This window comes from Bifidobacterium catenulatum PV20-2 (assembly GCF_000800455.1).
Classification (GTDB): Bacteria; Actinomycetota; Actinomycetes; order Actinomycetales; family Bifidobacteriaceae; genus Bifidobacterium; species Bifidobacterium kashiwanohense_A.
The window spans coordinates 403,701-459,841 of the sequence record NZ_CP007456.1; the positions used below are offsets into that span (position 1 = coordinate 403,701).

General features: G+C 57.1%; 62 protein-coding genes and 5 tRNA genes (2 of these 67 cut by a window edge). 59 read left to right on the top strand and 8 right to left on the bottom strand.

What is annotated here, in order from left to right; all coding sequences use genetic code 11:
* From AH68_RS01575 to AH68_RS01585, 3 genes are all read left to right on the top strand, one after another.
* On the top strand, positions 1 to 1,240 hold the 3' portion of the coding sequence (locus tag AH68_RS01575) for an FHA domain-containing protein (protein ID WP_472924258.1). 170 nt of this gene lie to the left of the window's left edge; the window shows 1,240 of its 1,410 coding nt (coding positions 171-1,410); the start codon falls outside the window, past its left edge; its stop codon occupies positions 1,238 to 1,240.
* A gap of 8 nt (positions 1,241 to 1,248) precedes the next feature.
* Complete coding sequence (locus AH68_RS01580) at positions 1,249 to 4,869, top strand: helicase (RefSeq protein WP_039197019.1); 3,621 nt, start codon at positions 1,249 to 1,251, stop codon at positions 4,867 to 4,869.
* Between the two features lie 62 nt (positions 4,870 to 4,931).
* Positions 4,932 to 5,135, top strand: coding sequence for a hypothetical protein (locus AH68_RS01585; RefSeq protein WP_173405868.1), 204 nt, complete (start codon positions 4,932 to 4,934; stop codon positions 5,133 to 5,135).
* A 28-nt stretch (positions 5,136 to 5,163) separates the two neighbouring features.
* Here the strand turns inward: AH68_RS01585 and AH68_RS01590 are convergent, their stop codons facing one another.
* From AH68_RS01590 to AH68_RS01600, 3 genes are all read right to left on the bottom strand, one after another.
* Positions 5,164 to 5,853 (bottom strand): SAF domain-containing protein, encoded by a 690-nt coding sequence (locus AH68_RS01590; protein WP_039197023.1) that lies wholly within the window; start codon positions 5,851 to 5,853, stop codon positions 5,164 to 5,166.
* A 139-nt stretch (positions 5,854 to 5,992) separates the two neighbouring features.
* Positions 5,993 to 6,175: an FmdB family zinc ribbon protein gene (locus AH68_RS01595; RefSeq protein ID WP_004220060.1), complete on the bottom strand. Its 183-nt coding sequence runs from the start codon at positions 6,173 to 6,175 to the stop codon at positions 5,993 to 5,995.
* 97 nt (positions 6,176 to 6,272) lie between these two features.
* A complete protein-coding gene (locus tag AH68_RS01600; protein WP_052189121.1) occupies positions 6,273 to 6,935 on the bottom strand; it encodes a 5-formyltetrahydrofolate cyclo-ligase in 663 nt (220 codons plus the stop codon).
* 94 nt (positions 6,936 to 7,029) lie between these two features.
* On the opposite strand from AH68_RS01600, the gene AH68_RS01605 reads away from it, so the two are divergent.
* The 11 genes from AH68_RS01605 to dapC all read left to right on the top strand — a co-directional run bounded on the left by AH68_RS01605 (position 7,030) and on the right by dapC (position 14,779).
* Positions 7,030 to 7,653, top strand: coding sequence for a GNAT family N-acetyltransferase (locus AH68_RS01605; protein WP_144245747.1), 624 nt, complete (start codon positions 7,030 to 7,032; stop codon positions 7,651 to 7,653).
* Positions 7,654 to 7,751: 98 nt separating this feature from the next.
* Positions 7,752 to 8,951 carry a hypothetical protein gene (locus AH68_RS01610; protein ID WP_039197025.1) on the top strand — a complete coding sequence of 400 codons (1,200 nt, stop codon included), beginning with the start codon at positions 7,752 to 7,754 and terminating at the stop codon, positions 8,949 to 8,951.
* 255 nt (positions 8,952 to 9,206) lie between these two features.
* Complete coding sequence (gene groES, locus AH68_RS01615) at positions 9,207 to 9,500, top strand: co-chaperone GroES (RefSeq protein WP_011742802.1); 294 nt, start codon at positions 9,207 to 9,209, stop codon at positions 9,498 to 9,500.
* Positions 9,501 to 9,903: 403 nt separating this feature from the next.
* Positions 9,904 to 9,985: transfer RNA gene (locus AH68_RS01620), tRNA-Tyr, on the top strand.
* 1 nt (position 9,986) lies between these two features.
* Positions 9,987 to 10,058 (top strand) — tRNA-Thr (locus AH68_RS01625).
* A 5-nt stretch (positions 10,059 to 10,063) separates the two neighbouring features.
* A tRNA-Met gene (locus tag AH68_RS01630) sits at positions 10,064 to 10,137 on the top strand.
* A 52-nt stretch (positions 10,138 to 10,189) separates the two neighbouring features.
* Positions 10,190 to 10,360: a 50S ribosomal protein L33 gene (gene rpmG / locus AH68_RS01635; protein WP_003807891.1), complete on the top strand. Its 171-nt coding sequence runs from the start codon at positions 10,190 to 10,192 to the stop codon at positions 10,358 to 10,360.
* 106 nt (positions 10,361 to 10,466) lie between these two features.
* A complete protein-coding gene (locus tag AH68_RS01640) occupies positions 10,467 to 11,666 on the top strand; it encodes a UDP-N-acetylmuramate dehydrogenase (RefSeq protein WP_039197032.1) in 1,200 nt (399 codons plus the stop codon).
* Between the two features lie 30 nt (positions 11,667 to 11,696).
* A complete protein-coding gene (locus tag AH68_RS01645; RefSeq protein ID WP_039197034.1) occupies positions 11,697 to 13,193 on the top strand; it encodes an APC family permease in 1,497 nt (498 codons plus the stop codon).
* A 30-nt stretch (positions 13,194 to 13,223) separates the two neighbouring features.
* Positions 13,224 to 13,544: a ferredoxin gene (gene fdxA, locus AH68_RS01650; protein WP_003836048.1), complete on the top strand. Its 321-nt coding sequence runs from the start codon at positions 13,224 to 13,226 to the stop codon at positions 13,542 to 13,544.
* 80 nt (positions 13,545 to 13,624) lie between these two features.
* Entirely contained in the window at positions 13,625 to 14,779 is a 1,155-nt protein-coding gene (gene dapC, locus AH68_RS01655) for a succinyldiaminopimelate transaminase (protein WP_039197037.1), read from the top strand.
* A gap of 47 nt (positions 14,780 to 14,826) precedes the next feature.
* Here dapC and AH68_RS01660 read toward each other — a convergent pair.
* A tRNA-Ser gene (locus AH68_RS01660) sits at positions 14,827 to 14,914 on the bottom strand.
* Between the two features lie 235 nt (positions 14,915 to 15,149).
* Between AH68_RS01660 and dinB the strand changes: the two genes are divergently transcribed.
* The 8 genes from dinB (at position 15,150) to rpsI (ending at position 23,890) form a co-directional block, all read left to right on the top strand.
* The gene (dinB, locus tag AH68_RS01665) at positions 15,150 to 16,454 is read left to right on the top strand and encodes a DNA polymerase IV (RefSeq protein WP_039197039.1); all 1,305 of its coding nucleotides are present in this window, start codon (positions 15,150 to 15,152) and stop codon (positions 16,452 to 16,454) included.
* Between the two features lie 67 nt (positions 16,455 to 16,521).
* The gene (locus AH68_RS01670) at positions 16,522 to 17,886 is read left to right on the top strand and encodes a CapA family protein (protein WP_039197041.1); all 1,365 of its coding nucleotides are present in this window, start codon (positions 16,522 to 16,524) and stop codon (positions 17,884 to 17,886) included.
* A gap of 81 nt (positions 17,887 to 17,967) precedes the next feature.
* Positions 17,968 to 18,957, top strand: a complete 990-nt coding sequence (locus AH68_RS01675) for a D-2-hydroxyacid dehydrogenase family protein (RefSeq protein WP_039199677.1) — start codon at positions 17,968 to 17,970, stop codon at positions 18,955 to 18,957.
* A 66-nt stretch (positions 18,958 to 19,023) separates the two neighbouring features.
* Positions 19,024 to 19,662 (top strand): YigZ family protein, encoded by a 639-nt coding sequence (locus tag AH68_RS01680; RefSeq protein WP_039199679.1) that lies wholly within the window; start codon positions 19,024 to 19,026, stop codon positions 19,660 to 19,662.
* Between the two features lie 32 nt (positions 19,663 to 19,694).
* Positions 19,695 to 20,366: an AbrB family transcriptional regulator gene (locus AH68_RS01685; protein ID WP_039197047.1), complete on the top strand. Its 672-nt coding sequence runs from the start codon at positions 19,695 to 19,697 to the stop codon at positions 20,364 to 20,366.
* Between the two features lie 69 nt (positions 20,367 to 20,435).
* Entirely contained in the window at positions 20,436 to 22,598 is a 2,163-nt protein-coding gene (gene malQ, locus AH68_RS01690) for a 4-alpha-glucanotransferase (protein WP_039197048.1), read from the top strand.
* A 330-nt stretch (positions 22,599 to 22,928) separates the two neighbouring features.
* Positions 22,929 to 23,378, top strand: coding sequence for a 50S ribosomal protein L13 (rplM, locus tag AH68_RS01695; protein WP_003836021.1), 450 nt, complete (start codon positions 22,929 to 22,931; stop codon positions 23,376 to 23,378).
* Between the two features lie 20 nt (positions 23,379 to 23,398).
* Positions 23,399 to 23,890 carry a 30S ribosomal protein S9 gene (gene rpsI, locus AH68_RS01700; RefSeq protein WP_003836019.1) on the top strand — a complete coding sequence of 164 codons (492 nt, stop codon included), beginning with the start codon at positions 23,399 to 23,401 and terminating at the stop codon, positions 23,888 to 23,890.
* Between the two features lie 88 nt (positions 23,891 to 23,978).
* Here the strand turns inward: rpsI and glgX are convergent, their stop codons facing one another.
* Positions 23,979 to 26,426, bottom strand: a complete 2,448-nt coding sequence (gene glgX / locus AH68_RS01705) for a glycogen debranching protein GlgX (protein WP_039197054.1) — start codon at positions 26,424 to 26,426, stop codon at positions 23,979 to 23,981.
* 296 nt (positions 26,427 to 26,722) lie between these two features.
* Here glgX and AH68_RS01710 point away from each other — a divergent pair, with 296 nt between their 5' ends.
* The 3 genes from AH68_RS01710 to AH68_RS01720 all read left to right on the top strand — a co-directional run bounded on the left by AH68_RS01710 (position 26,723) and on the right by AH68_RS01720 (position 29,490).
* Positions 26,723 to 27,727 carry a zinc-dependent alcohol dehydrogenase family protein gene (locus AH68_RS01710; RefSeq protein ID WP_039197056.1) on the top strand — a complete coding sequence of 335 codons (1,005 nt, stop codon included), beginning with the start codon at positions 26,723 to 26,725 and terminating at the stop codon, positions 27,725 to 27,727.
* Between the two features lies 1 nt (position 27,728).
* Complete coding sequence (locus AH68_RS01715; protein ID WP_039197057.1) at positions 27,729 to 29,027, top strand: MFS transporter; 1,299 nt, start codon at positions 27,729 to 27,731, stop codon at positions 29,025 to 29,027.
* A gap of 61 nt (positions 29,028 to 29,088) precedes the next feature.
* A complete protein-coding gene (locus AH68_RS01720; protein ID WP_039197060.1) occupies positions 29,089 to 29,490 on the top strand; it encodes a VOC family protein in 402 nt (133 codons plus the stop codon).
* A 170-nt stretch (positions 29,491 to 29,660) separates the two neighbouring features.
* Here AH68_RS01720 and AH68_RS01725 read toward each other — a convergent pair whose 3' ends face one another.
* Positions 29,661 to 30,791, bottom strand: a complete 1,131-nt coding sequence (locus AH68_RS01725; RefSeq protein WP_236682428.1) for an ROK family transcriptional regulator — start codon at positions 30,789 to 30,791, stop codon at positions 29,661 to 29,663.
* A gap of 470 nt (positions 30,792 to 31,261) precedes the next feature.
* On the opposite strand from AH68_RS01725, the gene adhE reads away from it, so the two are divergent.
* The 33 genes from adhE (at position 31,262) to AH68_RS01890 (ending at position 53,888) form a co-directional block, all read left to right on the top strand.
* The gene (gene adhE, locus AH68_RS01730; protein WP_039197065.1) at positions 31,262 to 33,991 is read left to right on the top strand and encodes a bifunctional acetaldehyde-CoA/alcohol dehydrogenase; all 2,730 of its coding nucleotides are present in this window, start codon (positions 31,262 to 31,264) and stop codon (positions 33,989 to 33,991) included.
* A 479-nt stretch (positions 33,992 to 34,470) separates the two neighbouring features.
* The gene (rpsJ, locus tag AH68_RS01735) at positions 34,471 to 34,779 is read left to right on the top strand and encodes a 30S ribosomal protein S10 (RefSeq protein WP_003808013.1); all 309 of its coding nucleotides are present in this window, start codon (positions 34,471 to 34,473) and stop codon (positions 34,777 to 34,779) included.
* A 17-nt stretch (positions 34,780 to 34,796) separates the two neighbouring features.
* Positions 34,797 to 35,438, top strand: a complete 642-nt coding sequence (gene rplC, locus AH68_RS01740; RefSeq protein ID WP_039197086.1) for a 50S ribosomal protein L3 — start codon at positions 34,797 to 34,799, stop codon at positions 35,436 to 35,438.
* A gap of 6 nt (positions 35,439 to 35,444) precedes the next feature.
* Positions 35,445 to 36,110, top strand: coding sequence for a 50S ribosomal protein L4 (gene rplD / locus AH68_RS01745; protein WP_022245323.1), 666 nt, complete (start codon positions 35,445 to 35,447; stop codon positions 36,108 to 36,110).
* Positions 36,111 to 36,115: 5 nt separating this feature from the next.
* Positions 36,116 to 36,412: a 50S ribosomal protein L23 gene (gene rplW, locus AH68_RS01750; RefSeq protein WP_003808021.1), complete on the top strand. Its 297-nt coding sequence runs from the start codon at positions 36,116 to 36,118 to the stop codon at positions 36,410 to 36,412.
* 36 nt (positions 36,413 to 36,448) lie between these two features.
* Positions 36,449 to 37,279 carry a 50S ribosomal protein L2 gene (rplB, locus tag AH68_RS01755; protein ID WP_003835999.1) on the top strand — a complete coding sequence of 277 codons (831 nt, stop codon included), beginning with the start codon at positions 36,449 to 36,451 and terminating at the stop codon, positions 37,277 to 37,279.
* Positions 37,280 to 37,294: 15 nt separating this feature from the next.
* Positions 37,295 to 37,573, top strand: coding sequence for a 30S ribosomal protein S19 (gene rpsS, locus AH68_RS01760; RefSeq protein WP_003808025.1), 279 nt, complete (start codon positions 37,295 to 37,297; stop codon positions 37,571 to 37,573).
* A gap of 16 nt (positions 37,574 to 37,589) precedes the next feature.
* On the top strand, positions 37,590 to 37,949 hold the full coding sequence (gene rplV / locus AH68_RS01765) for a 50S ribosomal protein L22 (protein ID WP_003808026.1): 360 nt from the start codon (positions 37,590 to 37,592) through the stop codon (positions 37,947 to 37,949).
* A 2-nt stretch (positions 37,950 to 37,951) separates the two neighbouring features.
* A complete protein-coding gene (rpsC, locus tag AH68_RS01770) occupies positions 37,952 to 38,755 on the top strand; it encodes a 30S ribosomal protein S3 (RefSeq protein ID WP_039197092.1) in 804 nt (267 codons plus the stop codon).
* A gap of 8 nt (positions 38,756 to 38,763) precedes the next feature.
* Positions 38,764 to 39,183: a 50S ribosomal protein L16 gene (gene rplP / locus AH68_RS01775; protein ID WP_003835996.1), complete on the top strand. Its 420-nt coding sequence runs from the start codon at positions 38,764 to 38,766 to the stop codon at positions 39,181 to 39,183.
* The gene (gene rpmC, locus AH68_RS01780) at positions 39,183 to 39,440 is read left to right on the top strand and encodes a 50S ribosomal protein L29 (protein WP_003835994.1); all 258 of its coding nucleotides are present in this window, start codon (positions 39,183 to 39,185) and stop codon (positions 39,438 to 39,440) included. Before rplP ends, rpmC begins: the two co-directional genes overlap by 1 nt.
* The gene (gene rpsQ, locus AH68_RS01785; protein WP_003808036.1) at positions 39,440 to 39,700 is read left to right on the top strand and encodes a 30S ribosomal protein S17; all 261 of its coding nucleotides are present in this window, start codon (positions 39,440 to 39,442) and stop codon (positions 39,698 to 39,700) included. Before rpmC ends, rpsQ begins: the two co-directional genes overlap by 1 nt.
* A gap of 91 nt (positions 39,701 to 39,791) precedes the next feature.
* Complete coding sequence (gene rplN, locus AH68_RS01790) at positions 39,792 to 40,160, top strand: 50S ribosomal protein L14 (protein WP_003808038.1); 369 nt, start codon at positions 39,792 to 39,794, stop codon at positions 40,158 to 40,160.
* 1 nt (position 40,161) lies between these two features.
* The gene (rplX, locus tag AH68_RS01795; protein ID WP_003808040.1) at positions 40,162 to 40,497 is read left to right on the top strand and encodes a 50S ribosomal protein L24; all 336 of its coding nucleotides are present in this window, start codon (positions 40,162 to 40,164) and stop codon (positions 40,495 to 40,497) included.
* Positions 40,494 to 41,066, top strand: coding sequence for a 50S ribosomal protein L5 (gene rplE / locus AH68_RS01800; RefSeq protein WP_003835992.1), 573 nt, complete (start codon positions 40,494 to 40,496; stop codon positions 41,064 to 41,066). The genes rplX and rplE overlap by 4 nt, the downstream gene beginning before the upstream one ends.
* 1 nt (position 41,067) lies before the next feature.
* On the top strand, positions 41,068 to 41,253 hold the full coding sequence (locus AH68_RS01805) for a type Z 30S ribosomal protein S14 (RefSeq protein ID WP_003808046.1): 186 nt from the start codon (positions 41,068 to 41,070) through the stop codon (positions 41,251 to 41,253).
* Positions 41,254 to 41,336: 83 nt separating this feature from the next.
* Positions 41,337 to 41,735 (top strand): 30S ribosomal protein S8, encoded by a 399-nt coding sequence (gene rpsH, locus AH68_RS01810; protein WP_003808048.1) that lies wholly within the window; start codon positions 41,337 to 41,339, stop codon positions 41,733 to 41,735.
* Positions 41,736 to 41,752: 17 nt separating this feature from the next.
* Positions 41,753 to 42,292, top strand: a complete 540-nt coding sequence (gene rplF, locus AH68_RS01815; protein WP_039197098.1) for a 50S ribosomal protein L6 — start codon at positions 41,753 to 41,755, stop codon at positions 42,290 to 42,292.
* The gene (rplR, locus tag AH68_RS01820) at positions 42,292 to 42,663 is read left to right on the top strand and encodes a 50S ribosomal protein L18 (protein ID WP_003835989.1); all 372 of its coding nucleotides are present in this window, start codon (positions 42,292 to 42,294) and stop codon (positions 42,661 to 42,663) included. Before rplF ends, rplR begins: the two co-directional genes overlap by 1 nt.
* Entirely contained in the window at positions 42,660 to 43,385 is a 726-nt protein-coding gene (gene rpsE, locus AH68_RS01825; protein WP_039197102.1) for a 30S ribosomal protein S5, read from the top strand. The genes rplR and rpsE overlap by 4 nt, the downstream gene beginning before the upstream one ends.
* Positions 43,382 to 43,567: a 50S ribosomal protein L30 gene (gene rpmD, locus AH68_RS01830; protein ID WP_171842402.1), complete on the top strand. Its 186-nt coding sequence runs from the start codon at positions 43,382 to 43,384 to the stop codon at positions 43,565 to 43,567. Before rpsE ends, rpmD begins: the two co-directional genes overlap by 4 nt.
* Before the next feature lie 2 nt (positions 43,568 to 43,569).
* Positions 43,570 to 44,016 carry a 50S ribosomal protein L15 gene (gene rplO / locus AH68_RS01835; RefSeq protein WP_003835984.1) on the top strand — a complete coding sequence of 149 codons (447 nt, stop codon included), beginning with the start codon at positions 43,570 to 43,572 and terminating at the stop codon, positions 44,014 to 44,016.
* A 246-nt stretch (positions 44,017 to 44,262) separates the two neighbouring features.
* The gene (secY, locus tag AH68_RS01840) at positions 44,263 to 45,600 is read left to right on the top strand and encodes a preprotein translocase subunit SecY (protein ID WP_039197104.1); all 1,338 of its coding nucleotides are present in this window, start codon (positions 44,263 to 44,265) and stop codon (positions 45,598 to 45,600) included.
* Between the two features lie 109 nt (positions 45,601 to 45,709).
* Positions 45,710 to 46,270, top strand: a complete 561-nt coding sequence (locus AH68_RS01845; protein WP_034879906.1) for an adenylate kinase — start codon at positions 45,710 to 45,712, stop codon at positions 46,268 to 46,270.
* Between the two features lie 187 nt (positions 46,271 to 46,457).
* On the top strand, positions 46,458 to 46,676 hold the full coding sequence (gene infA, locus AH68_RS01850) for a translation initiation factor IF-1 (RefSeq protein WP_003808114.1): 219 nt from the start codon (positions 46,458 to 46,460) through the stop codon (positions 46,674 to 46,676).
* Between the two features lie 22 nt (positions 46,677 to 46,698).
* Positions 46,699 to 46,812 carry a 50S ribosomal protein L36 gene (rpmJ, locus tag AH68_RS01855; protein ID WP_003808136.1) on the top strand — a complete coding sequence of 38 codons (114 nt, stop codon included), beginning with the start codon at positions 46,699 to 46,701 and terminating at the stop codon, positions 46,810 to 46,812.
* 136 nt (positions 46,813 to 46,948) lie between these two features.
* Positions 46,949 to 47,326 (top strand): 30S ribosomal protein S13, encoded by a 378-nt coding sequence (gene rpsM, locus AH68_RS01860; RefSeq protein ID WP_003808138.1) that lies wholly within the window; start codon positions 46,949 to 46,951, stop codon positions 47,324 to 47,326.
* Positions 47,327 to 47,410: 84 nt separating this feature from the next.
* Entirely contained in the window at positions 47,411 to 47,809 is a 399-nt protein-coding gene (gene rpsK, locus AH68_RS01865; RefSeq protein WP_003808141.1) for a 30S ribosomal protein S11, read from the top strand.
* 80 nt (positions 47,810 to 47,889) lie between these two features.
* The gene (locus AH68_RS01870) at positions 47,890 to 48,888 is read left to right on the top strand and encodes a DNA-directed RNA polymerase subunit alpha (RefSeq protein WP_003835980.1); all 999 of its coding nucleotides are present in this window, start codon (positions 47,890 to 47,892) and stop codon (positions 48,886 to 48,888) included.
* Positions 48,889 to 48,976: 88 nt separating this feature from the next.
* The gene (gene rplQ, locus AH68_RS01875) at positions 48,977 to 49,459 is read left to right on the top strand and encodes a 50S ribosomal protein L17 (protein ID WP_033500843.1); all 483 of its coding nucleotides are present in this window, start codon (positions 48,977 to 48,979) and stop codon (positions 49,457 to 49,459) included.
* Between the two features lie 103 nt (positions 49,460 to 49,562).
* Positions 49,563 to 50,483, top strand: coding sequence for a tRNA pseudouridine(38-40) synthase TruA (gene truA, locus AH68_RS01880; RefSeq protein WP_039197151.1), 921 nt, complete (start codon positions 49,563 to 49,565; stop codon positions 50,481 to 50,483).
* A 288-nt stretch (positions 50,484 to 50,771) separates the two neighbouring features.
* Positions 50,772 to 52,952 carry a circularly permuted type 2 ATP-grasp protein gene (locus AH68_RS01885; RefSeq protein WP_039197153.1) on the top strand — a complete coding sequence of 727 codons (2,181 nt, stop codon included), beginning with the start codon at positions 50,772 to 50,774 and terminating at the stop codon, positions 52,950 to 52,952.
* Between the two features lie 135 nt (positions 52,953 to 53,087).
* Complete coding sequence (locus AH68_RS01890) at positions 53,088 to 53,888, top strand: transglutaminase family protein (RefSeq protein WP_039197154.1); 801 nt, start codon at positions 53,088 to 53,090, stop codon at positions 53,886 to 53,888.
* Positions 53,889 to 53,932: 44 nt separating this feature from the next.
* Here the strand turns inward: AH68_RS01890 and AH68_RS01895 are convergent.
* Both AH68_RS01895 and AH68_RS01905 read right to left on the bottom strand, forming a co-directional pair.
* A tRNA-Ser gene (locus AH68_RS01895) sits at positions 53,933 to 54,018 on the bottom strand.
* 219 nt (positions 54,019 to 54,237) lie between these two features.
* Positions 54,238 to 55,047 (bottom strand): hypothetical protein, encoded by an 810-nt coding sequence (locus tag AH68_RS01905; protein ID WP_173405836.1) that lies wholly within the window; start codon positions 55,045 to 55,047, stop codon positions 54,238 to 54,240.
* Between the two features lie 152 nt (positions 55,048 to 55,199).
* Between AH68_RS01905 and nusA the strand changes: the two genes are divergently transcribed.
* Positions 55,200 to 56,141, top strand: the 5' portion of a protein-coding gene (gene nusA, locus AH68_RS01910; RefSeq protein WP_039197160.1) for a transcription termination factor NusA. The gene runs 111 nt beyond the window's last position; 942 of the gene's 1,053 nt are visible here — the first part of the coding sequence; the start codon lies at positions 55,200 to 55,202; its stop codon lies off the right edge, out of view.

Here is a 56,141-nt window from a genome sequence, read left to right on the forward strand (position 1 = left end):
GAAACGGCATGCCATTTTTTCAGTCGATGCGCAGGGCAATGCTTCCGTGCGTGATCTCAATTCGACCAATGGTTCGTTCGTAGTGGCCGATAATGGTCAATTGATGCGTCTGCCGGTGGATGAGGATTTCCAATTGCCCGCCACGCCGATGACGCTGCAATTCGGTGACGTGCGCGTCACCTTCGAGCGAGACATCGCACAGGCAGTGCCTGAGACCGAGGGCCAAGCGTCGGCTCCTGTTTCCAACCTGTTCTCCTATGCGGTGTCCGACGAGGTGCCGCAGGAGCCTGATGCGGCGGATATGTCGGTCGATGATATTCTCAACCTGCGTGCCGGTGAGCCGACCGCATTGTTCAACGCACGCAACGTCGCCAATCGTGTTAATTTCATGCAACTTGCCGAGCGTCGGTCTTTTGCTCCCGTCCGTTCCAACGAGCCGGATTATGGAGATTTGCCATCCGTTTCGCTGGTGCAGCATAACGTGGTCGCAGACAATACTCCGCGCGACCTGTTCGCGGATGCCGTGGCGGAACAGCATGCCGCGGAGGAAGCCGCCAAGATGAACGCTGCGGAAAACGAACATGAAGCGAATCAGCCGGAATCCGTGCAGGAAGCCGCATTGCCGACGCAAATCGCAACAGGCAACGAAACCGAGCACGACACGATTCCCGTGAGCAAGCTGTTTAGCGCACGTCCGAGCAAACCGATTATCGTGGCGCTGCCGGCTGAAGAGAACAATATGCCGGAACAACAGACGGAAGCATCGCACGAGCCGTCCAACGAAATAGGGGAACAGTCTGCCACGATCGTGGAACAGGCAAACGACGAAACTCCAAGTCAGGAGGAAACAGCGCCGCAGCAGGCCGATGATGAGCGTTTCAGACCACATGCTACACAATCGCAGGTTGTGAACGAACCGTCGCCGGACGAAACCAGCGCGTTCAAGCCTGTTTTCGAACCCGGATCAGTGTTCGACCGCGTTTCCAAGGGCGAGCTCGTCAAGCAGGAGCAGACCATCGAAGTCGACGGGATGACTTCGGACGATGCCAAGCGCACCGACGATTTCACCGTGCAGTTCGAGATGGCGCGTCATCCGGAACTGCTGCCATTCCTTGCCATGAACCCGTCGCTATATGACGATCTGTATGCATGGCTGGGCGCATTGGGCAATACAGACATCGACGCGGCCCTGTCACATAATCCGGGGTATGCGGAATACCGTAAAGCGGTAGGGAAGTGAGCCAACACATGAGCGAAAGCAATGAGAACGTCACTGAGCTGGATCATATTCGTGGGTGGCGTGAGAAGTACCGTCTTGGCCTGTCGCCGTCGCCGCTTGAGGATGTGACGCAGCTGAGCGCCCAGCTTGATATGACGCACGCGCACCCGTCCGGCATCGCGCAGCTGTTCGCCAGCGGGCATGTTCAGCTCAATTCCTTGTTCCGTGACAACGGTATGTTGCGTGCCGCGGGTCGTCGTGTGGAACGTGTGCTTGATGACCGTGAGGCGAAAAGCCGCGTCAGTGGTGTAGGCGAACTGTCTTTGGTGGTCGGCGTTGCCATCTGGAAGGGCAATCAGATGCCGGTGCTCATGTACCCGGTCGAAGTGCGCAAAGAAGGCCGTAATATCGAAAACGGTACGGTAATCGCATTCACAGGGCGTGTGCGTCTGAACGCGGCTTTCGCGGCCGTGCTACGCGAGAACAACGTCATATTGGATGAGGCCAAGCTGTTTGACGGTTCGAACTATGAGAGCGGCACGCCAGAGACGTCCGCGGTGTTCGCGGCCATTACGGATCGTGCGGCCAATGCCTTCCCCGATTTTGAGATCGAACGGCACATTATTCTCGGGTGCTTTATGGATCCGGCGTCGCAGATGCTGGTGGAAAGCCAGAAGATCATCGATCAGTTGGCCCAAGGTCCGACCGGCAATACCGCTTTGGACGCTTTGGCTGGAGACAAGGCCGCCGCTGAAGCATTGGAAGGGGCTGAGATTCCGGAGTACAGCCCGTTCGATGCCGATCCGCATGGCGAGTATGAGGTCGGCGATATCGACAATACCGTCCGATACGCTTCGCAGCTTGCTTCCGCGGGCCATTCGCTGTTTGTGGATAGCTCGATTGCCAACAATACCGCCGAGCAGGCTGCCGCGATCGCGTCCCGTTGCGTGATGAACGGACGTTCCGTGCTTTATGTGCCGTGTGTGACCGATCAGAAACGTCGATTTGTGCAGGCCGTCGCCGCGAATGAGATGAGCGGACAGTTGTTGGATATCGCCGATGACGGTGCCAATGCGGCGATTGATCGTCAGTTGATTGCCGCTGTTGGATTCCAATCCGGTGTTGCTTCGTCTCGATTTGATCAGATTTCCGATGAATTGGTCGGTGTGCGCTCCCGTTTGACCCGTTATCTGGGCGATCTTCACGGCGTGAGCCAGGAGTGGGGCGTATCCGCCTACCAGACGATTCAGAATCTCGCGCAGATCGCGGTGCTACCCACCCATCCGACTACGCACGTGCGTTTGAGCAAGCAGACTGCGCATTCCATTGCGGACAAGATCGAGGATTGGGCTGCGAAACTGCAGCGTGCGGGTGAGCTTGGCGAATACACCATCACGGAGAACGACACCGCATGGTACAAGGCTTCGCTGTATTCCGAAGAGGAAGCGGTGAGCGCATACCAGCGTGTGGTCGAATTGTTGCGCAAGGTACTGCCCGCCACCCGCGAGCAGGTGGCCAGCACGGTGCAGACCTGCGGATTCCCGATTCCGACGACCGCCCAGGAGTGGGGGCGCCAGGTCATGGTGCTGAAGAACCTGCGCCGAGTGCTTGACGTGTTCCAGCCGGAAATCTTCGAACGTGACATCGCTTCCATGATTGAGGCGACTAAGCCGAAGGCCGAGCGCAAGGCCGAAGGCAGTTCCATGGGATTCTGGGAGCGTCGCCGCCACATCAAGGAAGCCAAGGGCATGCTGCGCGTCGGTGCCCAAGTGGAGAACCTGCACGAGGCGTTGCTCGTGGTGTCCAAGCAGGCCGATCAGTGGCATATGTTCGTGCCTCATGGCGGATGGCCGGTGCTGCCCGCCAAGCTGGATGACATCATCGAAACGCAGGAGAATCTCAATCGGGATATGACCGCATTGAATGCGGTGCTTGCCACAACCCCGCAGAGAGGCAATCTCGAAACCGTTGATTTCAACCAGGTCGAAGAGCGTTTGAAGGCCCTGTATGACGACAAGCAGGCGCTTGACAATCTGCCGGAGCGTGCCCGTTTGGAGCGTGACTTCCACTCGGTTGGTCTTGACGAGCTGGTTGAGGATCTGAACAATCGTGGTATTCCCAACGATGCCGTCGCAGGGGAACTGCAGTTGGCATGGTGGACCACGGCGTTCGAAGATATTGTGAAATCCTCCGCCATTATCTCCAACCAGGATGGTTCGGCATTGCAAGGGGCTGCTGAGCGGTTCGCCCAAGTCGATGTGGAGCACGTGCGTTCGGTCGGTCCGATGGTGGCGCAGGAATCCATGCGTCGTCTGTGCGATATGCTGTTCTCGCGTACGCAGGAAGCCAATCTGCTGCATACCATGCTTGCCGGCTCCCGCAACGTTTCGTTGAATCGCCTGCACAAGGAGCATCCGCAGATTCTCGCAGCTGCGAAGCCGATTCTTGTTGCGACGCCCGCCACGCTTGCGGCGATCACCGATCCAGCGCCGCTGGCCGACATCGTCATCATCGATGCGGCCGCACATATCCAGTCCATCGAATTGTTGAGCATCATCAGCCGTGCCAAGCAGGTAGTGGTGATTGCGCATCGTGAAACAGTCACATCCGATGGTCTGAAGCGTCTTATCGCACTGCTGCCGAGTGTGAAAATCGCCAATCGTCCTGTTCGACGCGCTCCGAAGCTCAATGCGTTCCTGGAATCGGAAGGCTACGGCTCCGTACCTTTCGACGTGGCAAGAGAAGGCGCGCAAGGTGAGATCTCCTACCATTTCGTGGCTGACGCCAACGGTGTGCCGGTCATCACTTCGGGACTGGTGGAAAGCAGCCAGCAGGAAATCGACGAGGTGATCAGGCTGATCACCAAGCGCGCCGCCGGTTTTACCATTGTGCCCGCATCATACATGCTTACAGTGGTGACGCTTACGCATACGTTCCGCACCCGACTGGGGGCAGAGCTCAAGGCCATCGCCAACAAAAACAAGGCCATGGGCATGTTCCTTCGCCATGTGCGCATCGTGGATATCTCCGACGTGGCCGGCGCACATGCCACTGACACGATTCTTGCGATGTGCTATGCGAAAACCTCTCATGGGCGCCTGCTGCAGCAGTTCGGAGCGTTGGAATCCGAAGGCGGGCGAGGCATGCTGCTGGACGCATTAGCCGTGACGGACCGCCATCTTGACATCGTGTCTGCGTTCTCGTCGTCCGACATGGATGACGAACGTCTGCATCAGGCCGGCCCGAAGATGCTGAAGACTGTGCTCCGTTGGGCGGAGCAGCTTGATGACAGCATGGTGCGTCCCGCCGTCAAGATGACCGGTTCGAACGTGCTTCTCAACGATCTTGCCGATCGCATTCGAGCCCGTGGGCTGAATGTGGCCGTCGATTATGGTTTCGACAATGGATCCAAGCTGCCGCTGGTGGTCGGTCTGAACGACAAGCCGTTCGCGTTGGCGGTGCTCACCGACGATGCGCAATTCATGGGATTGCAGTCCACCAGGGAACGTCACCGTGTGCTTTTGCAGAACATCGAATCACTTGGCTGGTCTGTTATGACCGTGTGGAGCGTTGGCGCGTTCGTGAATCCAGACAAGGAAGTGGATCGCATCGTGGCACGCCTGAGCGACCTGTATCAGGAGGTCAAGTGAGCGTCGACGAGCATTCTCCGCAGGAGTCTTCCCAGGAAGCCGACCAGCCTGCCGTTCGCGTCGTGTCCGGCTATTGCGCCACTCGCCGAACGGCGCGCAAGCACAAGCGTGTGGTCCGCCAGGGCACGGAGCTGTTCGATGCGGACGGCGTTAAGCTTGAACCGTCCGATGCGCTCACCGAACGTCAGCGCAATGCGGACGACGACAAGCGTATTCTGGGCGAACTGCCGCCGCATTGGGGCGTGTTCTCCGAGAGGGAACGCTGACATTCGCTTGGGATTTGCTTCGCTGTCGTCACGAACTGACGATGGCGATAATCGCGCCGTACTCTTGGGCCTGCAAAACGGTCGCCGCCTCATGAGGAGGCATGGCAAACACCGCAAGGGTGTTGCCGTCCGCATCGCGCGAGGGTTTTGCGGTCAGGATCGCGCCCGAGCATAGTTCGCGCAGCGTCACGGCATCCGTATCCGGTGATGTTTCCGGTGTTGCCTCGCCGAATGTCGTGGCGCTGGAAAGCGTCACGACATCGCCAAGCGACAGAGCGTCGGCGGAACTCGCCAATCGCACTTCGATCGCCGTGTATCCTTCGGGAATAACGGGAGAGGCACGCGCCATGGTCGACGTAACGATGCCGCCTTCCGCAACGTCCACTTGGGTGATTAACCCGACGGCATCGTCGCAATCATGGAAAACGTTACGTAAGGCCTCGTCATACGGAAGATCGCGCAATGCGAGCGAATCCGCGGTAATCACGCTGCCTTTCGCAATTGGCTGCACGGCGACGACAACCGGTTGCGTGGAAATCGTCAATCGCACGCACTGCAGGGCTGCGAACATGGCAAGTCCGGCACAGACCGCGGCGAGCAGCCGGTGCAATCGTGCATTCCTCCGTCGCCGATAGGTCGCAGTCCGCGTGCCATCGGTCGTTCGTCTGCCATCCGTGCCCTGCAGACGTTGCAACAAATCATGAAAAAAGGTCACCATGCATGCATGATGACCTTACAAATAGCTGTTGCGCAAGCCGGATCAAGGGTTGTGGTCGGAGGACGCGAGTTATCCACAGGCTTCGGCGTGTCGCCTTGTTTTCCAAGGGGCTGAGCTTGTTTGCATTATGTGATTGAGCTCACTTGGATTTGTCGGTGCGGTAGAAACCGGATCCCTTGAATTCGATTGGCGGTGCGGAATACACCTTGCGGACCTGTTCCTCGCCGCATTCGGGGCAGATGGTGATCGGATCGTCGGTGAACGACTGCTGCTCGGTGAAATCGTAGTTGCAGTTCTTGCAACGGTAATGGTAAGTAGGCAAAGTATCCTCGCTTCAACCAGGTTCTCAAATTTCTTAACGGGACATATCCTAGTACGCTCCCTGAGACGGCCGCATGAGCGTCTTATTCACGAATGGTTTATTGGCGAACCTCCGTGAATCCATCCGGCGTAAGCACTCCGTTGACGGGAATGTCGTGCGCCTCATGCGGCACCGGCTTGTCGGTCAGCTCCCAGAGCCAGCAGACCGACACCACGCGCGCGCCGACCGCACGGTATTCAAGTGCCCGGTCGTACCATCCTCCGCCGCGCCCCAAACGGAATCCCGCATGATCGACGGCAAAAGCAGGAACTATGATCAGCCCAGCGTTTCTCAACGCTTCGGGCCCGCATATGCTGTTGCTGGGTTCCGGCGGACGATGTGTGTTGGTGGACCCGTCGCTGTTGGTCTGATCGCGCAGATCGTGGATGCTGTCAAGCTCGCTCCAACCAATATCCATGCCTTTTCCAAGCCGTGGAACGAGTATGCGACAGTTCGAATCGAAAAGCGCCTGCAGCATCGGTGTCATCGACATTTCACTGCCCATGGATGCGAATGCGGCCACCGTGGTGAATGAATGGATGAGATTCGCTCGCCGTGCCTGTTCGGCCAGTTTTCGGCCGGCTTCCAACCGTTCCTCAGGGCTCGTCCGTTTTCTTCTTATGATTGCGTTCCTGCGCCATTGCCTTTTCAGCTCGCGTTGCGCTGCGGCTTCGTCACGCGTGCTGTCGCCTGCGACATCGGTTTGCATGTTCGGGGTCATATCGCATGTTGTACCACGGGATGGTTGCGCGAAAACGAAAATGTTATGCGCATGGCAGAATGAAGGCGTGACGATTTTGCAATCTTTGCGCGGCATGATGCGTTCGGAATCCAATGCCATCGATGTTCCGCGGTTCATCCAATCGCACGGGCTCCACGTTCCCATAATCCTGCGGCCGATAACCTTCGACGACTGCGACGAATGGAACGACGTCCGTTGGCGTAATGACGACTGGCTGAAGCCGTGGGAATCCGGAGACCCGTTGCATGGCGCGTCGATGTCGTTCAATGAGTGGGTGCGCGCGATGCGGCGCAACGAGCGAAACGGCACCGGAGTGGTGTTCGCCATCGAGCATCATGGGCGTATCGTCGGCCAGATTTCGCTGGGAGCGATCTGTTATGGTGCCATGCGCACTGGTGTGGTCGGCTATTGGATCGACGAGCGTTGCGCAGGTCGTGGATATGCTCCTATGGCCGTCGCGTTGTTGGCTGATTGGGCGATGTTCGACCCTTCCGGACCGCAATTGCATCGTATGGAGATCGACCTGCTTCCTGAAAATGAGCGTTCCCGCAAGGTTGCGCTCAAGGTGGGAGCATGTTATGAGGGTATGCGCAAATCGTACATGTTCGTCAACGGGCAATGGCGTGATCATGAATCGTATGCGCTGCTGCCGGAGTGCGCGCCAAACGGTTTCACCGCACGGTTGATGGGCGAGTGAGCCGTTGGCGAGGTTCAACACGCGCTTCGACGCACATGTTCGACACGCGGGGGCGTGTGCCCCGGAGAATGTCGGAATGTCACCTATTCTTATGAGTTATGGGTTATGAATCGTTAAGCACGGTTGTGGTGCTTGCGATTGTGATTATTCTCATGGCTTTCTGGCTGCCCAAACGGACGGTCAAAGGCATGAAGCGGGTAATCGAGCACCGAGAGGACCGCTTTTCGCCGTCGCTGCATCTGGTGGATGCCGACAGTGGAACGCGATTCTCCGATGAGACCGCCGCAAAGGCGAAAGGGGCAATAATGCAGTCCAACGAGACGCATGAGGGCAAGCTGACCGACGAAAGGATCGCGCATGTCCGTGCCCTTCGTCGTGCCGCGATCCGCAGAAGGCGGATTATTGTTGTCTCGATGCTGGTGATCACAATCGTCGTGTTGATGTGTGCGTTTGTGTTGCATTTCAGTCCGTTGTTTGCTTTGATTCCCGCATCGCTGCTTGCTGGAGTGCTCGCTTTGGGGGTGAGGGCCGCCAAGCAGGCCGCAGCGTGGGAGCATAAGGCCGCCAAGTATCGTTCCAAGATGAGGAAGCGTGCTGCGGCAGAGCGCAAGCGTGCCCAGGAAGAGCAGGCGGAGCGCGCTCGTTTGCGGGAGCAGGAGCTTGCGGAAATTCGCAGGATCGCCGAATCTCAGGTGCCGACCGATGTTATGCCGGAAGGTGAGATTCGTCAGGCGATCGATCGCGGCAAGGCCGACCGTGATGCTGTCGTAAGCAAGCGCAAGGAGGAATCTGAAGCGAAATCCGCTGCGGAACCGAACGTTGTGGATGCGCAGGTCGTGCCGGATAAGAAGAACGGTCTGTCCATCCACGATGAGCGTGATGAAATCGCCAAAACCGAGGGCGTGGATGCAAGCGATGCGGAGTCGTCCGCCGTGGCCGGCGCATCGCAGGATCTGATTTCGTTTTCGCTGGGCGCGCCGCGCAATGGCGACGATATCGTGCAGGACGCTCCGGAAAGCATGGAAATCAAATCCACCCGTCAGGTGGCCAAGGCCGTGCCTCCGACTGCGAGTACGGTTTCCGACAATGTCGAGCCGTTGATTGTGCCGACCGACGCGATTAGCAGCATGGATTCCGACGAGGCCGCAGCCCGCGTGGAGGCTGGTGTGCATCTGCAGGACGTGGATGCCGTGGGATTCCACGACTCCGAGGTCAGTGCCGACGTTGAGGCTCCCAGCGTCACCTCCGATTCCCTGGGTGTGGGTTTGGCGTCCATCATGGCCCGTCGCGGGGCGTGACGGAGGGGAAAACGAACGCACGAAACGCACGAAACATACGAACAAGCGTAAAGAACATCAGCCTGAAACCGCATGGTTTCAGGCTTTTTTCGTATATTTTGCTCTCAGCGTTAGCACTCGAGTTGGCAGAGTGCTAATAATCGCGCTAGGATATGTCTCAGCGCGGAAGGACGACGCCGTAAGTGATCGTCAGCCTCTTGCTAGCGGGTCCCGGCGCGGTAAGTAACGATTTCTCTTAGAAAGAGGAGGTCCACAGTGTCGATCTCACTCACACCGTTGGAAGACAAGATCATCGTCAAGCAGGCGGAAGCCGAGACCCAGACCGCATCCGGTCTGTTCATTCCGGACAACGCCAAGGAGAAGCCGCAGCAGGGTGAAGTCCTGGCTGTCGGTCCGGGCCGTCGCAACGACGCCGGCGAGCGCATTCCGGTCGACGTCAAGGTCGGTGATAAGGTGCTGTACTCCAAGTACGGCGGCACCGAGGTGCACTATCAGGGTGAGGATTACCTGATCGTCTCCGCCCGCGATATTCTGGCCATTCTCGGCTGAGCATAGCGCGTAGCTGTTTGAAGACCCCGTCAGCGAACGATTGGTGAACAATCGTTGCGTTGGCGGGGTCTTGTTGATTTCAAGCATTTGGGTTCCTGCAATAGGCTGTGCACGGCTGATGCGTGCCGTGTTCACTGGCATTGGCGTGCTGGTGTTGGCGTCGCTGTTCAGACAGTCTGCAAGGAGGGTTCAGAAGAAGTACTTATGATTTTTCTTTTCGGAAATATTTTTCGTGAGGATTTGCTCTGATTGACACCGGCATGTGGTTGATAGTGAGAAAACGTTGGAATTTCAACGATTTGAGACTTTTTAAGCTTTCGCGACACGCCGTATTTGCGTTAGTTGCATGGTCTGTGGCATACTAAACGGGTTGCCGGTTCGGGTTCAACCAAACAGGCAGCACGGCGGATTTCCCAAGCGGTCAAAGGGAACTGACTGTAAATCAGTCGCCTCGTGCTTCAGTGGTTCGAATCCACTATCCGCCACGCCTCGATAGCTCAGTGGTAGAGCACTTCCTTGGTAAGGAAGAGGTCGTGAGTCCGATTCTCACTCGAGGCTCTCATGGCGGGATAGCTCAGCTGGCTAGAGCGTACGACTCATAATCGTAAGGTCAAGAGTTCGAGTCTCTTTCTCGCTACAAAGGTCGACGGAACGTCGGCATAGCAACGAACCACAAGAGGTGAACTTAAATGGCAAGCAAGAGCGCCGACATTCGTCCGGGCATCACGCTGGCATGCACCGAGTGCAAGGAGCGTAACTACATCACGACGAAGAACCGCCGTAACACGCCGGATCGTCTTGAGCTGAAGAAGTTCTGCTCCCGCTGCGGCAAGCAGACCGTGCATCGCGAGACCCGCTGAGCGAGTTCAAAGCTTTCAACCCGACCAATTGGTCGGGTTTTTTGTTTTCTCCGAAACCTTCTTGGCACCTTTCCAACTGCCTTCCCCGCACGCTAAGCTAATCACCATGACTAATTTCGCAGATCTCACCACTATTGCCGTAGGTGGGCCAATCGCATCCTTTATTGAACCGACCTCGCGTGTCGGCGTTATCGAAGCCGTTGAAGATGCCGACGCCAAAGGCTTGCCGTTGTGCGTGATCGGAGGCGGATCCAACATGCTCGTGTCCGACACGCCGTTCGATGGCGTCGTGGTTCGTGATGCGCGACACGCCGTAAGTGTGCTTGATGAGGCAGCGCCTGCCGAAAATGACGAAAAAATCGTGCATGTCAACGCCGAAGCCGGCTGCAATTGGGATGATTTCGTCGACTACTGCGTCGGGCTTGGCCTGGAAGGCGTGGAAGGACTTTCCGGCATTCCGGGTACCGTCGGCGCGTCGGTGGTGCAGAATATCGGCGCATACGGCCAGGAGGTCGCATCCAGCGTCGAAAGCGTGGAAGTCTGGGACCGCAAAGACAAGCAAACCAAAGAGCTCACCAATCAGGAACTGCATTTCGGCTATCGTATGAGTGCGCTCAAAGCCAGTATGTATAGTGCTCCGGCCACACCTGCAGCCGACTTCTTCCCGACACCGCGCTACGTGGTGCTGTCCGTTACTTTCGCGCTGCATCACAGCGAAACCGGCGTGGTCGGCTACGGTCAGCTCGCCAAAGCGTTGGGAGTGGAAGTCGGCGACCGTATGTCGACAACGGATATTCGCAACGCGGTATTGAAAGTACGTGCCTCCAAGGGCATGCTTGAGGATTCCCACCGTTACTTGACCGAAGCCATGCGCGGCACCAAAAAAAGCGAACTGGTCGCCATCGCACATAATGCGCAGCGCACACAGGCAGGCAATGATGAACCCGACTACAATCGCCATAGCTGTGGCAGCTTCTTCATGAATCCGATTCTCACCAAAGAACAGGCGGCAAAGCTTCCCGAAGACGCGCCGCGATTCAACGCGACCCTGCCGGATGGCACGCCAGGAGTCAAAACGTCCGCAGCATGGCTTATCGATCATGCAGGCTTCCATAAAGGCTACAAAACCAGCGAAAACGCTACTGCGGGGCTGTCCACCATGCATACGTTGGCGTTGACCAACCGAGGAGGAGCCTCGGCAGCCGATATCGTGAAACTTGCCAAAACCGTGCAGGATGGTGTCGAGCGGGCGTACGGCATCCGTCTCGTTCCAGAGCCGGTCGTTATTGGCATGAGTCTCAAGTAAACGTAAGAACGAAGGGAGAAGGGAAACATAATGAACGTATTACGTAAGAAATCCGTCGAGCAGACGCTGGCGGAAACAGAGGAGTCGGGACGCTCCCTGAAACGAGACCTGACTTGGTGGGATTTGGCCATTATGGGCGTGGCCGTGGCAGTCGGCGCGGGTATCTTCTCCATCGGCGCCCAGGCGGCCGCCTTCCATGCGGGTCCGGCCGTAATCATCAGCTTCCTCATCGCAGGCGTGGTATGCGGCGCGGCCGTAATGTGCTACGCCGAATTTGCGTCCATGATTCCGGTTGCAGGATCTGCCTACACCTTCACTTACACCACCGTCGGTGAGATCGTCGCGTGGGTGATCGGCTGGGATCTGATCCTTGAAATGCTGATGGCAGGCTCTGTCGTCTCCAAATACTGGGGCGTCTATCTCAACGATTTCTTCCGACTTGTCGGATGGAATATCAATACCAACGTCACCGTCGGATCATTCAATTTCGATTTCGCGCCAATCATCGTCGTAGCTTTCTTCACAGCACTTTTGGTGTGTGGCACGAAAATCGGCGCACGAGTCGACGGCGCGCTCACCATACTGAAAATCGCCATCGTACTATTCGTGGTAATCGTCGGATTCTTCTACGTCAAAGCCGAAAACTTCACCCCATTCATTCCACCGAGCGAACCGGCGACCGCCACCGGATCCGGCTTGACCGCAACCATGGAGCAGCCATTATGGCAGTGGGTCACCGGCATGACCCCCAGCATTTACGGCGTTGCCGGCATCATCTCCGGAGCCGCGCTCGTGTTCTTCGCGTTCCTCGGCTTTGATGTGGTCGCCACCACCTCCGAAGAAACCGTCAATCCGAAGAAGAACGTTCCGCTGGGCATCGGCGTGGGCATGGGATTGATCATCGTGCTCTACACCCTCGTCGCCATCGTCACCACCGGCATGGTCTCCTACAAAGACCTCGCCAAGCAGAAAGACCCGTCGCTCGCCACGGCATTCGAAATGGTCGGCGCTGACTGGGCCGCCAAAATCATAAGTTTTGGCATTGTGATCGGCCTGGCCACCGTGGTCATGGTGCTGCTGCTCGGCCTGACCCGCGTGGTGTTCGCCATGAGCCGAGACGGCCTGCTGCCGCGCTCGTTCAGTCACACAGGCAAGCACGGCACTCCAGTACGTCTGCAGATTGCCGTCGGCGCGGTCATGGCACTCATCGCAGCCAGCTGCAACGTCAGTATCCTTGCCGACATGGTGAACATCGGCACGCTGTCGGCATTCACCCTTGTTTCAATCTCTATTCCGATCATGCGCAAGAAGCGCCCCGACCTGAAGCGAGTCTTCAAAATCCCCGGCAATCCATGGGTGCCTATCCTCATCGCGCTCGCCAACATCTGGCTCATGCTCAACCTGAGCGTGCTTACTTGGATTCGATTCGTGGTCTGGCTTGCGGTTGGCTTCTGCATCTACTTCGGCTACGGCTACCGCCACGCCCGACTCGGCACGGGAGAACTGGAAGTTGGCAATCAAGAGTAGTCTTGAACGGTAAGTGTTAAGGAGGTAACCATGCCATACGTTGTCGCTCAGCCGTGCGTCGATGTCAAAGACAAGGCCTGCGTGGACGAATGCCCGGTCGATTGCATCTACGAGGGCTCCCGTTCCCTGTATATCAATCCGAACGAATGCGTGGATTGCGGCGCATGCGAACCGGTGTGCCCGACCGAAGCCATCTTCTATGAAGATGATCTGCCAGACGAGTGGGCTTGGTATAAGGATGCCGCAGTCAGCTTCTTTGCTGAAGTCGGCGATATGGGCGGCGCTTCCGCAGCCGGCCCGATCGGTAAGGATCCGGAGCAGGTAGCTGCTCTGCCGCCGCAAAATCAGTGATCGGCATTTGAAAGCGGCCTTTTCCCGTTGGAAGAGGCCGCATATTTTTTGTTTATAGAGGATAATAAGGAGTTTTCACGATGGGCTTTCATGAGTTTTCTTCGCCATACGATTGGTCGCGTATCGCAGCATACAAGCGCACGGCAAAAGCCGCGTTCGGAGGCATGATCGACCTGTCCGTGGGGTCTCCCGTCGATCCCGTGCCCGATTCGGTGTGCAAGGCGCTCGCAGTGGCGGCGAATGATCCGAATGCGTATGGATATCCGGTTACTGCAGGTACTGCCGATTTACGTGCTGCGATTGCTGAATGGTTTTCGGCGACTCGCAATGTTGATTTGCAGGCGATTCATGCTGATGTGGTGCCTACAGTCGGCTCCAAAGAGGGCGTTGCGTTGATGGCATCGCTGCTGCATTTCGGCGAGGATGATGTTGTGGTGCAGCCGAAGGTTTCGTACCCGACGTATGAGATCGGCACGCAGTTGGCTGGGGCGCAGGTGCTTAAGGTCGACGATGTGGCTGATGTTGCGTCGTGGCGCGATGTGCCTGGCGTCAAAGCGGTGTGGGTGAATTCCCCTTGCAATCCGACGGGCGAGGTGTATTCGGCCGAACGGATGGCTGGCATTGTCGCAGCTGCTCGTGAGATCGGCGCGGTGGTGCTTTCCGACGAATGCTATGCGCTGATGCAGTGGAGGGGTGCTGTGAATGGCGCTGAAGGTGATGCTGATTCACTTGCGTCGACGCCGTGCGCGCTGCGTGGCGATGTGTGTTTGGGCTCCGCCGAGGGCGTGCTGGTGCTTTATTCGTTGAGCAAGCAGAGCAATATGGCTGGGTATCGTACTGCGTTCATTGCCGGAGATGAGTCTTTGATTGCGTCGATGAGTGCATATCGCAAGCAGATTGGTCAGATTATTCCCGGTCCGGTGCAGGCTGCGATGGCTGCCGGATTGCGTGATCTGGAATCCGTCAAGGTTCAGCATGCGCGCTATCGGGAACGTCTCGGCGTGTTGGTGAGCGCGTTGCGTGCTTACGGATACTGCACCGACATGCCGGACGGTGCGTTGTATGTGTGGGTGAGGGCCAAGTCGGGCGATTGCTGGACCGATATGGAGCAGCTTGCCAAGATCGGCATCATCGCCAGCCCCGGCGAGTTCTATGGTGCTCCGGAATGTCTGCGCTTCTCCGCCACCGCCAGCGACGAGGCGATCGCTTCCGCCGCTGAACGCTTGGCACGCTAAGCCAATACGTAAAAGGGCTTCCAGCAATCGCTGGAAGCCCTTATCCGCGGAGTCAGAGGGATTCGAACCCTCGAGCCGCTAAAAACGACTAACACCTTAGCAGGGTGCCCCTATCGGCCACTCAGGCATGACTCCACTGTTTTTACCGTTTTCACGGCGCAACAGCATGCAACTATACCATCTATTCGCGGGCAAAACACCATATCTCGAAAAAAAGATGGAAGAACGTTGGAACGTCAAGGAAAATCCGTGCCGTATGCATGTGTGTGCCTTATGAAACCGCAACTGTCGACACGCCGGTTTCGTAAGATAAACTGCGATGTTCGAACATTTGTTTCAATAGAATGTGGAAAACAGCTATCATGGAATCATGAGTACCGCACCGAGAATCGCAGCAGCCAAACGTGACTGGGGGCATGACGAGGCTGGATGCACGGTGCTGCATATCGACATGGATGCTTTCTATGCATCTTTGGAAGTGGCCCGGCATCCGGAGTACCGCGGCAAGCCGGTAATCATCGGCGTGGGCAATCGTTCGGTGGTGTCCGCGGCCAGCTATGAGGCACGGCAATACGGCATCAACTCGGCCATGGCGAGTTCCAGGGCGCAAAAGCTATGCCCGAACGGCATTTTCCTTCCGATCGACATGAGCTACTATCGCGCGATGTCGCATCGCATTTTCAAGGAAGTGTTCAGCCGGATTACCGGCCGTATCGAACAGGTATCGGTTGACGAATGCTATATGGACGTTTCCGGAGCGTTGCTGCAGTGGGGCAGTCCCAGTGCCATTGGGGCGTGGATACGTGAACAGGTGGCCTTGCGCTATAACATCACCTGTTCCGTCGGCATCGCGGCGAACAAGCTGGTCGCCAAAATGGCATCCACCAATGCCAAACCCAACGGCATGTTGATGATTCCCGTGGCACGGCATGCACAGTTCGTGCAGATGATGCCATTGCGTGGCATTCCCGGCATCGGACCTTCTCTGGAAAAGCGTCTGAACGCGTGGGGCGTCAACTCGGTCGCCGACCTTGCACGCATGAGTCTCGAATCTCTGGAACAGGCCACCGGATCTGCGCTTTCCGCACACGGCCTGTATCAGGCGGCCCGAGGCCTGGACGATAGGCCCGTCGTGCCCTACACGCCGGAAAAATCGATTGGTGCGGAACGTACCTTCGAAGCTGACACGCAAGACATGCGACAGGTGTGTTCCATGCTTCGCTGGTGTTGCGATGACGTGGCTACGTCGTTGCGTAAGCGTGGTTTCCTCGCACGCAAGGTCATGGTCAAACTCCGATTTCCGGACTTGAGTTATGCAACGAAAGGGCGCACGCTGGACTGCCCTACGGACGCGGCGAGCGTGCTTTACCCGCAATGCGTTGATCTGCTGCTCGCCATGATGGGTATGACCCCGAAGTCCGTGCATGCCATCTCCCTTGCCCGACCCGTGCGTTTGGCGGGAATGAGCACCAGTGGACTTGTGCTTGCCGAAGAGACTGCGATCCAGCCCTCACTGGATGATTTGCTGGAAGAAAAAGAAGCCGAACGGCATGCGGCGGTTCAGGCAAAACCTGCGCAAATGCAGACCCACACAAAACGTTTGCGTGGCGCGGAAGCGGCACTGGATGCGGTGCGTCAAAAATACGGCAACAACATCGCCAGCTTCGGGATGTAGAAGCCGGGGTACGTCCGTTATTCTTGAATTGAAGAGTTGAGAAGGTCCAGAGGAAGGCGGGGACGCCATGAAATACAGAAAAGAGGCAGTGCACGCAACCAACCCGGAAGTGCTTGCGGCCGGCCGACGCAGACTCGCGTTCGCGGCATTGGCCGTGCTTGCCGTCGTGCTTGTCGCGGGAATATGGCTGCTGGTGCATAGTCTTCAATCAAAGCAGAGTGATGCCGATGCGAAGCCGGCAACAACGGTGATTGAGCCAAAAACGGTTGAAAAGAAACAAGTGACCGAACCTGCGCAGCATCATGGCAATTCCCCGGATTGCCCCGATACCGATTGCATCGCCATGCTTGTCAACGGCGATCTGCTGTTCCATGAGGGATTGTGGAACCAGTATGCCAGCGCCAACACCGCGGCCACCGACGGCACCGCATTCGATTTCACCGGTCTGTTCGAGCCGATGCGCAAATATATCGAAGCTTCCGACATCGCCGTATGCGAGTTCGAAACACCTATCGCACAACGTGGCGGTCCATATTCCGCCTATCCGATTTTCAATATTCCTCCGGAAGTGGCCGATGCCGCGAAAAATGTGGGATATCGTGCCTGCACGCATGCTTCGAATCATTCTTGGGATCAAGGTGCCGATGGCATCGCACGTTTGTGGGACACGCTTGAACAGGACGGCATAGCGCAAACCGGTTCCTATAAAACCGAAGAGGATTCGTATAAGCCGTTGGTCATCGATTCGCCGACGGGCGGTGGCAAAATCGGACTCGTTGCGGGAACCGTGTCGTTGAATGCGCAAACGCCTGACTACGACTGGCGTGTGGACCGCCTTCGCGAATCCGGAGATCCGAACCATCAGGCTGATATCGACAAGGCCGTGGCCAAGGCGAAGGCCGCTCGAGAACAAGGTGCCGACGTGGTGGCCATGGCCATGCATTCCGTGCAGGAATACTTGGACTACGCCGATTCCTGGCAGCAGGATGAAGCGCACGAGTTAGCTGATACGGGTGCATTTGATGTGATCTATGGTGCCGGTTGTCATTGCGCGCAGCCGATCGAGAACTATAACGGCACTTGGATCATCTATGGTTTGGGCAATGCCGTAACCGAATCGGCCGATACGGCAGACACCATCGTAAACAACCAGGGTGTGACCGCGCGCATTCAATTCGCAGGCAAAAAAGGCGTGGCAGGCTCGTGGCGCGTCAACCGTATCGACTGGGTGCCCAGCGCCAATGTGACGCAAGGCAAATACCAATGGTGTTCGCTGGCAAGCGACCATCCGGACGGCCCCTGCTGGGATGAAACGCAAGACGCGAATGTGCGCCAACGCATCTGGAACGTGCTCTACTCCATGGGCGCCGACCAAAACGTGGTCAAGGAATGGAATATAACCGCAGAGCGGGCGGGTTCATCTGGCGAGTAGTTTTCCATGGCACAATATGCCTCGTACCGTTGGTTGAAAACGCAGAAGAACCACTCGAACACACAGTGTGAGGTGAAAGACATGGATGAAATCTACGAAACCCAGCCGGAACGCACCGATCTGCCGCTGGTGGTTATGCCCGTCATCATCGAATCGATGATTGAACCGTTCGAAAAGAACTTCGAGCTGTTCAAAGACATTGCCCGCGTACGCATGTACAAGGATTTCACGCTCGATGAAGACACCATCGTCGCGCGTTGCGCCGAAGCCGACGCCATCATAGTGGTCGGATTCCACTGCTCCGACTCAATCCTCGACCGTCTGAACGCCAAATGCTACGCTTTCGGCGGCACCGGCGTGGCCAGCTACATCGATCTAGACAAAGCCAAGGAACGTGGCATCCGCGTATGCAACGTGGTGCGCTACGGCGACCATGCCGTAGCCGAACACACCATCGCACTGCTCATGGAACTCGCCAGGCAGGTCGGCAAACTCGACAGGCAAGTCAAAGAAGGCAATTGGGCTGGTGTCGACGGCTACGAACTGTACGGTAAGAAGCTTGGCATCATCGGCCTTGGCGGCATCGGCCAAACCGTGGCGCGTATTGCCGGAACTCTCGGCATGAACGTGTCCGCATGGAACTCCCACGTTCCCGAGCAGGTGTTCACCGACCTGAACGTCACTCCGGTTGACGATATGAACGAACTGATTGCCGGATCCGACGTGGTGTCCATCCACTTGCCGTTGCTGGACTCCACAAAAGGCATCGTCACTGCGCAAAACCTTGAGGCCCTGAAACCGGGAACCATGTTCATCAACACGGCCCGCGCGGAAATCATCGAGCCAGGCGCATTGCTCTCCAGACTCCAGCGCGGCGACATTCCCGCGGCGCTTGACGTGTTCGACCATGAGCCGCTCACTGCCGACGATCCGCTGTGCTCGATTCCAGGTATCATCCTCACCCCACACACCGCCTGGCGTACCGACGGCGCATATGTGGGCATCACCAAGCAGGTGGTTCAATCGGTTGCGGCTTACTTTGAGGGTGAGGATTTCAACGTCGTCGTGTGAGCGGTCGTACGAAACGGTATAAGGAAAACGTACGGACGGTCGGCGTGATTAGGTAGGTTGAAAGACATGCAGACCATACTCGATTCCGCCGATCAACCCGCGCATGATGCGTTCGTCGAGAAGAAATCGGAATTCATCGGCGACGCCTGCCATATCGATTCCTTGGACGAGGCGCTCGCGTTTGTGCAGATGATTCGCGATCGGCATCCGAAAGCCCGTCATGTTGCCTATGCTGCGGTGTGCGGTGGCTCCGACGGTCGTTTGGCCGAGCGTATGAGCGATGACGGCGAGCCGTCGGGCACGGCCGGCAAGCCGATTCTCGACGTGCTGCGCGCCAACGAGATGACGGATTGCGTGATTGCCGTCACCCGGTATTTCGGTGGGATCCTATTGGGTTCCGGCGGTCTGATCCGTGCATATTCCACAGGCGCGTCTATCGCCGTCAAAGCGGCGACCAAAGCGAAAATCGTGCCGTGTAGCGAATATCAGGTAACGCTCGACTACTCACAATTGGGCAGTTTTCAGAATCTTCTCGCTTCGGTGCAGGGTGATCAGGCGGACACGCAGTACACCGATCGCATCGTATTGGCGGTTGTCGTGCCGCAGGAGCAATCGCAGCAATTCGAATCGCGTGTGGTCGAAACGTTCAATGCAACCGTGACTCCGCAGAAAACGGGAACTTCCAATCGTCCGGTGAAAATGTGAATCTCGGAAGGCAATGGCGTAAGGTGGAAACTATGACCGATGCTGAAATCAAGCAAGACGGCAATGCCGAGAACGAATCCGCGCAATCACAAGGTCAGGAGATTCCTTCGGGTTTCGAGCCTCTGACCGCGACTTACGAGCGTTTGCGGCATTCCGCGGATGCCGCTGAACTGAGTGAATTCGCGCGCCGGCCATTGCCTGATCGTTCCGAGCAGGCTGCGTTCTCGCGAGCCACGGCACTGCTGGAGGCTGTCGCAGGCAATACGCATACGCCGTTGGAAGATCGTGTTTTCCTCGCGGAAACCATGCCGTTTCCGAATATTCTCGTCAAACTGTCCACCGACGAATCCGTTGAGGTGCGCAAAGCCGTTGCCGGCAATGCCAATGATAAGAATTGGCTGGTGGGGCGTCTCACCAAGGATGAGTCCCTCGAAGTGCGCGATGTCGCGTTGCGCAACAAGCGGACATCTTGGAAGATGAGGCTCGAAGGCGCGCAGGATCCGGATATGGATTCGCGTACCCTTGATTTTTTGGGATCCTTGGGAACTGAGATCGAACCGAATGCTCCGGCGGTGCTCGCTTCCATGGTGCGCAGGGCCGTTGCGTTAAACCCGAACGCATCCGATCAGATGCTGGAAAAACTTGCGCAGGATGCGTCTGGAGAAGTAAAAAGAGCCGCTGAAAAGCGTCTTTCGGAAAAATAGTTGCATACGTTGTCATTTTTATGAGATTTTTGCGTGTGGTGCGTGTGATTGGGGCATAGACTGTTGCTTATGACAGAACAGACCGAAAACGCAACGCGTCTAGCCCGTCCGCTCATTCGTCTGGCAAAGTTGGCGGGTATCGCCACCAGTTATGTCGGTATGAGCCGTGATTACCACGAAATCGAAGACGATGTTCTTGTGGCGGTGCTCAAAGCGCTTGGAATCGACGCTTCCAACGATGATGCGATCGAACAGTCCATCTCCACCATTCAGCGTGAACGCAACACCCGGATCGTTCCCCCGACCGTGCTGCACATTGTCGGTAAGAAAAGCAAGGTCGAGGTCCATGGCGGCGCGCTTGACGTTCCTGCAGCTTCCATCACGTTGGAAGATGGCGAGACGTATGCCGGCAAAATCGAGCATGAGGGAGGCAGCGGCGCCGCGGTCGAGGTCGATGACGTATTTGTGTGCACGTCGTACCTGGTGCTTCCGGAAGACCTTCCCGAGGGATATCACACCCTTGAGGTCACCGTGGGCGGCAAGACGGAGTCTGCAACCGTTATCAGCGCTCCGGAGAAGATCGAACTGCTCGACGAGATGACGGAAGGCTCCCTGTGGGGCTGGATGAGCCAGCTCTATTCCATCCGTTCCAGCGGTTCTTGGGGAATCGGCGATTATGAGGATCTGAAGACCTTGCTCGTCGAATCCAAGAAGAAGACCGGTGCTGACTTTATGCTGATCAACCCGCTGCATGCCGCCGAGCCGGTGCCGCCGATCGAGCCGTCGCCGTATCTGCCGATTTCGCGTCGTTTCATCAACTTCAGCTATATTCGTCCGGAATCCATGCCGGAATATGCCACGCTTTCGTCGGAAGACAAGGCGAAGGTCGATGCGCTGCACGAGCAGGTCGAGCCCCTCAACGGCGATGCGCAGGTTTTGGACCGTGAAACGATGTGGCGCACCAAGATGCAGGCGTTGTGGATCATCTACAAAGCAGGTCTTTCCGTACAGCGTCAAGCTGAGTTCGACCAGTATCTCGCCGAAGTGGGCGATGAGATCGAATCCTATGCCACGTGGTGCCTGTGCTACGACAAGTGGGGCGCCTCCAATGGCAGCGACGACGATTGGGTGCGTAAGTTCAATCGTGATTCCGAAGAGATCGCGCAGCTTCGCGCGCAGTATCCTGACACGCTCGAATTTTACCGTTGGCTCGAATGGGTCGCCACCGAGCAGCTGCATGCGGCCCAGCAGGCGGCTCGTGACGCAGGCATGAAGATCGGCATCATCGCCGACATGGCGGTAGGTGTGCACCCGGCCGGTTCCGACGTGTGGTGGAATCCTGAACGTTTCGCCAAGGGTGCCACGGTCGGCGCCCCGCCAGACATGTTCAACCAGCAGGGTCAGGATTGGAGCCAGCCGCCGCTGAACCCGATCGCCCTTGATCAGACCGGTTACAAGGTTTATCGAGACATGGTACATGGCATGTTCTCCAATGCAGGTGCGGTGCGTATCGACCATATTCTTGGCTTGTTCCGCTTGTGGTGGATTCCGGAAGGCAAGAAGGCCATGGACGGCACCTACGTGCATTACGATTCTGACATCATGCTCGGCATTCTCGCGCTGGAAGCGTCTCGCGCCGGTGGTGTGGTCGTGGGCGAGGATCTTGGCGTGGTTCCGGCTTATGTGTCCAAGTCGCTGTCCGAGCACGGCATTCTCGGTTGCGCAGTGGAATGGTTCGAACAGTTCGACGGTGTGTTCCGCGCGCCGAAGGATTGGCGTCCGTATGCGCTGGCTTCCGTCAACACGCACGATTTGCCTCCGGCGGCGGGCTACTTGGAGTATGGGCATGTCAAGCTGCGCGAGCAGTTGGGATTGTTGTCCGGTCCGGTCGAGGAATTCAAGAAGTCCGCGGAAGCCGAGCATAACGCCATGCTGAACATGCTTGTCAAGGAAGGCTATCTTGACGCTGACGTGCTGGAAGACGAGCTTGCCAACGAAAACGAGATCGTCGACGCCCTGTACCGCGGTCTTAAGGGATCGCCATGCAAGCTGATGGCAGCATCCATCGTCGATGCGGTCGGTGAAAAGCGTACGCAGAACCAGCCGGGAACCTGCAACGAGTATCCGAATTGGCGTATTCCTCTGGCTGACGGCGATGGCAATGTCGTACCGCTGGAAGAGCTGTTTGGCAATACTCGCCTGCAGGAGATCGCGGCGATTATGCGCGGCTGATCGCATTTGGCATCAGATATTGGATATATAAAACCGGCGATATTAAACGGAACGTCCGTTTGCGCATCGCCGGTTTTTCGTCGCTCCGCAAAAAAGGGGCATTTTACGTTGATTTCGCTATACGATGTGTCGCAAATGTCAAGGCCGGCGATACACTAATAGATTGTTGTGTTTCCCTACGGGGTCCTTCAAAGCGCTTTTCCCACTCGCCATCGAGGACTTTCAGGGAGCCCACGGATAATGAGACCTGAAAACGGCATCATTCCGCGCCTAACCAACGCATTGATGTTGATGGAAGGTCCGGAACACAATATACAGAAAAGGTACATCGTGAAAACTTTCACTCCGAAGCCAGCTGATCTGACTCACGACTGGTACGTCATCGACGCCACCGACGTGGTGCTCGGCCGTCTCGCTTCCCAGGCAGCCATCCTGCTGCGTGGCAAGAACAAGCCGACCTACGCTCCGCACGCCGATTCCGGCAACCACGTGATCATTCTCAACGCCGATAAGATCGCTCTGACCGGCAACAAGTTGGGCAAGGAACTGTACATGCACTCCGGTCGTCCGGGTGGCCTGCGTCGCGATAGCTACGGCAAGCTGCTCAAGACCAACCCTGAGCGCATCATCAAGTCCGCTATCAAGGGCATGCTGCCGAAGAATCGTCTGGCCAAGGTCCAGCTGGATCGCCTCCACATCATCTGTGGCACCGAGCATCCGTACGCTGGCCAGAAGCCGCAGGTTTTCGAGATCGCTCAGGTCTCGCAGCAGGCTAAGTGAACCGAAGGGAGATAAGAAACATGGCTGAAAACACCAACAACTCCGCGGTTCTCGAGACCGAAGAGGAGCTCACCTCGTACACCACCGAAACCAACGCTGGCGCTGGCACCGGTACTTCCGCTATTGCTCCGGGCTACGGCACCGGTCGTCGCAAGGAAGCCGTCGCTCGTGTTCGCCTGGTTCCGGGCACCGGCAAGTGGACCATCAACGGTCGCACCCTGGAAGAGTACTTCCCGGCCAAGCTGCTGCAGCGTGAGGTCAACTCCCCGATCGTGCTTCTCAAGCTCGAAGGCAAGTTCGACGCTATCGTCCTCGTTGACGGTGGCGGCACCACCGGCCAGGCTGGCGCAATCCGCCTGGGCGTTGCCCGCGCTCTGAACGCCATCGATCGTGATGCGAACCGCGCAGCCCTGAAGAAGGCTGGCTTCCTGACCCGCGACGCTCGCGTCGTGGAACGTAAGAAGGCCGGTCTGCACAAGGCTCGTCGCGCTCCGCAGTTCTCGAAGCGCTAAAGCTTTACGGCTTATACGAAACCCCTTGGAAATTCGTTTTCCGAGGGGTTTCTTGATATTCGAGCGATTCAGGCAGCGCTTGATGGAATCAGGCGGTCGGCATCTGCTTCATCGCACTGATACTCAACGCCGGAAGCGTCCACAATGTCGAATCGTCTTCCGACAATCCATCGTCGGCGGATTGCAGATTTGCTTCATTGTCTTGCATTTGCCAGTACATCATATTGATGCGGTGCAGATGATTGCGCAGCCTGCCTGCCGGTTTGTTTTCCGACTCCTCGTCAAATTCCGACACCCGTTCGATGGACGTTCCCAATCCCGGATATTCGCCGACGATCTCCGATGAAGACCAGACCATCTCCCATTCAATGCCTTTCGGAAGATGGAAACGTGTGACTTCGTCGGAACCATTGATCAGAATTAGCAGGCTCGGCTCGTCGGGGGAGAGTAGTTGCATGGCGAACGAGCGTACGGAAGGATTCGTCCAATCCGAATCGTCCGGCATCTGCCCGTTCGGAAGATACCAATGCACGCGATCGGATTTCTTCAGCAAACCGATTTTGCTCAGGCGAGTGAAGAAATCCTCATGACTGTACAAATCGTGGGATTTTCGCAACGTGATCAAGCGTGACGTTAGATTGAATTGCTTCAATTCCGGCGTTTGCTCGGTGCTGTACAGCCAATCCCAATCAAGCCATGTAGTGTCATTGTCTTGCGTGTAGGCATTGTTGTTGCCGTTTTGCGAATTACCGAATTCGTCGCCGGCGAGCAGCATTGGCGTGCCTAACGACAGTAAGAGCGTGCCCAGCAGGTTCATGGTGGCGCGCTGGCGCTGCCGCACGATGATTTGGTCGCTACTGGGGCCCTCATGACCGAAATTGGCGGAATGGTTGTCGTTTGTTCCGTCGTGGTTGTTTTCGCCATTGTCTTCGTTGTGTTTGCTCTTGTACATGGTCAGGTCGGCGGTGGTGAAGCCGTCGTGACAGGCCACATAGTTCACGGAGGCGGTCGAACCTCGGCCGGGGTCAGTGGCGAACAGGTCGGAAGATCCACATAGGCGTGTGGCCATGTCTTGCATGGTCATTTCGCCGTGTTCGCCGCCGCGCGTGCGATCTACATCGGTCAGCCAGAATTTGCGCGTGCAATCGCGAAAACGGTCGTTCCATTCCGCGAAAGGAATGCCGAATTCGCCGGTGCGCCAGCCGTTCGGGCCGCAATCCCACGGTTCCATGATCATTTTGAGATTGCCGAGCAGCATGTCGGAGCGCAAAGCATACAGGAATGGATGGTAGCGGGTGAATTCACCATCGAGACGTGCCAGCGTCGCCGCGAGATCGAATCGGAATCCGTCGATGCCAATGCGTTTGGCCCAATAGCGCAACGAATCCACTGCGAACGTGGTGACGTGCGTGTTGGTGAAATCAAGCGTGTTGCCGCAGCCGGTAGTGTCGTACAGGCGGCTGATCTTATCTTTGGTGCGTCGGTAGTACGAGAGATTGTCGAGGCCGCGCCAGCAAATGGTCGGGCCCTCGGGGCCGGATTCACAAGTGTGGTTGTAGACCACGTCCATAATCACTTCAAAGCCAGCCTCGTGCAATGCGCGCACCATGTCGATGACCTCTTGCCGTACTGCGGCCGCGCCTGCTTCTTGCGAGCGTTTGGTGGCATATGAGGCTTCGGGGGCGAAATATCCGAGTGTGGAGTATCCCCAGTAGTTGGTGCGTCCTCGTTCCTGCAGGAAGAGTTCAGATTGTTTGGCTTGGATCGGCAGCAGTTCGATGGAGGTGACGCCCAGATCCTGCAGGTATGAGAGCGTGGCCGGGTGTGCGAGGCCCGCGTAGGTGCCGCGAAGTTCTTTGGGTAGCCATGGCGCGTTGGCGGTGAAGCCTTTGACATGCAGCTCGTAGATAACCGTTTTGCTCCACGGAACGTGTGGATGCGAAGGTTCCCCTGCGTGTTTGTCGACGGCGCGGTCGTCTATGGCTACGGAAACGGGCATGCGCCCTACCGAGTCGATGGTGCTCATCGGTCCGAAGGGGGAGCCTTTGACCTTGCCGTTGACGATTTCGCATTCGTAGGCGAATGCGCCCGGATCGAGTTTCATCGATCCTTCGATGCCTTTGGCGTATGGGTCAAGCAGCAGCTTGTAGGGGTTGAAACTCACGCCATGATCGGGATCCCATGGGCCATTGACGCGGTATCCGTATTGCATGCCATCCCAGGCTTGGGGGATATGCACGTACCACAGTCCGTAGTTGGGGCCGTCCATGCGGAACAGCGTTTCGCGAAGGTTGAGCGAGGGGATGCGTCTGGTGCAGATGCGCTGTTTTTTGGCCTGGTCGATGAACGTGAGTCCGGGTTCGTTGAACAGGCGTACGGCGTCGGCATAGAAGGCGCTCGGTTGGTCAAGTGGTTCAAGTACGCAAAACCACAGCTGGTCTGCTGTTTCTGAGCGGACAACGGCGTCCGCGCCACCGTCGTCGGTGAAATAGAGACCTGGACGGGTTGCGTAACGATGCAAAGGTGGGTTCTTCATAACCTCATTCTAAACACTTTGAAATTATCTGTTGACTTGCTATGTCGGGACCATTTCCGCCCATGTCAGATCGATGGTTGCTGCGCTGCCGGTGAGATGCCGTTCTGGCTGTTTTTGATGATGATGTGCATATTGTGATGGTGGTGTTTTTGAAAAACGTTGATTTTCTGCGGCAACACGCTTTGCAAATAACTTTATGAAAAGAGATTTGCAAAAGAATTTAAGAAAGTGTATAGTTTTCAATCATCAGGCAGAACGATCTGCCGGAACCTCTTTCATAGTGGAAAGGACATATCATGAAAGCTCTTGTACTGACCGGTGTCAAGAAACTCGAAATCCAGAACATGCCAACACCGCAGATCGAACCCGATGAAGTGCTGATCAACACCGCATATGCAGGCGTGTGCGGTACGGATCATGACCTGTATGACGGTCGCCCCGGATCGGCCGCTGCGGTGCCGCCGATCGTACTTGGCCACGAAAATTCTGGCATCGTTGCTGCGGTCGGCGCTGATGTCACCAATGTCAAGCCGGGAGACCGCGTCGCCGTCGACCCGAACATCTACTGCGGCCAGTGCGAATTCTGCCTGACGCAACGTCCTGAACTCTGCGACCATCTTAGTGCGGTCGGAGTGACCCGCAACGGCGGCCTGGCGGAACAATTCACCGCCCCCGCAAGTGTGGTCTACAAGCTACCAGATAACGTTTCCCTGCGTGATGCCGCCGCCGTTGAGCCGGTCTCATGCGCGGTGCATGGTCTCGATCTGCTGGAACTTCGCCCGTATCAGAAGGCGTTGGTTATCGGCGACGGTTTCATGGGGCAGATCTTCGCCCAGCTTCTGCAGGCGTACGGCGTGCATCAGGTGGATCTTGCCGGCATTTTCGATGAAAAGTTGCAGCGTAACAAGGAGCAGTTCGGCGTCACCGAAACGTACAACACCACCCGCGAACAGATTCCGGAAGATTCCTACGATGTAATCATCGAAGCCGTCGGTCTTCCTGCGACCCAAGCTCAGGCCGTAGCTGCCGCCAAGAAAGGCGCGCAGGTGCTGATGTTCGGCGTCGGCCCGCAGGAGGCGCATTTCGAAATGAATACGTACGACATTTACAAGAAGCAGCTGACCATCCAAGGCTCCTTCATCAACCCGCTCACCTTCCGCGATGCCATCTCGCTGGTTTCCTCCGGCAAAATGAACATCGGAGGCCTGATCAGCCATGAGCTTGAACTCGAGCAGGTGCAAGACTTCCTTGACGGCAAGATCACTGGCGTTTCCAAGGCTGTCGTCAAGATTGGTGCCTGACATGATCCGCGTGCTTGAGCGTTTGGGTGTTCCGCGAACGCTGATGCTGGGGTTCCTTGCCGTCGCCATTTTCATGACCGGCGACGGCTTCGAGCTCACCTTCCTCTCCAAATTCATGGTGGATCAAGGATTCAGCTCCTCCCAAGCGTCGCTGCTAATCACGGTGTATGGCCTGTTCGCGGCGTTTGGCGGCTGGTCTGCAGGCGTGCTTGCCGAAATGTTCGGTGCTCGCAAGGTCATGATGTTCGGCGCATGCTGGTGGATCGGCGTTCACCTGCTGTTCCTGGGTGTGGCGATTCCCAGCCATATATACCTGCTGATTCTCGGGCTGTATGCGATGCGCGGCATCGGCTACCCACTGTTCATTTACAGCTTCGTAGTGTTGATGGCGCAATACATTTCGCCGTCGCGCCTCGCATCGGCCACAGGATTCTTCTGGACTTGCTTTTCTCTAGGAATCGGTGTGTTCGGAGCATATCTGCCAAGCTTCATCATGCCGTTGGTCGGTGAATACAAGACATTCTGGTTCGCGCTGCCGTTCTCCATCGTCGGCACCATTATGTGCTTCCTGTTCGTGCCGAAAAACAAAGTCCTGAAAGGCGAAGGATTAAGTCGTAAGGAACAGTTGAAGGAGCTTGCCGAAGGTGCGACCATTCTCGTCACCAATCGTAAGATTCTAATCTGCGCCATCATTCGCATCATCAACAATCTGCTGCTATATGGATTCCCCGTAATCATGCCGTTGTACTTGTGCACTACGCACAATGGCGGCATCAATATCTTCAAAACTGAGGAATGGATGCGCATCTGGGGATTCGTATTCGTGGTCACCCTGATCTTCAACACGTTCTGGGGCTGGTTCATGGACCGCTTCGGATGGGTATGGCCAATGCGATGGTTCGGCTGTGCGATACTGGCCGTCGGCTCCGTCGCCTTCTACTACATTCCACAATGGTTTGGTGCGAATGCGGTGATGATGATCATTGCGTCGATTATTGTGGGCATCGGTACTTGCGCATTCTCGTCATTGCCGACGATTATGACGCTGTACGCCGGTGAAGGCAAGCAGGGTGCGGCATTGTCCGCATACAATCTTGCGGCAGGGTTGACCACGTTCGCAGGTCCTGGCATTGCCACGATTTTGCTGCCGACCATCGGATACGAGGGTGTGTGCTGGACGTACGCGGCATTGTACGTGCTAGCGTTCGTGTTGACACTGTCTATTCGTCCTGAACAGCTTGGAATTAGCGAAAAAGTATCACGACATGACGGCAAATGCGCCGCCGACATCGCCGCATAGCGCATATCCTAATCACAAAAGGGAAAAACAATCGTATTCATCGTCATCAGGAGGTATTTTTATGGCGAAAGCAATGTCTGAATTCACTACCGATCTGCAGCATTCCGGCATGCCGGCGAAGGATCTCGACGAAACCATCGAATTCTATACGAAGAAGCTTGGTTTTGAACTGGCCGGACTGTTCCATAACGGCGAAAACCGTTGTGCATTCCTGCGTTACGGCCATCTGACCATCGAAACGTGGGAGGGTGATCCGGCTCCGCTGACCACTGGTGCCATCAACCATTGGGCATTCGACACTCCCGACATCGAAGCCGCATTCGACAACGCGAAGAAACTCGGGCTGAATTTCAAAGATAACGAAATCCAGCATATCGACAGCTTCTGGGAGCATGGCATCCGCTACTTCAACGTATACGGACCGAACGGCGAAACCATTGAATTCTGTCAGATTGTCAAATAACTATCATTAGATGATTACCGTCAAATAATCGTTGAAAACAAATACAACAAGCGATACAGACGGAAGCAAACAAAGAAGCGTGCGCTGAACCTTATATACGGGTTCGGCAACACGCTTCTTTTGTTATGCAATCGATGCGATTAATGCGATTAATATGTGCGCAAAAGCGGTCACATATCGCATAATTCGCGTACGTAAGGCTCCACAAAGCGCAATGCCGCGCCGATAATGTCTTGATGGTCGAGCGCCATTCCCTTGCGCAGGGTGAAATCCGTGGTGCCGAATGGCGTATGTTCTACCACGCGTTCGCGTAGTCCGGCCATATCGTCATCGTCGAGATATTGTGCTGCCTCACCGCTGATAATCACGTCACCGGCCAGCACCGAGCGAATATTCGTTACCGCCAGCGCCACATAATCCAGCCATTGCGAGAATCGTTTGCGGTGCTCCTGCTCGCCTTGTTCCAACACCGAGAAGAAGCCGGGCAGGCTTTCGCCGTCCTCCATCAGCGTTTCCGGCGAGCAATACGTATCCATGCAGCCCTGTTGCCCGCAGTAGCAGGTGTTGCCTCCTGGAATCAGCGTCATATGTTCGATTGAGCCATTGCATTGGTTTGGCCCTTGGTAGAGTGATCCGTCCACGATGACCGCGCCTCCTGGGCGTCGTTCGAGGTAGATGCAGACGGCATCCTTCAGATTGTGGTCGAACCAGAGTTCCGCCATGGCAGAAGCGTCGGAATCGTGAATCATCAGCGACGGATAGTTGAGGCCGTGGCTGAGTTCGCTGAGTTTCAGGCCGGTGTTGTTCATGATTTTGCCGAAGGTGATCGACTGTCCGTCTGCCGATACGATGCCTTGCATGCAGAAGGCCACGCCTAGCACCGTGCTGCCTTGTTTCGCCAGTTCCTGCGCGAAATCGTTGATGATGCCGTTCATACGCTGGTAGTAGGCGTCGTTGTTGCGATAGGGGAGTGTGCGCTGTCTGGCGGCCACGGATTTGCCGTTTAGATCAATGGCGATGGCCGTGATTTGCGTGGTTTGGATGCGCACGCCGATCGCCACGCTGGAGTGTGCCGCGAATTCGTAGATTTGCGCTTTGCGTCCGCCAGTGGATTGCTGCATCTCGCCTTTGACGATGAGCCCGTCGGCCTCCATGGCGCGCAGATTCTGCGTGATGGTTGGTAGGCTGAGTCCTAATTCGTGTTCGAACATCTGCTTGGTGGCTGAACCTTGGGTGTAGATGAACGCGGTCATGGCCTTGAGATTGGCTTCTTTGACCGATAGGGCGGATTGGGCTTTCACTGGTTGATCCTTCCTGCGCAACTTCTTTTCCAAGACTACTTCATAAAAGTCCTTTCCTTATGTCTCGTGTTGATCGAATCGACATTTTTCTTGCAAAGTCAACGATTCTTTAAGATAAATAAATCGACTTTGTAAAAGTTTGATATGATTGATATCATATAGAAAATACTTTTATAAAAGATATGGAGGCGAGACTTGAGAAAGTGTGTGTGATTTATGGTAAAAAGCAACAAAAACGCTCAAAATGATGTTTTTAGGGCTTTTTGATTTCATAAAAGAACGCGATCTAAACATTAAAAGAACAGAAGATAACATTTCTTTTGCGACACGACACAGTGGAACATCATATTGCATACTCACTAAAGTGTGTCCTGGGTCACAAAAGACCAGCAATGCGTCCATCCGCTTCGAGGTGGATGGAATAACGGGAAACTACTTTGCAACCCCCAAAGAATCGAGGAGGACTTCAAGTGGCAGACGCAAAGAAGGAAGAGCCGACCAAGCCGACTCCGGAAGAGAAGCTCGCCGCAGCCGAGGCTGAGGTCGACGCTCTGGTCAAGAAGGGCCTGAAGGCTCTTGACGATTTTGAAAAGCTCGATCAGAAGCAGGTTGACCGTATCGTCGCCAAGGCTTCCGTCGCAGCACTGAACAAGCATCTGGTGCTCGCCAAGATGGCCGTTGAGGAAACCGGCCGTGGTCTGGTGGAAGACAAGGCCACCAAGAACATCTTCGCCTGCGAGCACGTTACCAACTATCTGGCCGGCCAGAAGACCGTCGGCATCATTCGTGAAGACGATGTCATGGGCATCGACGAGATCGCCGAACCGGTCGGTGTCGTCGCCGGCGTGACCCCGGTCACCAACCCAACTTCCACCGCCATCTTCAAGTCGCTGATCGCGCTGAAGACCCGCTGCCCGATCATCTTCGGCTTCCACCCGGGCGCACAGAAGTGCTCCGTCGAAGCCGCCAAGATCGTGCGCGACGCAGCCATCGAGGCAGGCGCTCCTGAGAACTGTATCCAGTGGATCGAGCACCCGTCCATCGAAGCTACCGGCGCCCTGATGAAGCATGACGGTATCGCCACCATCCTCGCCACCGGTGGCCCGGGCATGGTCAAGGCCGCATACTCCTCCGGCAAGCCGGCCCTCGGCGTTGGCGCTGGCAATGCTCCGGCATATGTCGACAAGAACGTCGACATCGTGCGCGCCGCCAATGATCTGGTGCTCTCCAAGCACTTCGATTACGGCATGATCTGCGCCACCGAGCAGGCCATCATCGCCGACAAGGAAGTCTACGCTCCGCTGATCAAGGAACTCAAGCGTCGCAAGGCTTACTTCGTGAACGACGAAGAGAAGGCCAAGCTCGAGCAGTACATGTTCGGCTGCACCGCATACTCCGGTCAGACCCCGAAGCTCAACTCTGTGGTGCCGGGCAAGTCCCCGCAGTACATCGCCAAGGCCGCAGGTTTTGAGATTCCGGAAGACGCCACCATTCTTGCCGCCGAGTGCAAGGAGGTCGGCGAGAACGAACCGCTGACCATGGAGAAGCTCGCTCCGGTCCAGGCCGTGCTGAAATCCGACAACAAGGAACAGGCCTTCGAAATGTGCGAAGCCATGCTCAAGCATGGTGCAGGCCACACCGCAGCCATCCACACCAACGATCAGGCTCTGGTCCGTGAATACGGCCAGCGCATGCACGCATGCCGCATCATCTGGAACTCTCCGAGCTCCCTCGGCGGCGTGGGTGATATCTACAACGCCATCGCCCCGTCGCTGACCCTCGGCTGCGGCTCCTACGGCGGCAACTCCGTGTCCGGCAACGTCCAGGCAGTCAACCTTCTCAACATCAAGCGCATCGCTCGGAGGAACAACAACATGCAGTGGTTCAAGATTCCGGCCAAGACCTACTTCGAGCCGAACGCCATCAAGTACCTGCGCGACATGTACGGCATCGAAAAAGCCGTCATCGTGTGCGATAAGGTTATGGAACAGCTCGGCGTGGTTGACAAGATCATCGACCAGCTGCGTGCACGTTCCAACCGCGTGACCTTCCGTATCATCGACTACGTCGAGCCGGAGCCGAGCGTCGAGACCGTCGAGCGCGGCGCCACCATGATGCGCGAGGAGTTCGAGCCGGACACCATCATCGCAGTCGGCGGTGGTTCTCCGATGGACGCATCCAAGATCATGTGGCTGCTGTACGAGCACCCGGAAATCTCCTTCTCCGATGTGCGTGAGAAGTTCTTCGATATCCGCAAGCGCGCCTTCAAGATCCCGCCGCTGGGCAAGAAGGCCAAGCTCGTGTGCATCCCGACCTCTTCCGGCACCGGTTCCGAAGTCACGCCGTTCGCTGTGATCACTGATCACAAGACCGGCTACAAGTACCCGATCACCGATTACGCGCTGACCCCGTCCGTCGCCATCGTCGATCCGGTGCTGGCACGCACTCAGCCGCGCAAGCTCGCATCCGATGCCGGTTTCGACGCCCTGACCCACTCCTTCGAAGCATACGTCTCCGTCTACGCCAACGATTTCACCGATGGCATGGCGCTGCACGCAGCCAAGCTGATTTGGGACAACCTCGCCGAGTCCGTCAACGGCGAGCCGGGCGAAGACAAGATCAAGGCCCAGGAGAAGATGCATAATGCCGCCACCATGGCCGGCATGGCATTCGGCTCCGCATTCCTTGGCATGTGCCACGGTATGGCCCACACCATCGGTGCTTTGTGCCACGTTGCCCACGGTCGTACCAACTCCATCCTGCTGCCGTACGTCATCCGCTACAACGGCTCCATCCCGGAGGAACCAACCAGCTGGCCGAAGTATAACAAGTACGTCGCTCCGGAACGCTACCAGGAGATCGCCAAGAACCTCGGCGTGAACCCGGGCAAGACTCCGGAAGAGGGCGTCGAGAACCTGGCTAAGGCCGTTGAGGACTACCGCGACAACAAGCTTGGCATGAACAAGAGCTTCCAGGAGTGCGGTGTGGACGAGGACTACTTCTGGTCCGTCCTTGACCAGATTGGCATGCGTGCCTACGAGGATCAGTGCGCTCCGGCAAATCCGCGTATCCCGCAGATCGAGGATATGAAGGATATCGCCATCGCCGCCTACTACGGCGTCAGCCAGGCAGAAGGCCACAAGCTGCGCATCCAGCGTCAGGGCGAGGCCGCCACGGAAGAAGCTTCCGAGCGTGCGTGAGTCGCCTCACGTATATAGGTCGTCGATATTGATCTATATATAAGGCACTTGCGTTACGTCGATAGACACCATTGATAACGAGGAATTCGGTTGGATTCGTTCAACCGGATTCCTCGTTTTTTATATATGGAAAAGCATTTTCGGATGATGCTGCATTATGATCGCAACAGACGATCGGCAATGTGCATCTCATTCGTTTTCAGGGACTTGAAAACAGGACTTGAGACTGCGACACGCGAGGATTTCTTAAGACTACCCCTGATGCTTAAATAAAGAAGTTGCCTGATTTTAGGGCTCGCAAATTGGAATTAAAAAAGCGAGCGTGGCACAGTGATCACGAGAGTGAAAACTGCATGGCTGCGCACTGATGTGGTATGACCACGGAACTTCCACGGTTTCGGGGGTCTTCTGCGCCGGTGCCCTTTGAGAAGCAGGCTGGTAAACAGTAACTAACGAATCGCTAGAAAGGGCGGAAGGCAATGGCGGGACAGAAAATCCGCATCAGGCTTAAGTCCTATGACCATGAGGTCATCGACCAATCGGCGAAGAAGATCGTCGAAACGGTGACGAACGCGGGCGCAACTGTGGTTGGCCCGGTTCCGCTCCCGACCGAGAAGAACGTGTTCGTCGTTATCCGTTCTCCTCACAAGTACAAGGATTCTCGCGAGCATTTCGAGATGCGCACTCATAAGCGTCTCATCGACATTGTGGACCCGACCCCGAAGGCCGTGGATTCCCTTATGCACATTGATCTGCCCGCAGATGTGAACATCGAGATCAAGCTGTAAGGGAGGAGGGAACCATTATGTCTAATCGCACCGCACTGCTGGGCAAGAAGCTCGGCATGTCTCAGGTCTGGGACGAGAACGGTTTCTTCGTTCCTGTGACCCTCGTTGACGTCTCCACCAACGTGGTGACTGCTGTCAAGTCCGAAGAGTCCGACGGCTACAAGGCTGTTCAGCTTGGCTACGGCCAGGTTGACCCGACCAAGGTGACTAAGCCGCTTGCCGGCCACTTCGCCAAGGCTGGCGTCACCCCGCGTCGTCACCTCGCTGAGGTTCGCACCGATAACGCCGAAGAGTTCGAGCCGGGTCAGGAGCTGACCGCTGAGCTGTTCCCGGAGGGCACCTTGGTCGATGTGACCGGTACCACCAAGGGCAAGGGCTTCGCAGGCACCATCAAGCGCTGGGGCTTCAAGTCCTATCGTCGTACCCACGGCTCTCACAAGAACGAGCGTCGTCCTGGCTCTGTTGGCGCATGCGCTACCCCGAGCCGTATCCTCAAGGGCAAGCGTATGGCTGGCCGCATGGGTCATGTAATCAACACCACGCTGAACCTCACCATCGTTTCGTCGGATGTTGAGAACGGCGTGCTCGCCATCAAGGGTGCCATCCCGGGCCCGAAGGGCAGCATCGTTCTCGTCCGTTCGGCAGTGAAGGGAGCCTGATAAATCATGGCAAACGTTACTCTGAACGTTACCGATAACCAGGGCAATGCAACCGGAACCGTTGAGGCTCCGGCTGAGATCTTCGGCTTCTCCGCCGAAGAAGTCCAGTCCCGTATCCCGCTGATCCACCAGGTTGTGGTGGCCCAGCGCGCCGCTGCTCGTCAGGGCACTCATGCCACCAAGACTCGCGGCATGGTTTCCGGCGGTGGCCGCAAGCCGTGGAAGCAGAAGGGCACCGGTCGTGCTCGTCAGGGTTCCATTCGTGCACCGCAGTGGTACCACGGTGGCACCGTGTTCGGTCCGCAGCCGCGTGACTACTCCCAGCGCACCCCGAAGAAGATGAAGGCCGCTGCTCTCAAGTACGTGCTTTCCGATCGCGCCAACGCAGGTCGCGTGGCAGTCGTGGACTTCGGCGTTTCCGAAGCCCCGTCCACCAAGGCCGCTGTTGCCGCTCTTACCCCGGTGACCGAGAACAAGTTCACCACCGTGGTGCTCTCTCGCGAGAATGTGAACGAATGGCTTTCCGTTCGTAACATCCCGACCGTTCACCCGATCTTCGCCGATCAGCTCAACACGTACGATGTGGTCACCGCTCAGTACGTGGTCTTCTCCAAGGAAGGCTTCGACGCTTTCCTTGCTGCGAAGGCTGAGCCGGCTGCAAAGGAGGCCTGATTTTCATGGTCGCTATTCACAAGCCCGCACACGACATCATCCTCAAGCCTGTCGTTTCTGAGAAGAGCTACGCTCTGTCCGATCGCGGTCAGTACACCTTCGTGGTGGCTCCGAACGCGAACAAGGTCCAGATCAAGCAGGCAATCGAAGAGATCTTCAATGTCAAGGTGACGAACGTCAACACCCTCAACCGCGCCGGCAAGCGTCAGCGCACCCGCAACGGTTTCGGCCAGCGTGTCAATCAGAAGCGCGCCATCGTGACCGTCGCCGAGGGCCAGACGATCGACATCTTCGGTAACTGAAGGCTAGCCGAGAAAAGTTAAAGGAAGAACTAGATTATGGCTATCCGCGTTTATAAGCCGACGACTGCAGGCCGCCGTAACGCGTCCGTCTCGGACTTCTCCGAGCTTACGCGTTCTACGCCTGAGAAGTCGCTGGTTCGCAAACTCAGCAAGACTGGCGGTCGTAACTCTTACGGCCGTATGACCTCCCGCCATCGTGGCGGCGGTCACAAGCGCCAGTACCGTCTCATCGACTTCAAGCGTTGGGACAAGGACGGCGTGCCGGCAACGGTCGCTCACATCGAGTACGACCCGAACCGTTCCGCTCGCATCGCACTGCTGCACTATGCAGATGGTGAGAAGCGCTACATCATCGCTCCGGAAGGCATCAAGCAGGGTGACGTCATCGAGACCGGCGCCCAGGCTGATATCAAGCCGGGCAACAACCTGCCGCTGCGCAACATCCCGACTGGTACCGTGGTGCACGCGATTGAGCTCCGCCCGCTGGGTGGCGCCAAGATCGCTCGTTCCGCAGGTGCTTCCGTGCAGCTCGTCGCCAAGGATGGCGCTTACGCTCAGCTGCGTATGCCGTCCGGCGAAATCCGCAACGTGGATGCTCGCTGCCGCGCAACCGTCGGTGAGGTCGGCAACTCCGATCACGCCAACATCCAGCTCGGTAAGGCAGGTCGTGCACGTTGGATGGGCAAGCGCCCGATCACCCGTGGTGAATCCATGAACCCTGTCGATCACCCGCACGGCGGTCGTACCCGCGGTGGTAAGCCGCCGGTTTCTCCGTGGGGCAAGGGCGAGGTTCGTACCCGCCGTCCGAAGAAGGCTTCGAACAAGATGATTGTTCGTCGTCGCCCGAATGGTAAGAACCGTAAGTAAGGGAGTGTCGAGTAGATGACTCGTAGCATCAAGAAGGGCCCCTTCGTCGACGCCCACCTGCAGAAGAAAGTCGACGAGCAGAACGAGAAGGGTACGCACAACGTCATCAAGACGTGGTCCCGTCGTTCGATGATCACCCCTGATTTCATCGGACACACCTTCGCCGTTCACGATGGCCGCAAGCACGTTCCGGTGTTCGTCACCGAATCCATGGTTGGCCACAAGCTCGGTGAGTTCGCCCCGACCAAGACCTTCAAGGGTCATGTGAAGGACGACAAGAAGGCACGCCGCTAAAGGAGAGTAAGGACACATGGAAGCTAAAGCAATCGCTCGTCACGTCCGCGTGACGCCGCGCAAGGCTCGCCGTATGGTCGACCTCATCCGAGGCAAGAAGGCGACCGAAGCCATCACCATTCTGAAGTTCGCTCCGCAGGACGCATCCCTTCCGGTGCGTAAGGTCCTGGAGAGCGCCATCGCGAACGCTCGCGTGAAGGCCGACAAGGCCGGTGAGCCGTTCCGCGAGAACGACCTGGTCGTGAAGGAGACCTATGTGGACGAAGGCGTGACGCTCAAGCGTTTCCGCGCTCGTGCACAGGGCCGTGCCGCTCGTATCAACAAGCGCACCAGCCACATCACGGTCGTCGTCGCTAACAAGGAAGGAAACCGCTAAAGATGGGTCAGAAGATCAATCCGTTTGGCTACCGCCTGGGAATCACTGAGAACCATCGTTCCAAGTGGTTCTCCGATTCCAACAAGGTCGGCGAACGTTACCGCGACTTCGTTCTCGAAGATGACGCCATCCGTAAGGCCATGAGCAAGGATCTCGAGCGTGCGGGCGTGTCCCGTATCGTCATCGAGCGTACCCGCGACCGCGTGCGTGTGGACATCCACACCGCTCGTCCGGGCATCGTCATCGGTCGCCGTGGTGCTGAGGCTGAGCGCGTTCGCGCCAAGCTCGAGAAGCTCACCGGCAAGCAGGTCCAGCTCAACATCTTCGAAGTGAAGAACGCAGCACTGGACGCCCAGCTCGTTGCACAGGGCATCGCTGAGCAGCTCACCAACCGCGTGACCTTCCGTCGCGCGATGCGTAAGGCCCAGCAGGATGCCATGCGTGCAGGCGCCAAGGGTATTCGTATCAAGCTCTCCGGTCGCCTTGGCGGCGCCGAAATGAGCCGTTCCGAGTTCTATCGCGAGGGTCGCGTTCCGCTGCAGACCCTGCGCGCCCTTATCGATTACGGCTTCTTCGAGGCCAAGACCACTTACGGCCGCATCGGCGTGAAGGTCTGGATCTACAAGGGCGATATGACCGAGCGTGAGTTCGAAGAGCAGCAGGCACAGCAGGGCAACAACCGTCAGGGCCGTCGCGGCGATCGCCGTCCGCGTCGTGGCCAGCGCAATGCTGCCCCGCAGCAGAACGCAGCAGCAGAGGCTCCGGCCGCAGCTGAGGCACCTGCCGCAACGGAAACGAAGGAGTGAGCTGAGAAATGCTTATCCCAAAGAGAACCAAGTATCGTAAGCAGCACCGTCCGGTCCGCCGTGGCATGTCCAAGGGCGGAAACGAGATCGCATTCGGCGATTTCGGTATCCAGGCTCTGGCTCCAGCTTATGTGACCAACCGCCAGATCGAGGCCGCTCGTATCGCCATGACCCGCTACATCAAGCGTGGTGGCCGCGTGTGGATCACGATCTTCCCGGATCGTCCGCTGACCAAGAAGCCGCTCGGCACCCGAATGGGTTCCGGTAAGGGTACTCCGGAATTCTGGATCGCTAACGTCCACCCGGGTCGCGTCATGTTCGAGATCGGTGGCGTGTCCGAGGATGTCGCTCGCGAGGCTCTGCGCCGCGCAATCGACAAGCTCCCTATGAAGTGCCGTGTTATTGCTCGTGAAGGCGGTGACATCTGATGGCAGTCGGAACTGCAGACTACACCATGAAGAATCTGAACGAGAAGACCAACGAGGAGATTGAGGGCTTCCTCAAGAAGTCCAAGGAAGAGCTGTTCAACCTGCGCTTCCAGTCCGCGACCGGTCAGCTCGAAAACACCGCCCGCCTCAAGGCGGTCAAGCACGACATCGCCAGGATGTACACCGTCCTGCGCGAGCGTGAGCTCGGCATCAGCCAGGCCCCCGAGGCGACCGAAACGAAAGCTGAGGAGAAGTAATGGCTGAAGAGCGTAACTTCCGCAAGGTTCGTCGCGGTTACGTCGTGTCCGATAAGATGGACAAGACGATTTCCGTCGAGCTCGAGCAGCGTTCGACCCACCCGCTGTACGGTAAGGTCGTGCGTTCCACTCGTACGGTCAAGGTCCATGATGAACACAACGAGGCTCACATTGGCGACCTCGTGAGTATTATGGAGACTCGGCCCCTGAGCAAGACCAAGCGTTGGCGTCTCGATAGCATCATCGAGCGCGCTAAGTAAATAAGTTCGGCAAGGCTCCGTGAGTCACCCCGCCTGCTTCAAGCAGGCAGGCGGGGTGCTTGGGGAGAACCAGCTCGGCTAAGGAGAATCAATGATTCAGCAGGAAACGCGGCTTCATGTCGCCGACAACACGGGTGCGAAGGAACTCCTCGCCATCCGAGTGCTCGGCGGATCGAAGCGACGCTATGCCGGCATTGGCGACGTGATCGTCGCCTCCGTCAAGGACGCCATCCCTGGCGGGTCGGTCAAGAAGGGCGACGTCGTCAAGGCTGTCGTCGTCCGCACTGTCAAGGAGCACCGTCGTGTGGACGGCTCCTACATCAAGTTCGACGAGAACGCCGCCGTCATTCTCGGCTCTGGCCGTGAACCGAAGGGCACTCGTATCTTCGGACCGGTCGGTCGTGAACTGCGCGACAAGCGCTTCATGAAGATCGTGTCCCTCGCCCCGGAGGTGATCTGACATGGCAGCCAAGATTAAGAGCGGCGACCTGGTCAAGGTCATCCGCGGTAAGGATCGCGGCAAGGAAGGCACCGTCAAGCAGGTGCTCAAGGACGATCGTCTGATCGTTGAAGGCGTGCAGATCGTCAAGAAGCACGTTCGCGCCACGCAGCAGGGCCAGCAGGCCGGCATCGTGGCTGTCGAGGCTCCGATTCATCGCTCCAACGTGATGGTCATCGATCCGGAGACCAAGCAGCCGACCCGCGTGCGCATCGTCGAAAAGGAAGAGGCTCGCGACGGCAAGGTGAAGACCGTGCGTGTGCGTGTTGCCAAGAAGTCCGGAAAGGAGCTGGCATGACCGATACCACTGTCGAAGCGCCGGCAACTCCGCGCTTGAAGCAGAAGTACAACGAGCAGATTGTGCCGGAGCTGGAGAAGGAATTCCACTACTCCAACCCGATGCAGGTCGCTCGCGTCCAGAAGGTCGTCGTCTCCATGGGCGTTGGCGCCGCGGCTCGCGACTCCAAGCTCATCGAAGGTGCCGTCAAGGATCTCACCCTGATCACCGGCCAGAAGCCGAAGATCACCAAGGCTAAGAAGTCCGTCGCACAGTTCCACCTGCGCGAAGGCCAGGCCATCGGCGCTTACGTCACCCTGCGTGGCGAGCGTATGTGGGAGTTCCTGGATCGCCTTCTGACCATGGCTCTGCCGCGTATCCGCGATTTCCGTGGCATCAATGGCAACCAGTTCGACGGTCAGGGCAACTACAACTTTGGTCTCACCGAGCAGTCCATGTTCCACGAGATTGATCCGGATTCGATCGATCACCAGCGCGGTATGGACATCACCGTGGTGACCAGCACCAAGGACGACAAGGAAGCTCGTGTGCTCCTGAAGCATCTTGGCTTCCCCTTCAAGGAGAACTGATATGGCAAAAACCGCTCTTAAGAACAAGGCGGCCGCTAAGCCGAAGTTCAAGGTGCGCGCTTACACGCGTTGCCAGGTCTGCGGTCGTCCTCACTCCGTCTACCGCAAGTTCGGCCTTTGCCGCATCTGCCTTCGTGAGAAGGCTCACCGCGGCGAGCTGCCCGGCGTTACGAAGTCCAGTTGGTAAATAACGACGCTGAAGGTCCGCGGCCCAATCGCTGAAAGCGTGCGGGCGGCGGAAACCACGGCGAGAAAGGGCAATAAGCCCAAATGACAATGACAGATCCGATCGCAGACATGCTTACGCGTCTGCGTAATGCGAGCGCGGCAAAGCACGAAACCGTGGATATGCCGTACTCCAAGTTCAAGGCGAACATCGCCGAGATTCTGAAGCGCGAAGGCTACATCAAGGACTTCACCGCTAAGGAAGCCAAGGTCGGCCAGACCCTCGAGGTCACTCTCAAGTATGGTCCGAACGGCGAGCGTTCCATCCAGGGCATTAAGCGCATCTCCAAGCCGGGCCTGCGTCGTTACGCAAAGTCCGATGCTCTGCCGATGCCGCTCGGTGGCCTTGGCATCGCAATCATCTCGACTAGCTCAGGACTGCTGACCCAGAAGGAATGCCTCGACCGAGGCATCGGCGGCGAAATCGTCGCTTTCGTTTGGTGAGAAAGGAGAGCTGAAACATGGCATCGCATATTGGTAAGCTCCCCGTCACCATTCCTGCTGGCGTGGAAGTTAAGATCGACGGTCAGTCCTTCACCGCCAAGGGCGTTAAGGGCACTGACTCCTACGAGATTCCGGAAGGCATCACCGCTCAGGTCGAAGGCAACGAGATCATCCTCATCCCGGCTGACGATCTGCGTCCGACCCGTGCAAAGCACGGCCTGGCTCGTTCCATTGTGGCGAGCATGGTCAAGGGCGTGCACGAGGGCTATACCAAGACCCTGGATATCGTCGGCACCGGTTACCGTGCTCAGGCGAAGGGTAAGGGTATCGAGTTCTCCCTCGGTTATTCCCACACCATCACTGTTGAGCCGCCGGAAGGCATCGAGTTCGAACTGCCGAACCCGAACCAGGTGATCGTCAAGGGTATCGACAAGCAGGCTGTCGGCCAGTGCGCCGCTAACATCCGCAAGCTTCGCGCTCCGGAACCCTACAAGGGCAAGGGCGTCAAGTACTCGGATGAACGCATCCTGCGCAAGGCTGGAAAGGCTGGTAAGTAATGAGCGTCCAGATTTTCGGTAAGGGCAAGAAGGTCGCGCTCCAGCGCCGTCACGCTCGTTTGCGCAAGCGCATCAGCGGTACCCCGGAGCTCCCGCGTCTGGTGGTTACCCGTTCCAACCGTCACATGGTTGCCCAGATCATCGACGACACCAAGGGCATTACCTTGGTGAGCGAATCCACTCTGATGAGCGATTTCGCTGGTTTCGAGGGCACCAAGACCGAAGCCGCCAAGAAGGTCGGCGAACTGATTGCCAAGAAGGCTCAGGACGCAGGCATCACCGCGGTTGTGTTCGATCGTGGCGGCAACAAGTATCATGGCCGCGTCGCAGCTGTCGCTGAAGGCGCCCGCGAGGGAGGTCTGGCACTGTGAGCGACAACGAAAAGGAAACCCAAGTGGCTGAAGAAACTCAGAACACTCAGGCTGCTGCTGAGGCTACCAACGAGGATCGCAAGTCCCGTCGTGGCCAGCGTGGTGAGGGTCGTCGTGGCGAGCGTCGTAACCGTCGTGAGGAATCTCACGAGAACGAGATGCTCGATCGCGTGGTGACCATCAACCGTGTGTCCAAGACCCACAAGGGTGGTCGTACGTTCAGCTTCGCCGCCCTCGTGGTGGTTGGCGACGGCAACGGCACCGTGGGTGTCGGCTACGGCAAGTCCCGTGAGGTCCCGGCTGCAATCGCCAAGGGCCAGCTGGATGCCAAGAAGCACATGTTCACCGTTCCGCGCATCAAGGGCACCGTCACCCACCCGGTGATCGGTCATGATGCCGCAGGTACCGTGCTCCTGCGCCCGGCTGCCCCGGGTACCGGTGTTATCGCCGGCGGTGCAGTCCGCGCTGTCATGGAATGCGCTGGCATCACCGACGTCCTGACCAAGTCGATGGGCTCCGCCACCGCCGTCAACGTGGTGCGTGCAACTGTCGACGCTCTCAAGAAGCTCGAAGAGCCGGAAGAGATCGCAGCTCGTCGTGGCATGTCCCTCGAAGAGGTGGCTCCTGACTCCCTGCTGCGTGCTCGCGCCGAAGGCATCGCCGAGGCTCGCAAGGCCCGTGAAGAAGCACAGGCCAAGGCCGCTCAGAAGGACGGTGAGTGATGACTAACCTGAACATCAAGCTGCACCACGGTCTGGTGAACTCCACTCCGAAGCAGCGTGCTGCGGCTCAGACTCTGGGCCTGAACAAGATTGGCAAGACCGTGACTCGTGAGGACACCCCGGCCCTTCGTGGCCAGCTGCTGGTTCTCCGTCACCTGGTCACCGTTGAGGAGGCTGACTGATTATGGCAGATATTCTGCAGATGCATGACCTGAAGCCGGCTCCGGGCGCCAAGAAGGATCGCATTCGCGTCGGTCGTGGTGAAGGCTCCAAGGGTAAGACCTCGGGCCGTGGCGACAAGGGTACCAAGAAGCGCTATCAGGTTCGCCCGGGCTTCGAAGGTGGCCAGCTGCCGCTGTACATGCGCCTTCCGAAGCTGCGTGGCTTCAAGAGCCCGTTCAAGAAGGAATATCAGGTCGTCAACGTCGCAGCTCTTGCGGAACTGTTCCCGCAGGGTGGCGAGATCACCGTTGCCGATCTGGTAGCCAAGGGTGCCGTGCGTGACGGCTACCCGGTCAAGGTTCTGGGCGACGGCGAGGTTTCGGCTGCCTACACCATCAAGGGTGTCAAGGCTTCCGCTTCCGCCAAGTCCAAGATTGAGGCTGCCGGCGGCTCCATCTCCGAGGACTGATTCCACGGAATGTAGCTGACTTAAGCTCGTGAGTGAGGCTTCTCCCGCTGAGGCGGGGGAGGCCTCACTTCGTTTTTCGGTCCAGTACGGGGAATGAAAAACGAAAAACTGTGCCCAGAAATCTAATAAAAAATGACAGAGGATGGAACACTCCACGTGTAGGTAGACGCCGTACGCTAGACTCGACCGGTAGAGTCTGTTTTTGCATGGGTGCGCAGGCGCGCACGTCGATGGAAGGAATCCCAGGTGAGGACGTTAATCCAGGCCTTGAAAACCAAGGAGTTGAGGAACAAGATCCTCTTCACTCTTGGTATCATCATCATTTATCGTATTGGTTCGTTCATTCCGACCCCAGGTGTCGACTACAAGGTGGTCCAGCAGTGCGTCGGCTCGATGAACAGCACCTCCGAGAACTTCATTGGTCTGGTGAACCTCTTCTCCGGCGGCGCAATGCTGCAGCTGTCGATTTTCGCGCTAGGCGTCATGCCGTACATCACGGCATCCATCGTCATCCAGCTGCTCCGCGTGGTTATTCCCCGCTTTGAGGCGCTGCACAAGGAAGGTCAGTCTGGCGAAGCCAAGCTGACCCAGTACACCCGTTACCTGACCATTGGCCTTGCTGTGCTGCAGTCCACCACCATTCTGGTGACCGCCCGCTCCGGCGCCCTGTTCAACTACCGGTGCTCCCAGGTTGTGCCTGACGGTTCCGTCTGGAACCTCGTGGTCATGGTGCTGATTATGACCGGTGGTACGGGCCTGATCATGTGGATGGCCGAATTGGTCACCGATAAGGGTCTTGGCCAGGGTATGTCCATCCTTATCTTCATGTCCATCTGTTCCGGATTCCTGCCGCAGTTGTGGGAGATCGGTTGGGGCACCAAAGGCACCGATGGCAATTGGGCGAAGTTTGCCGCGGTCGTCGGTGTACTGTTGGTTATCATGATCCTCGTCATCTACGTCGAGCTTTCCCAGCGTCGTATTCCGGTGCAGTACACCCGTCGTATGATTGGCCGTAAGATGTACGGCGGATCCTCCACCTATCTGCCGCTGAAGATCAATATGAGCGGCGTTATTCCACCGATCTTCGCGTCCTCCATTCTGGCCATCCCGACCCTGATCGCACAGTTCGGCAAATCCGACCAGTCTTGGGTCAAGTGGATCAACTCCAACCTGGCCAACACCACTTCCGTGTGGTACATCGCACTGTACGCGTTGATGATCGTGTTCTTCTGCTTCTTCTACACGGAAATCACCTTCAACCCGGACGAGACCGCAGACAACATGAAGCAGTACGGCGGCTTCATTCCTGGAATCCGCGCAGGCAGCGCTACCAGCCGTTATCTGAGCTACGTGATGAACAGGCTCAACACCGTCGGTGCCGTGTACCTACTATTCGTGGCGCTTATTCCGACCGTGCTCATCATGGCGCTTGACCTCAACACCAAGTTGCCGTTCGGCGGCACCACTATCCTGATTATCGCAGGCGTCGGCCTCGACACCTTGCGTCAGGCCAAGGCCCAGACAGAACAGTTCCAGTACGCTGGATTCCTGTTCGAGGGCACTGACCACAAGGAAGGCAAGTAAAACCTCAAAATCGTGATACCGTTTCGACATGAGTCGGTATCACGATTTTTCATGTAACTAATCGAGAATCAGAAAGCCTCGAAAGAGGCCAAATGAAACGGAGAACAACATGCGACTGCTGATCATGGGACCTCAGGGCGTCGGCAAAGGCACCCAGGCTGCTCTGCTGAGCGAGCACTACGGTATTCCGGCGATCTCCACCGGCGATATCTTCCGCTACAACATCAAGAACAAGACCGAACTTGGCGTTGAGGCACTGAAATACATCGACAAGGGCGAACTGGTTCCTGACGAGCTGACCAACAAGATCGTCAAGGATCGCTTGGCCATGGACGATGCCAAGAACGGTTGGATTCTTGACGGCTACCCGCGCAACGCCTCCCAGGTCGAAGCGTTGGACGCCATCCTCGCCGATCTGAACACTCCTCTGGACGCCGTGGTGGCTCTTGATGCTGACCATGACGTGCTTATGGAGCGCATGAAGAAGCGCGCCGAGATTGAAGGCCGCTCCGACGACACTCCGGAAGCAATCGCCAAGCGCCTCGACGTATATGCCAAGGAAACCGCTCCGCTGCTGGCAACCTACGAAGAGCGTGGCCTGCTGAAGACCTTCAACGGCGTCGGTTCCGTCGAAGAGATTCAGTCCACCATCGTGGCTGAACTCGGCTGAGATAGCTGAGGATTGGGCTGATTCGAATCGTATGCATAGATAAGAAAGCCCAGTAAAATACCATAAATCAATCGAAAACGGGAATTACGACACGCCGAACATGCCGTAATTCCCGTTTTCGTGTATTCTTGCAAGTTGGTGTGTCTTCGGGCACGCATAGTAATCGCCAAAGAACGGAACGAGGCTCATGGCTAAAGACGGTGTGATTGAAGTCGAAGGACAGGTAGTGGAGGCACTGCCGAACGCGATGTTCCGCGTTGAACTCGAGAACAAGCATATCGTGCTCGCAACCATCTCGGGCAAGATGAGGAAGAACTACATCCGCATTCTGCCGCAGGATCGAGTTGTGCTTGAAATGAGCCCTTACGATCTGAACCGCGGCCGTATTACGTACCGTTACAAGTAAGGTACACAAGCAAAGGAAAACCATGAAGGTCAGCCCTAGTGTGAAGAGGATCTGCGAGAATTGCCGCGTGATCCGTCGTCACGGCCGCGTCATGGTGATCTGCGTCAACCCGCGCCACAAGCAGCGCCAGGGCTGAGAGTAGATCCAGCGGCACAATAAGTACAGGCGCTGAGTCACAGATCGCGCAAGCGATATGAACCCCGGGTACGCAGGCCCGGGCCGGGAAACCGGACGACTCGGTGCAAGACCTGCGGAAAACAGAAGGAATCGCAATGGCACGTCTTGCCGGAGTCGACATCCCCAATGAGAAGCGCATCGAGATCGCCCTCACCTACATCTTTGGTGTGGGTCGTACTCGTGCCAAGGAAACGCTTGCCGCGACCGGTATCAACCCGGATATTCGCGTCAAGGATCTGACGGATGAGCAGCTGATCACGCTGCGTGACTACCTCGAAGGTAACTACAAGATCGAGGGCGATCTGCGTCGTGAAATCGATGCGGATATCCGTCGTAAGATTCAGATCAACTGCTACCAAGGCCAGCGTCACCGTAAGGGACTTCCTGTGCGCGGTCAGCGCACCAAGACCAATGCACGTACCCGCAAGGGTCCGAAGCGTACGGTCGCCGGAAAGAAGAAGGCCACCAAGTAATCGGTGGCTGTCAGTTCAGACCACGAGACGTAAGTTTCATCGCCTGAACAACAAAGCAAATTCGTTATTAGGAAACGAGGGTCAATGGCAGCTCAAAAGCAAGCCGCGCGCAAGCCGCGTCGCCGCGACCGTAAGTCGGTCCCGGTTGGGCAGGCGCACATCAAGTCCACTTTCAACAACACCATCATTTCGATCACCGACCCGTCCGGCGCAGTTGTGTCCTGGGCGTCCGGTGGCGATGTCGGCTTCAAGGGCTCCCGCAAGTCCACGCCGTACGCCGCTGGCATGGCCGCTGAATCCGCAGCCCGCAAGGCTATGGAGCACGGTCTGAAGAAGGTCGACGTGTTCGTGAAGGGTCCGGGTTCCGGTCGTGAAACCGCTATCCGTTCCCTGCAGTCCGCCGGACTCGAAGTCGGTTCCATCACCGACGTCACCCCGCAGGCACACAACGGCGTTCGTCCTCCGAAGCGCCGTCGCGTCTGAGCACTAAAAGAAATCATCAATCCAACGCCGCTTATGGCCGGTGAGTGCACCACCGGCCTGAAGCTGAAAGGATAACCACAGTGCTTATCGCACAGCGTCCGACACTTACCGAGGAATCTCTCAACCCTCAGCGTTCCCGCTTCACCATCGAGCCTCTCGAGCCTGGTTTCGGCTACACGCTTGGCAATTCGCTGCGCCGTACCCTCCTGAGCTCCATCCCTGGAGCGGCTGTGACTTCGGTGCGTATCTCCGGCGTCCCGCACGAGTTCACCACTCTGCCGGGTGTTGAAGAGGACGTTACCGAGATCCTGTTGAACATCAAGGGCATCGTGCTCACCAGCGAATACGATGAGCCGGTTGTCATGTATCTGCGCAAGAGCGGCAAGGGCGAGGCCACCGCGGGTGACATCACCCCTCCGGCCGGCGTCACCATCGCCAACCCGGATATGCATATCGCAACCCTCGCGGAAGATGGTGAGCTCGAAATCGAGTTCACTGTCGAGCGTGGCCGCGGTTATGTGCCTGCCCAGATGAACAAGCAGGATAACGCCGAGATCGGTCGTATTCCGGTCGATTCGATTTACTCCCCGGTGCTCAAGGTGAGCTATCGTGTGGAAGCCACCCGCGTTGAACAGCGTACTGACTTCGACAAGCTCATCCTGGACGTGGAGACCAAGCCGGCAATCTCCCCGCGCGATGCAGTCGCATCCGCAGGCTCCACCCTGGTGGAACTCTTCGGCCTGTGCCGTGAGCTTAACACCCAGGCTGAGGGCGTCGAGGTTGGACCTGCCCCGGTGGCAGAGGAAACCAACCCGGAGATGGCCGTTCCGATCGAGGATCTCAATCTCACCCAGCGCAGCTACAACTGCCTGAAGCGTGAAGGCATCCACACGATCGGCGAGCTGGTCGCCCACACTGAGCAGGATCTGCTCGACATCCGCAATTTCGGTATGAAGTCCATCGACGAAGTCAAAGAAAAGCTCCAGTCCTTGGGTCTGGCTCTCAAGGCTTCCCCGTTGGGCAACTTCGATACCAACAACCTCGAAGGCGGCACCTTCTTCTCGCCGGAAGACGAGTGATTCGCCGCTTTTGACCTAACCGCTTCGTCGGATTCGGATGTTCGGGCGACTGCCCACCTGAATCCGACGGGGCTTTCAAGGAGAAACAATGCCTACACCAAAGAAGGGTCCGCGTCTGGCCTCCAGCCCGGCTCATGAGCGTCTTATGCTCGCGAACATGGCTACCAGCCTGTTCCAGCGTGGCCGCATCACCACCACCCTGCCGAAGGCCAAGCGCCTTCGTCCGCTGGCTGAGCGTCTGATCACGCTCGCCAAGCGTGGTGATCTGCACAGCCGTCGTCGCGTGATGCGTGTCATCCGCAACAAGTCCGTCGTGCACAAGCTGTTCACCGAGATCGCCGAGCAGATGGAGCAGCGTGAGGGTGGCTACACCCGCATCGTCAAGATTGCTCCGCGTCGTGGCGATGCTGCTCCGGCAGCCATCATCGAGCTCGTCACCGAGCCGGTGAGCCCGAAGCAGGCTGTGGTCAAGGAAGCCGAAGCTGCAACCAAGGTTGCCGCTGAAGAAGCTCCGGTTGTCGAAGAGGCACCGGTTGAGGCTCCGGAAGCCACCGCAGAGAACGCCGAGTGATTGGCATCAAGCAGGCTTGACTAGCTGATGAAAAGGCTGGGAATCGAAAGGTTCCCAGCCTTTTTTGTTATGCGTTGTCATGTGTTGTTATGCGCCTTTTGTTATGCTCATTGCCGTGAGATTACGTATCGACTTGGCATATGACGGCGCTGATTTTTACGGATGGGCGAAACAGCCTGACATGCGCACCGTACAGGGGGAAATCGAACGTGTGTTGCATACCATTCTGCGCGTGCCGGAAGGCGACGACAATGAGCCGCTGCGCCTGACTGTCGCAGGTCGTACCGATACCGGCGTGCACGCGTCGCACCAAGTTTGCCATCTCGATATCAATGAGGAGACGCTTGCACGTTGCGTCGGGCATATGCAGGTCGAACCGGTGATGGCGTTGACACGACGACTGCAACGCATGCTGCCGAACGATATCGCCATTCGTTCCATTAAAGAGGCTCCTGAAGGATTTGACGCACGTTTCTCTGCGCTGGAACGCACTTACGTATATCGCATTGCCGACCGATCAAGCGAAATCGATCCACGTATCAGAAGTTGCGTGCTGCATATCGACGATGATCTTGACATCGACGCCATGAACAAGGCTGCTGAAATGACGATCGGTCTGCATGATTTCGGCTCGTTCGCAACTCCCAATCCAGGAGGAACCACCATACGCGAGGTCAAAACCGCATATTGGAGGCGTATACCGCAGCATCCGCTTATCGACGACGGAACCACCATGGGGGAGCGGTACCGAACGCCCGCCTTGGAATCGGGACTGCTCTGCTTCACCATCGTCGCCGACGCATTCGCGCGCAATATGGTGCGTTCATTGGTTAACGGTTGCGTACAGGTTGGTATCGGCAAACGTTCCTTGGATTGGTTCGCCGAAAAAATGGCAACGCCGTTGCGTGAAGGCAGCACCGGTCCGATCGCTCCGCAAGGATTGACGCTCGAACATATCGAATATCCGGAAGACGACCAGTTGGCGATTCGTGCCGAAACGATCCGGGCAAAGCGCACGCTATGAAAACGGGCGTGGAAATATACGTCGGCACGGCGCACATTGCGCGAATATGCGTTCCGGAATCGTTTCGGAAGCACGAAAAGAACGCAGGAATCGGAATTCCACCGAAAAGAATGCGTGAATCGTGCGTAATGTCACAGCGAGGTTACGACGGTCTGACAAGTCCGTAACCGAGACGCAACTGTAACAATTCGCAGTATTTTACGGTAATCGGAAGCCATTACGTTCTCTTCTATCAAGGCATGGGCCTGAGTCTGGCATACGTTTTAGGGGTAGAAGGAGTGTGAACCGATGATTGAATCCGCTGCACGCAGGTTGGCGACGGAACTGGTGAATCGCCGTGAGTCGATCAACCGCGAGTTGAGCCGCAATGGCGTTCGTTTCGGTATTTACAAGGACGGCGAATACCATGACCGTCTCTTTCCGTATGATCCGATTCCCCGTATCATCGAATCCAACGAATTCGACGAGATGGAGGCGGGTCTCAAGCAGCGCGTGAATGCGCTGAACGCCTATCTGCGGGACGTGTATTCCGATAAGAAAGTCATCAAGGACGGCATTATCCCCGAAGAATACGTATACACTTCGGCAGGATATTTCCCGCAGGTCAACGGCGTGACCCCTCCGGGCGGCGTGTTCGCGCATATCGCAGGCGAGGATCTGGTGCAAGGACAGGACGGCAAATGGTGGGTGCTGGAAGACAATCTGCGCATTCCTTCCGGTGCCAGCTATCCGCTGTTCGCACGCGATATCGAACGTAGGATCACACCGAGCCTGTTCCGTGACGTGCATGTGCGAGACAACCGCGATTATCCCCGTTTGCTGCGCAAGTCCATGGATTTCGTCTCCACGGAGGGCATTGCCGTGGTGCTGACGCCAGGGCGATACAATTCTGCGTTTTTCGAGCATGCCTATTTGGCGGAAAAAACCGGCGCCGCGCTGGCGTTTCCGGAAGATCTTGAAGTGGTTGACAACAAGGTGTATTTCCTTGATTATGCGGGCAAACGCCATCGTGTGGGCGTGGTCTACCGTCGCTTGTCGGACGAATATCTCGATCCTTTCGCATTCAATCCGGATTCCGTGATCGGCGTGCCGGGCATTCTTTCCGCATATCGTGCCGGCAATGTGGCGATCGTCAATGCACCGGGCAATGGTGCCGCTGACGACAAGGCGATCTACTATTTTGTGCCCGCCATGATTCGATACTATCTGGGCGAGGAACCGATTCTGCACAATGCGCCGACCTACATGCCGATGTTCGAACAGGACCGCAAGGAGGTGCTCGGACGCATCGGTGAGCTTGTGATCAAGGATGTTGCCGAAGCGGGCGGCTATGGTGTGGTCTTCGGCTCGTCTCTTGACACAACCCAGCGTGAGGAGCTCGCTGACCGCATCAAAGCCGAACCGCGCCGGTTCATCGCGCAGGAGGTCATCCAGTTCAAAGACATCGATGTGGTAGATCCTGAAACCGGTGAGATGAGCCCGCGCAAGTGCGATCTGCGCGCGTTCGTGGTGACCGGCAAGAACACGCACGTGTGGTATTCGGGCCTGACGCGCTATTCGTCGGTGCCCGGTCAGATGATCGTCAATTCGTCGCAGGGCGGCGGTTTCAAAGATACGTGGGTGCTTGCCAAGGATTCCGGTGTGGAACACGATTCGGTGCCCGGTTCGGAAAATATTCATCTGCTGGAGCAGTCCCGCAAGCATTCGCTGGCGTTGGTCACGGCGTCGAAGGCCGACAACCTGTATTGGCTGGGGCGTTATACGGAACGTGTGTTCACCACGCTGAACCAGTTCTTCCCCTTCTACGACCGTGTGATGGACACGGATGTGGACGCGTTCCGCCCGTTCGCGCGTGCGTTGGACCTACCTGAGGATTTCGAGGATTTCGACGCGTTCATCCACAGTTTCCTGTACGACGAGAAGAACCCGGATTCGGTGCGTAGCGCCATCGTCTACGCATTCAACAACGCGGTGATTCTACGTCCGGAATTGAGCTCCCGTTTGCTGCAGCAAGTTGAGCTTGCCATGAGTTCGATTGTGGAGGCGGCAGAACGAGGCACGTCGGAAGCGGATATTTTCAAACATCGCGATATTGCCGACAATATGCTCGCCTTCTGGGGTGGAGTGGAGAATTCTTCCGTCGATCCCACCTTGAAATCCTTCATTTTCGTAGGAAAATACTTGGAACGACTGGATTTGTATACGCGATTCGGCTATTCCATGGACGAATTGAAGGCGCCGCTCTCCAAACTCGCCAATTATATTCTTCCGTTGGAAGGATTGCCGGTGCCGCAATGCTTCGTTGACGGTTTGCGTTGGCTGGTCGGGCAGCTGCCGGATCGTGGCTATGCCGATTTGGCGGAGCGATTGGGTGCATTGCTGCAGGACTTCAACGACCGTATCTGCACGAAGGAGCTGAAGGATCTGGGCATGCTCAATGCCATGAACATGGATGCGAAACGCCCGTGAAAGGCGAAGGCACGCATACACGCTGAAATGGTGGGTCGGTTGCCTTGGACCGCTCAGGTCGTGTATAACGGCTTGAGCGGTTTTCCATGGTACCGTGAAAGAATAACGCTGCTGAGACGCTACTGAGGAGTCGATGTGAAGAAACTGGTGTTTGATTATGAGATGAAGCTCTCATTCAGCTCGCCTGTGACGGACCATCGTTTTCAGCTGCGCTGCATTCCCGCGACAGGTCCTCGGCAGCAGGTTGTGGACGTGGAAGTGAACATCGAGCCCGAAGTCGAGCTTGAAACCACCGTCGATTCCTTCGATTCCGTGGTGATGACCGGGTTTATTCCCGAACCGCACACAGTGTTCAACTATTCGGTGACCGGCATCGCGTTCGTGGACAACGCGCATATCAAATCGGAAATCTACAAGCCGCTGTATCGCTTCAATTCCGCGCTGACCATTCCCGGGCCGGCAGTCAATGCGCTGATCGACGTGTGCAAGACGCGCATCGCGGCCTTGCCTGCAGGCAGCACACCGGTGGATCAGGCGAGGGAAGTGATGGATGAGGTGTTCAAGACGTTCGTGTATACGCCGGATTCCACCACCATCCGCACCACTGCGGAGGAGGCGCTCGCCCAGCATAAGGGCGTATGCCAGGATTATGCGCATGTCATGCTGTCAGTGTGCCGCCATGTTGGGCTCACCGCGCGTTATATCGCCGGATTGCTGAACGGAGAAGGTGCCACGCACGCTTGGGTGGAGGTGTACCACAACGAGCGTTGGATCGGTCTTGACCCGACACACAACCGTATGGTCGATGACAATTACATCACCATCGCGCACGGTCGTGATTACCGTGATTGCATGCTTGACATCGGTATTTTCTCCGGATGCAATGTGCAACAGCACCAGTGGGTGAACGCCTCCGTGCATGAACAGGAGCTGTAAACAATAAAAAAACCGAAGCGCCGTTGCTCCGGTTTTTCCACTTGCGGATAAGGCGAGATTCGAACTCGCGGAGGGGTTTGCCCTCACACGCTTTCGAGGCGTGCTCCTTAGACCGCTCGGACACTTATCCATTGCGCTGCTTGAAGACAAGCAACTTGATTATTCTGCCACAGCTTTGGCGATTGTCAAATCCAGCTATGAGATTTTTGCGATGTTTGCGATTGTTCGGCGTGTCTTGGCTGCATGGATGATGCGTCACGTTGTCATGCTCGCGGTTGCGTGGGTATCGCGTGAACTGCTGCGTGGATTGTTGTATGAACTGGCATGTGTTGGTGTGCGTTGGTGTGCGCTATTCGAACAATGCTTCGTCGAATGATGGATAGCCCCATGTGAGAGCCAGATCCACACGGTCGGCGATCATGCTGGTAAGTATGCCCAGAGACTGTTGCCTTGAATCATCCGAAGAGTTTTCCGCGGTCGTGCGGGATTGCGCTGAGTCGCTCGTCGAATTCGAACTTGATGCGACGGCTGCGATTTCGCTGCGCGCGCAATTCATTTCAATGACGGCGTCGGTCGGTGCGAACAATCCAGTTGCGGAATCCACAATAGTATCGGGATGAGCGAGCAATTGCGCGACATCATAGGCTTTCGCACGGGTATCTTCAGCTCCAGAGAAGGAAATCAGCCGCTGCGAAGTTGTTTTATGACGGTCGCTGATATCAAGCGTCGCATGTCCGATGGAACGTGCTGCGAAGACCCCCATTGCGAATCCGGCCTGATCTTCCGCAACGGACATGGCGGAAAGCGAATCCGCGTCAACATCAAGTGAATCAATGTCATCGCAACGCGACAGCGTGGGCTGTGCGATGTTGATCGCAAGTCGCGCCGCCATCAAACGGGCAGTGTGACGGGCCTGCGCACTACGCAACGTGCCGTCGGCGAACCGTGCAGGACAGTAGGCCGCGGTGTTTGCCCAATCTGAAACCGCCTCCTGTGCGGCAAGATAGCGCATAACGATATGGCGTGACCTGTCTGCCATGATGTCGGCGTTGGCAGTCGCGTCGGCATACGCCTTCTCACAAGGACTTGGCTGCTGTTCCGCTTCGGCGCGACCTGCGATTCGGGGAGCGGAGCAGGCGGTCAGTGATGCTACAAGCACGCCTATGCATGCCAAGACGCAGACGCGTCTTGAGGTCGACGAGACCGAGGGGAAAAGAGGGGAACGTGTCTGCATGAAACATTAGACTAATAGTTGACTGTGACCATTGGGCCGAGCGCTCGGAATAACTTCATATAGGAGGTCTTGGAAGTATGGAACTGGACCTGGCAGGAATGCACCAGCTCGCAGCTGGGCAGGGAATCGATCCCGAGACGTTGGATGCCGCACTCTCGGAGGCATTACGACTGGCATATCTGAAAACGCCGCACGCGGCGAAGCATGCTCGTGTGGAGCTTGATCCGCGTGCCGGAAGCTTTACCGTTTGGGCTCAGGATGAGATTCCGGTCGAACCGACCGAGGATAATCCGCACCCTGCGCCGACTCTGGGCGAGGAATACGATGACACTCCGCGTGACTTTGGACGCTTGGCCGCAGCCACCGCGCGTCAGGTCATCAGCCAGCTGTTCCGCAAAGCCGAGGACGACAAGGTGTTCGGCGCGTTCTCAGGGCAGAAAGGCAAGCTGATCACCGGTATCGTGCAGCAGGACGTGAAGGACACTTCCAATGTGCACGTGGCCGTTGGCGATGTCGAAGCGCTGCTGCCCCGTCGTGAGCAGGTGCCTGGGGAGCGCTATCGCCATGGTGAGCGCATCCGCGTATATGTGGTGAATGTCGCACGTGGTCTCAAGGGCCCGGAAATCGTAGTGTCCCGCTCCCATCCGGAGCTGGTTCGCCGCCTGTTCGAGCGTGAGGTTCCGGAACTGGTTTCCGGCGCCGTGTCGATTATGGCCATTGCGCGTGAGGCCGGTGCCCGCACCAAGATCGCGGTGCGAGCCAACACCGAAGGCGTCAATCCGAAGGGTGCCCTGATCGGCCCCGGCGGCGCTCGCGTGCGTGCGGTGATGGAGAATCTCGGACCGGAAAAGATCGATATCGTCGACTGGTCTGCCGATCCGGCGAAGTTCGTCGCAGCGGCGCTGTCTCCGGCGGTCGCCACCGGTGTGCAGGTGGTCAGCGAGAAGAACCAGACCGCAATCGCTTTCATCCATGATGATCAGCTGTCCCTTGCCATCGGCAAGGAGGGCCAGAACGCA

Bases quoted from the DNA above. Each gene is read 5' to 3' on its own strand.
- glgX (WP_039197054.1), bottom strand. From the start codon at position 26,426: ATGAAGAACCCACCTTTGCATCGTTACGCAACCCGTCCAGGTCTCTAT.
- malQ (WP_039197048.1), top strand. From the start codon at position 20,436: ATGACAGAACAGACCGAAAACGCAACGCGTCTAGCCCGTCCGCTCATT.
- AH68_RS01640 (WP_039197032.1), top strand. From the start codon at position 10,467: ATGACTAATTTCGCAGATCTCACCACTATTGCCGTAGGTGGGCCAATC.
- AH68_RS01610 (WP_039197025.1), top strand. From the start codon at position 7,752: ATGGGTTATGAATCGTTAAGCACGGTTGTGGTGCTTGCGATTGTGATT.
- rplN (WP_003808038.1), top strand. From the start codon at position 39,792: ATGATTCAGCAGGAAACGCGGCTTCATGTCGCCGACAACACGGGTGCG.
- rpmG (WP_003807891.1), top strand. From the start codon at position 10,190: ATGGCAAGCAAGAGCGCCGACATTCGTCCGGGCATCACGCTGGCATGC.
- rpsK (WP_003808141.1), top strand. From the start codon at position 47,411: ATGGCAGCTCAAAAGCAAGCCGCGCGCAAGCCGCGTCGCCGCGACCGT.
- AH68_RS01645 (WP_039197034.1), top strand. From the start codon at position 11,697: ATGAACGTATTACGTAAGAAATCCGTCGAGCAGACGCTGGCGGAAACA.
- truA (WP_039197151.1), top strand. From the start codon at position 49,563: ATGCTCATTGCCGTGAGATTACGTATCGACTTGGCATATGACGGCGCT.
- rplO (WP_003835984.1), top strand. From the start codon at position 43,570: ATGGCAGATATTCTGCAGATGCATGACCTGAAGCCGGCTCCGGGCGCC.
- rpsM (WP_003808138.1), top strand. From the start codon at position 46,949: ATGGCACGTCTTGCCGGAGTCGACATCCCCAATGAGAAGCGCATCGAG.
- AH68_RS01710 (WP_039197056.1), top strand. From the start codon at position 26,723: ATGAAAGCTCTTGTACTGACCGGTGTCAAGAAACTCGAAATCCAGAAC.
- rplB (WP_003835999.1), top strand. From the start codon at position 36,449: ATGGCTATCCGCGTTTATAAGCCGACGACTGCAGGCCGCCGTAACGCG.
- AH68_RS01680 (WP_039199679.1), top strand. From the start codon at position 19,024: ATGCAGACCATACTCGATTCCGCCGATCAACCCGCGCATGATGCGTTC.
- rplV (WP_003808026.1), top strand. From the start codon at position 37,590: ATGGAAGCTAAAGCAATCGCTCGTCACGTCCGCGTGACGCCGCGCAAG.
- AH68_RS01685 (WP_039197047.1), top strand. From the start codon at position 19,695: ATGACCGATGCTGAAATCAAGCAAGACGGCAATGCCGAGAACGAATCC.
- AH68_RS01600 (WP_052189121.1), bottom strand. From the start codon at position 6,935: ATGACCCCGAACATGCAAACCGATGTCGCAGGCGACAGCACGCGTGAC.
- rpmJ (WP_003808136.1), top strand. From the start codon at position 46,699: ATGAAGGTCAGCCCTAGTGTGAAGAGGATCTGCGAGAATTGCCGCGTG.
- rplE (WP_003835992.1), top strand. From the start codon at position 40,494: ATGACCGATACCACTGTCGAAGCGCCGGCAACTCCGCGCTTGAAGCAG.
- AH68_RS01590 (WP_039197023.1), bottom strand. From the start codon at position 5,853: ATGGTGACCTTTTTTCATGATTTGTTGCAACGTCTGCAGGGCACGGAT.
- rpsC (WP_039197092.1), top strand. From the start codon at position 37,952: ATGGGTCAGAAGATCAATCCGTTTGGCTACCGCCTGGGAATCACTGAG.
- AH68_RS01885 (WP_039197153.1), top strand. From the start codon at position 50,772: ATGATTGAATCCGCTGCACGCAGGTTGGCGACGGAACTGGTGAATCGC.
- AH68_RS01805 (WP_003808046.1), top strand. From the start codon at position 41,068: ATGGCAAAAACCGCTCTTAAGAACAAGGCGGCCGCTAAGCCGAAGTTC.
- rplR (WP_003835989.1), top strand. From the start codon at position 42,292: ATGAGCGTCCAGATTTTCGGTAAGGGCAAGAAGGTCGCGCTCCAGCGC.
- AH68_RS01715 (WP_039197057.1), top strand. From the start codon at position 27,729: ATGATCCGCGTGCTTGAGCGTTTGGGTGTTCCGCGAACGCTGATGCTG.
- rpmC (WP_003835994.1), top strand. From the start codon at position 39,183: ATGGCAGTCGGAACTGCAGACTACACCATGAAGAATCTGAACGAGAAG.
- fdxA (WP_003836048.1), top strand. From the start codon at position 13,224: ATGCCATACGTTGTCGCTCAGCCGTGCGTCGATGTCAAAGACAAGGCC.
- rplQ (WP_033500843.1), top strand. From the start codon at position 48,977: ATGCCTACACCAAAGAAGGGTCCGCGTCTGGCCTCCAGCCCGGCTCAT.
- AH68_RS01845 (WP_034879906.1), top strand. From the start codon at position 45,710: ATGCGACTGCTGATCATGGGACCTCAGGGCGTCGGCAAAGGCACCCAG.
- rpsQ (WP_003808036.1), top strand. From the start codon at position 39,440: ATGGCTGAAGAGCGTAACTTCCGCAAGGTTCGTCGCGGTTACGTCGTG.
- rplD (WP_022245323.1), top strand. From the start codon at position 35,445: ATGGCAAACGTTACTCTGAACGTTACCGATAACCAGGGCAATGCAACC.
- rpsS (WP_003808025.1), top strand. From the start codon at position 37,295: ATGACTCGTAGCATCAAGAAGGGCCCCTTCGTCGACGCCCACCTGCAG.
- rplF (WP_039197098.1), top strand. From the start codon at position 41,753: ATGGCATCGCATATTGGTAAGCTCCCCGTCACCATTCCTGCTGGCGTG.
- AH68_RS01675 (WP_039199677.1), top strand. From the start codon at position 17,968: ATGGATGAAATCTACGAAACCCAGCCGGAACGCACCGATCTGCCGCTG.
- rplC (WP_039197086.1), top strand. From the start codon at position 34,797: ATGTCTAATCGCACCGCACTGCTGGGCAAGAAGCTCGGCATGTCTCAG.
- AH68_RS01670 (WP_039197041.1), top strand. From the start codon at position 16,522: ATGAAATACAGAAAAGAGGCAGTGCACGCAACCAACCCGGAAGTGCTT.
- AH68_RS01580 (WP_039197019.1), top strand. From the start codon at position 1,249: ATGAGCGAAAGCAATGAGAACGTCACTGAGCTGGATCATATTCGTGGG.
- dinB (WP_039197039.1), top strand. From the start codon at position 15,150: ATGAGTACCGCACCGAGAATCGCAGCAGCCAAACGTGACTGGGGGCAT.
- rplW (WP_003808021.1), top strand. From the start codon at position 36,116: ATGGTCGCTATTCACAAGCCCGCACACGACATCATCCTCAAGCCTGTC.
- infA (WP_003808114.1), top strand. From the start codon at position 46,458: ATGGCTAAAGACGGTGTGATTGAAGTCGAAGGACAGGTAGTGGAGGCA.
- rpsJ (WP_003808013.1), top strand. From the start codon at position 34,471: ATGGCGGGACAGAAAATCCGCATCAGGCTTAAGTCCTATGACCATGAG.
- rpsI (WP_003836019.1), top strand. From the start codon at position 23,399: ATGGCTGAAAACACCAACAACTCCGCGGTTCTCGAGACCGAAGAGGAG.
- AH68_RS01605 (WP_144245747.1), top strand. From the start codon at position 7,030: ATGATGCGTTCGGAATCCAATGCCATCGATGTTCCGCGGTTCATCCAA.
- AH68_RS01720 (WP_039197060.1), top strand. From the start codon at position 29,089: ATGGCGAAAGCAATGTCTGAATTCACTACCGATCTGCAGCATTCCGGC.
- rpsH (WP_003808048.1), top strand. From the start codon at position 41,337: ATGACAATGACAGATCCGATCGCAGACATGCTTACGCGTCTGCGTAAT.
- rplX (WP_003808040.1), top strand. From the start codon at position 40,162: ATGGCAGCCAAGATTAAGAGCGGCGACCTGGTCAAGGTCATCCGCGGT.
- dapC (WP_039197037.1), top strand. From the start codon at position 13,625: ATGGGCTTTCATGAGTTTTCTTCGCCATACGATTGGTCGCGTATCGCA.
- rplP (WP_003835996.1), top strand. From the start codon at position 38,764: ATGCTTATCCCAAAGAGAACCAAGTATCGTAAGCAGCACCGTCCGGTC.